The sequence below is a fragment of the Paractinoplanes rhizophilus genome (genome assembly GCF_042664765.1).
GTDB classification, from domain to species: domain Bacteria; phylum Actinomycetota; class Actinomycetes; order Mycobacteriales; family Micromonosporaceae; genus Actinoplanes; species Actinoplanes rhizophilus.
This window is the reverse complement of sequence record NZ_JBHTBJ010000045.1, coordinates 1-56,924: the sequence shown is the minus strand read 5'-3', so window position 1 is coordinate 56,924 and position 56,924 is coordinate 1. Positions and strand designations below refer to the sequence as shown.

Annotated in this window: 47 protein-coding genes; 13 read left to right on the top strand and 34 right to left on the bottom strand. The window is 71.8% G+C overall.

The annotated features are described in order from the left end of the window. Together ACFQS1_RS35045 and ACFQS1_RS35040 are read right to left on the bottom strand one after the other, a co-directional pair. Positions 1 to 865, bottom strand: an 865-nt coding sequence (locus ACFQS1_RS35045) for a cellulose binding domain-containing protein (RefSeq protein ID WP_378976316.1), incomplete at its 3' end; no start/stop codon positions are given. 4 nt (positions 866 to 869) lie between these two features. Further along, on the bottom strand, positions 870 to 2,243 hold the full coding sequence (locus ACFQS1_RS35040) for a glycoside hydrolase family 10 protein (RefSeq protein ID WP_378976315.1): 1,374 nt from the start codon (positions 2,241 to 2,243) through the stop codon (positions 870 to 872). A 531-nt stretch (positions 2,244 to 2,774) separates the two neighbouring features. Here ACFQS1_RS35040 and ACFQS1_RS35035 point away from each other — a divergent pair. Further along, positions 2,775 to 4,202, top strand: coding sequence for an endo-1,4-beta-xylanase (locus ACFQS1_RS35035; RefSeq protein WP_378976314.1), 1,428 nt, complete (start codon positions 2,775 to 2,777; stop codon positions 4,200 to 4,202). An 84-nt stretch (positions 4,203 to 4,286) separates the two neighbouring features. Here the strand turns inward: ACFQS1_RS35035 and ACFQS1_RS35030 are convergent, their stop codons facing one another. The 9 genes from ACFQS1_RS35030 to ACFQS1_RS34990 form a co-directional block, all read right to left on the bottom strand. Continuing rightward, positions 4,287 to 5,360, bottom strand: coding sequence for a HAMP domain-containing sensor histidine kinase (locus tag ACFQS1_RS35030; protein ID WP_378976313.1), 1,074 nt, complete (start codon positions 5,358 to 5,360; stop codon positions 4,287 to 4,289). After that, positions 5,357 to 6,028, bottom strand: a complete 672-nt coding sequence (locus ACFQS1_RS35025) for a response regulator transcription factor (protein WP_378976312.1) — start codon at positions 6,026 to 6,028, stop codon at positions 5,357 to 5,359. The genes ACFQS1_RS35030 and ACFQS1_RS35025 overlap by 4 nt, the downstream gene beginning before the upstream one ends. 9 nt (positions 6,029 to 6,037) lie before the next feature. Continuing rightward, positions 6,038 to 7,717 carry a serine hydrolase domain-containing protein gene (locus ACFQS1_RS35020; RefSeq protein ID WP_378976311.1) on the bottom strand — a complete coding sequence of 560 codons (1,680 nt, stop codon included), beginning with the start codon at positions 7,715 to 7,717 and terminating at the stop codon, positions 6,038 to 6,040. Positions 7,718 to 7,885: 168 nt separating this feature from the next. Further along, positions 7,886 to 10,282 (bottom strand): ricin-type beta-trefoil lectin domain protein, encoded by a 2,397-nt coding sequence (locus tag ACFQS1_RS35015; protein WP_378976310.1) that lies wholly within the window; start codon positions 10,280 to 10,282, stop codon positions 7,886 to 7,888. Between the two features lie 32 nt (positions 10,283 to 10,314). After that, entirely contained in the window at positions 10,315 to 12,285 is a 1,971-nt protein-coding gene (locus tag ACFQS1_RS35010; protein ID WP_378976309.1) for an alpha-L-fucosidase, read from the bottom strand. A gap of 12 nt (positions 12,286 to 12,297) precedes the next feature. Further along, entirely contained in the window at positions 12,298 to 13,749 is a 1,452-nt protein-coding gene (locus tag ACFQS1_RS35005; RefSeq protein WP_378976308.1) for an arabinofuranosidase catalytic domain-containing protein, read from the bottom strand. A 28-nt stretch (positions 13,750 to 13,777) separates the two neighbouring features. After that, positions 13,778 to 15,589, bottom strand: coding sequence for a family 43 glycosylhydrolase (locus tag ACFQS1_RS35000; protein WP_378976307.1), 1,812 nt, complete (start codon positions 15,587 to 15,589; stop codon positions 13,778 to 13,780). A gap of 15 nt (positions 15,590 to 15,604) precedes the next feature. Then, a complete protein-coding gene (locus tag ACFQS1_RS34995; RefSeq protein WP_378976306.1) occupies positions 15,605 to 17,230 on the bottom strand; it encodes a glycoside hydrolase family 27 protein in 1,626 nt (541 codons plus the stop codon). A 3-nt stretch (positions 17,231 to 17,233) separates the two neighbouring features. After that, positions 17,234 to 18,361: a ricin-type beta-trefoil lectin domain protein gene (locus tag ACFQS1_RS34990; RefSeq protein WP_378976305.1), complete on the bottom strand. Its 1,128-nt coding sequence runs from the start codon at positions 18,359 to 18,361 to the stop codon at positions 17,234 to 17,236. Positions 18,362 to 18,829: 468 nt separating this feature from the next. On the opposite strand from ACFQS1_RS34990, the gene ACFQS1_RS34985 reads away from it, so the two are divergent. Beyond that, a complete protein-coding gene (locus ACFQS1_RS34985; RefSeq protein WP_378976317.1) occupies positions 18,830 to 20,242 on the top strand; it encodes a non-reducing end alpha-L-arabinofuranosidase family hydrolase in 1,413 nt (470 codons plus the stop codon). A gap of 63 nt (positions 20,243 to 20,305) precedes the next feature. Here the strand turns inward: ACFQS1_RS34985 and ACFQS1_RS34980 are convergent, their stop codons facing one another. The 4 genes from ACFQS1_RS34980 to ACFQS1_RS34965 all read right to left on the bottom strand — a co-directional run bounded on the left by ACFQS1_RS34980 (position 20,306) and on the right by ACFQS1_RS34965 (position 23,635). Further along, on the bottom strand, positions 20,306 to 20,833 hold the full coding sequence (locus ACFQS1_RS34980; RefSeq protein ID WP_378976304.1) for a hypothetical protein: 528 nt from the start codon (positions 20,831 to 20,833) through the stop codon (positions 20,306 to 20,308). Between the two features lie 90 nt (positions 20,834 to 20,923). Further along, positions 20,924 to 21,580, bottom strand: a complete 657-nt coding sequence (locus ACFQS1_RS34975) for a response regulator transcription factor (protein WP_378976303.1) — start codon at positions 21,578 to 21,580, stop codon at positions 20,924 to 20,926. Next, a complete protein-coding gene (locus ACFQS1_RS34970) occupies positions 21,577 to 22,689 on the bottom strand; it encodes a sensor histidine kinase (protein WP_378976302.1) in 1,113 nt (370 codons plus the stop codon). The genes ACFQS1_RS34975 and ACFQS1_RS34970 overlap by 4 nt, the downstream gene beginning before the upstream one ends. A 61-nt stretch (positions 22,690 to 22,750) precedes the next feature. Beyond that, complete coding sequence (locus ACFQS1_RS34965) at positions 22,751 to 23,635, bottom strand: alpha/beta fold hydrolase (protein ID WP_378976301.1); 885 nt, start codon at positions 23,633 to 23,635, stop codon at positions 22,751 to 22,753. Positions 23,636 to 23,692: 57 nt separating this feature from the next. Between ACFQS1_RS34965 and ACFQS1_RS34960 the strand changes: the two genes are divergently transcribed. Then, positions 23,693 to 26,710: an AfsR/SARP family transcriptional regulator gene (locus tag ACFQS1_RS34960; RefSeq protein ID WP_378976300.1), complete on the top strand. Its 3,018-nt coding sequence runs from the start codon at positions 23,693 to 23,695 to the stop codon at positions 26,708 to 26,710. Here the strand turns inward: ACFQS1_RS34960 and ACFQS1_RS34955 are convergent. The 4 genes from ACFQS1_RS34955 to ACFQS1_RS34940 all read right to left on the bottom strand — a co-directional run bounded on the left by ACFQS1_RS34955 (position 26,686) and on the right by ACFQS1_RS34940 (position 30,880). Further along, positions 26,686 to 27,240: a dihydrofolate reductase family protein gene (locus tag ACFQS1_RS34955; protein WP_378976299.1), complete on the bottom strand. Its 555-nt coding sequence runs from the start codon at positions 27,238 to 27,240 to the stop codon at positions 26,686 to 26,688. The two genes, ACFQS1_RS34960 and ACFQS1_RS34955, sit on opposite strands and share 25 nt — an antisense overlap. Before the next feature lie 213 nt (positions 27,241 to 27,453). After that, positions 27,454 to 28,104 carry a PilZ domain-containing protein gene (locus ACFQS1_RS34950; RefSeq protein ID WP_378976298.1) on the bottom strand — a complete coding sequence of 217 codons (651 nt, stop codon included), beginning with the start codon at positions 28,102 to 28,104 and terminating at the stop codon, positions 27,454 to 27,456. A gap of 128 nt (positions 28,105 to 28,232) precedes the next feature. Next, positions 28,233 to 29,267, bottom strand: coding sequence for a BMP family lipoprotein (locus ACFQS1_RS34945; protein WP_378976297.1), 1,035 nt, complete (start codon positions 29,265 to 29,267; stop codon positions 28,233 to 28,235). 8 nt (positions 29,268 to 29,275) lie between these two features. Next, complete coding sequence (locus ACFQS1_RS34940; RefSeq protein WP_378976296.1) at positions 29,276 to 30,880, bottom strand: methyl-accepting chemotaxis protein; 1,605 nt, start codon at positions 30,878 to 30,880, stop codon at positions 29,276 to 29,278. 398 nt (positions 30,881 to 31,278) lie between these two features. On the opposite strand from ACFQS1_RS34940, the gene ACFQS1_RS34935 reads away from it, so the two are divergent. Continuing rightward, complete coding sequence (locus ACFQS1_RS34935) at positions 31,279 to 32,703, top strand: non-reducing end alpha-L-arabinofuranosidase family hydrolase (protein ID WP_378976295.1); 1,425 nt, start codon at positions 31,279 to 31,281, stop codon at positions 32,701 to 32,703. A 107-nt stretch (positions 32,704 to 32,810) separates the two neighbouring features. Here ACFQS1_RS34935 and ACFQS1_RS34930 read toward each other — a convergent pair whose 3' ends face one another. The 5 genes from ACFQS1_RS34930 to ACFQS1_RS34910 all read right to left on the bottom strand — a co-directional run bounded on the left by ACFQS1_RS34930 (position 32,811) and on the right by ACFQS1_RS34910 (position 36,377). Next, a complete protein-coding gene (locus ACFQS1_RS34930; protein ID WP_378976294.1) occupies positions 32,811 to 33,560 on the bottom strand; it encodes an IclR family transcriptional regulator in 750 nt (249 codons plus the stop codon). After that, positions 33,557 to 34,504 carry a PDR/VanB family oxidoreductase gene (locus ACFQS1_RS34925; protein WP_378976293.1) on the bottom strand — a complete coding sequence of 316 codons (948 nt, stop codon included), beginning with the start codon at positions 34,502 to 34,504 and terminating at the stop codon, positions 33,557 to 33,559. The genes ACFQS1_RS34930 and ACFQS1_RS34925 overlap by 4 nt, the downstream gene beginning before the upstream one ends. After that, positions 34,483 to 34,689, bottom strand: coding sequence for a hypothetical protein (locus tag ACFQS1_RS34920; RefSeq protein ID WP_378976292.1), 207 nt, complete (start codon positions 34,687 to 34,689; stop codon positions 34,483 to 34,485). Before ACFQS1_RS34920 ends, ACFQS1_RS34925 begins: the two co-directional genes overlap by 22 nt. A gap of 13 nt (positions 34,690 to 34,702) precedes the next feature. Next, entirely contained in the window at positions 34,703 to 35,728 is a 1,026-nt protein-coding gene (locus tag ACFQS1_RS34915; protein ID WP_378976291.1) for a Rieske 2Fe-2S domain-containing protein, read from the bottom strand. Between the two features lie 79 nt (positions 35,729 to 35,807). After that, complete coding sequence (locus ACFQS1_RS34910; protein WP_378976290.1) at positions 35,808 to 36,377, bottom strand: YciI family protein; 570 nt, start codon at positions 36,375 to 36,377, stop codon at positions 35,808 to 35,810. A gap of 191 nt (positions 36,378 to 36,568) precedes the next feature. On the opposite strand from ACFQS1_RS34910, the gene ACFQS1_RS34905 reads away from it, so the two are divergent. Both ACFQS1_RS34905 and ACFQS1_RS34900 read left to right on the top strand, forming a co-directional pair. After that, entirely contained in the window at positions 36,569 to 36,769 is a 201-nt protein-coding gene (locus tag ACFQS1_RS34905) for a hypothetical protein (protein WP_378976289.1), read from the top strand. Between the two features lie 91 nt (positions 36,770 to 36,860). Next, positions 36,861 to 37,526 (top strand): class I SAM-dependent methyltransferase, encoded by a 666-nt coding sequence (locus tag ACFQS1_RS34900; RefSeq protein ID WP_378976288.1) that lies wholly within the window; start codon positions 36,861 to 36,863, stop codon positions 37,524 to 37,526. Between the two features lie 12 nt (positions 37,527 to 37,538). Here ACFQS1_RS34900 and ACFQS1_RS34895 read toward each other — a convergent pair whose 3' ends face one another. Further along, the gene (locus tag ACFQS1_RS34895; RefSeq protein WP_378976287.1) at positions 37,539 to 38,489 is read right to left on the bottom strand and encodes an RNA polymerase sigma factor; all 951 of its coding nucleotides are present in this window, start codon (positions 38,487 to 38,489) and stop codon (positions 37,539 to 37,541) included. A 50-nt stretch (positions 38,490 to 38,539) separates the two neighbouring features. Further along, entirely contained in the window at positions 38,540 to 38,743 is a 204-nt protein-coding gene (locus ACFQS1_RS34890; protein ID WP_378976286.1) for a cold-shock protein, read from the bottom strand. A 249-nt stretch (positions 38,744 to 38,992) separates the two neighbouring features. On the opposite strand from ACFQS1_RS34890, the gene ACFQS1_RS34885 reads away from it, so the two are divergent. Further along, positions 38,993 to 39,424, top strand: coding sequence for a VOC family protein (locus tag ACFQS1_RS34885; protein WP_378976285.1), 432 nt, complete (start codon positions 38,993 to 38,995; stop codon positions 39,422 to 39,424). A 40-nt stretch (positions 39,425 to 39,464) separates the two neighbouring features. Here the strand turns inward: ACFQS1_RS34885 and ACFQS1_RS34880 are convergent, their stop codons facing one another. Together ACFQS1_RS34880 and ACFQS1_RS34875 are read right to left on the bottom strand one after the other, a co-directional pair. Further along, positions 39,465 to 40,442, bottom strand: coding sequence for an aldo/keto reductase (locus ACFQS1_RS34880; protein WP_378976284.1), 978 nt, complete (start codon positions 40,440 to 40,442; stop codon positions 39,465 to 39,467). Positions 40,443 to 40,446: 4 nt separating this feature from the next. After that, positions 40,447 to 41,352 (bottom strand): N-acetylglucosamine kinase, encoded by a 906-nt coding sequence (locus tag ACFQS1_RS34875; protein WP_378976283.1) that lies wholly within the window; start codon positions 41,350 to 41,352, stop codon positions 40,447 to 40,449. A 140-nt stretch (positions 41,353 to 41,492) separates the two neighbouring features. Between ACFQS1_RS34875 and ACFQS1_RS34870 the strand changes: the two genes are divergently transcribed. From ACFQS1_RS34870 to ACFQS1_RS34855, 4 genes are read left to right on the top strand one after another with little or no spacing between them, the layout of a single operon-like run. Further along, positions 41,493 to 42,821, top strand: coding sequence for an extracellular solute-binding protein (locus ACFQS1_RS34870; protein WP_378976282.1), 1,329 nt, complete (start codon positions 41,493 to 41,495; stop codon positions 42,819 to 42,821). Continuing rightward, a complete protein-coding gene (locus tag ACFQS1_RS34865; RefSeq protein WP_378976281.1) occupies positions 42,818 to 43,798 on the top strand; it encodes a carbohydrate ABC transporter permease in 981 nt (326 codons plus the stop codon). The genes ACFQS1_RS34870 and ACFQS1_RS34865 overlap by 4 nt, the downstream gene beginning before the upstream one ends. Then, positions 43,795 to 44,622, top strand: coding sequence for a carbohydrate ABC transporter permease (locus ACFQS1_RS34860; RefSeq protein ID WP_378976280.1), 828 nt, complete (start codon positions 43,795 to 43,797; stop codon positions 44,620 to 44,622). The genes ACFQS1_RS34865 and ACFQS1_RS34860 overlap by 4 nt, the downstream gene beginning before the upstream one ends. An 8-nt stretch (positions 44,623 to 44,630) precedes the next feature. Then, positions 44,631 to 46,244 carry a beta-N-acetylhexosaminidase gene (locus ACFQS1_RS34855; RefSeq protein ID WP_378976279.1) on the top strand — a complete coding sequence of 538 codons (1,614 nt, stop codon included), beginning with the start codon at positions 44,631 to 44,633 and terminating at the stop codon, positions 46,242 to 46,244. 29 nt (positions 46,245 to 46,273) lie between these two features. On the opposite strand, the gene ACFQS1_RS34850 is transcribed toward ACFQS1_RS34855, so the two are convergent. Together ACFQS1_RS34850 and ACFQS1_RS34845 are read right to left on the bottom strand one after the other, a co-directional pair. Continuing rightward, positions 46,274 to 46,624 (bottom strand): TraR/DksA family transcriptional regulator, encoded by a 351-nt coding sequence (locus tag ACFQS1_RS34850; protein WP_378976278.1) that lies wholly within the window; start codon positions 46,622 to 46,624, stop codon positions 46,274 to 46,276. Positions 46,625 to 46,659: 35 nt separating this feature from the next. Next, positions 46,660 to 47,412 (bottom strand): cell shape-determining protein MreB, encoded by a 753-nt coding sequence (locus ACFQS1_RS34845; RefSeq protein ID WP_378976277.1) that lies wholly within the window; start codon positions 47,410 to 47,412, stop codon positions 46,660 to 46,662. Between the two features lie 260 nt (positions 47,413 to 47,672). Between ACFQS1_RS34845 and ACFQS1_RS34840 the strand changes: the two genes are divergently transcribed. Together ACFQS1_RS34840 and ACFQS1_RS34835 are read left to right on the top strand one after the other, a co-directional pair. After that, positions 47,673 to 49,013, top strand: coding sequence for a PucR family transcriptional regulator (locus ACFQS1_RS34840; protein WP_378976276.1), 1,341 nt, complete (start codon positions 47,673 to 47,675; stop codon positions 49,011 to 49,013). Between the two features lie 233 nt (positions 49,014 to 49,246). Then, entirely contained in the window at positions 49,247 to 51,373 is a 2,127-nt protein-coding gene (locus ACFQS1_RS34835) for a DUF4153 domain-containing protein (protein ID WP_378976275.1), read from the top strand. Positions 51,374 to 51,415: 42 nt separating this feature from the next. On the opposite strand, the gene ACFQS1_RS34830 is transcribed toward ACFQS1_RS34835, so the two are convergent. From ACFQS1_RS34830 to ACFQS1_RS34815, 4 genes are all read right to left on the bottom strand, one after another. Next, complete coding sequence (locus tag ACFQS1_RS34830) at positions 51,416 to 53,398, bottom strand: sensor histidine kinase (RefSeq protein WP_378976274.1); 1,983 nt, start codon at positions 53,396 to 53,398, stop codon at positions 51,416 to 51,418. A 190-nt stretch (positions 53,399 to 53,588) separates the two neighbouring features. Next, positions 53,589 to 54,410, bottom strand: coding sequence for a rod shape-determining protein (locus ACFQS1_RS34825; protein ID WP_378976273.1), 822 nt, complete (start codon positions 54,408 to 54,410; stop codon positions 53,589 to 53,591). An 86-nt stretch (positions 54,411 to 54,496) separates the two neighbouring features. Beyond that, on the bottom strand, positions 54,497 to 55,360 hold the full coding sequence (locus ACFQS1_RS34820) for a DsbA family protein (protein ID WP_378976272.1): 864 nt from the start codon (positions 55,358 to 55,360) through the stop codon (positions 54,497 to 54,499). 161 nt (positions 55,361 to 55,521) lie between these two features. Then, positions 55,522 to 56,924: transketolase-like TK C-terminal-containing protein (locus ACFQS1_RS34815; protein ID WP_417629342.1), on the bottom strand; the 1,403-nt coding region annotated here is incomplete at its 5' end.

Here is a 56,924-nt window from a genome sequence, read left to right as displayed (position 1 = left end):
GGGCCTTCTTCGCCCAGCCGCCGCTGACCGACGCCGACGTGTACACGTAGGTGCGGTTGAACTCGGTGCAGCCCAGCCAGTAATAGGTGCTGTTGCTCGGCCGGTAGTTGAACGCCGACGCCCAGATGCCCTTGACGTACGCGCGGCCACCGCTGAGGTCGTAGGCGGCGGAGTCGAAGTCCAGCCGGGGCACCGAATGCCCGGCGTACTCCCAGTTCACCAGATCGTAGGAACGCAGAATCGGCGCTCCCGGCGAGTAGTGCATGGTCGAGGCGGAGTAGTAGTAGACGTCGCCGACCCGGATGATGTCCCCGTCGGCGAAGTCCTGCCACACCACCGGATTGCTGAAGGTCGTCGGCGCCGGCGGAGTGGTCGGATCACTGGGCGTCGGGCTCACGGTCGGCGTCACACTCGCAGTCGGCGTCGGGCTCGCGGTCTGCGTCGGACCCGTGGTCGGCACCGTACCCGTGCAGGCCACCCCGTTGAGGCTGAACGCGGTCGGCGCCGGGTTGCTGGACGTCCAGCTTCCGTTGAAGCCGAAGTTCACCGTGCCGCCGGTGGCGATGGCGCCGTTGTAGTCGGCGTTGGCGACGCTCACCTGGGCGCCCGACTGGGTCACCGTCCCGCTCCACAGCTGCGTCACGGTCTGGCCGGCGGCGAAGGTCCAGGACAGTCGCCAGCCGTTGAGCGGGTCGCCGAGGTTGGTGATGGTCACCCCGGCGCCGAAGCCGCCCTGCCACTGGTTGGTCACCGTGTAGGTGACCTGGCATCCCGCGGCAGCCGAGGCGCTGGTGGCGACCGCGGTCACGCCGGTGGCGACGGCGATCGTGAGGGCGGATGCCAGCCAGGTCTGTCTGCTGCGCATCGGATCACCCGGCCGAGCAGGTCGGGGTGGCGGTCGGCCCGGCGCCGGTGCCCTGGAATCCGAACTCGGCGTTGCCGCCGGCCGGGATCTGGCCGTTGTAGCTCACGTTGCGGAAGCTGACCGTGCCCGTCGTGGCGCTGTTGGTGGCGCTCCAGGTGTTGGTGACCGCGCTGCCGGACGGCAGGGCCACCGTGACCGTCCAGCCGTTGACCGCGGCCGAGCCGGCGGTCACCCGGATGTTGGCGACATAGCCGCCGTTCCAGGAGTTGAGCGTGATGCTCGCGGCGCAGGCCCCGGACGGCGGGTTGCTCGTCGGGCTGGTGGTGGGCGGAGTGGTCGGGACGGTGGTGGGCGGGGTGGTCGGGTTGGTGGGGCCGCCGGCGTTGAGGGCGTTCAGCACCGACGTGTACGCGGCCTTCTTGTTGCCCGAGGAGTCGAACAGCAGCGGGTTCTCGCCGGTGCGCCAGGAGTCGCTGTCGCGGATGCCCCAGACCGTGATGCCGCCGCACCGGGACACCGCCATGCACGCCCGGGTCACCGCGGCGTAGACGTTCGCCTGGTTGCCGCCCTGGGCGACGTCGAGCTCGGTGATCTGCACCTCGACCCCGAGGTCGGCGAAGCGCTGCAGGTTGGCCTGGTAGTCACCGGGGATGCTGGTGCCCAGATGCGACTGGAAACCGACACAGTCGATCGGCACGCCCCGCGACTTGAAGTCGCGGACCATGTTGTACACGCCGGTGCTCTTCGCGTTCACGCCGTCGGTGTTGTAGTCGTTGTAGCAGAGCTTCGCGGCCGGGTCGGCGGCCCGGGCGGCGCGGAACGCGGCCTCGATCCAGTCGTTGCCGGTGCGCTGCAGGTTGGAGTCGCGGCGCCCGCCGCTGCCGCCGTCGGCGAAGGCTTCGTTCACCACGTCCCAGGCGTAGATCTTGCCCTTGTAGTGGGTGGCGACCTGGGTGACGTGGTTGATGGCGGCGTTGCGCAGCGCGCTGCCCGAGAGACCTTGCGCCCAGGACGGCTGCTGCTGGTGCCACAGCAGGGCGTGCCCGCGGATCTTGGCGCCCATCGAGATGCCCTGGTTGAGGATCCGATCGCCGTTGGTGAAGGTGAACCGGCCCTGGGACGGCTCGGTGGCGTCCCACTTCATCTCGTTCTCCGGAGTCACGGAGTTGAACTCGCGGTTGAGGATGCCGGTGTAGGTGCCGTCGCCGAGCTTGCCGGCCGCGATCGCCGCGCCGAAGTAGCGGCCGGTCTGCGCTGCCGAGGCGCCGAGCGTGGAGGCCGCGTCGGCGGGGCCGATCACGGCCACGCTCGCCGCGACGACGACCGCGGCCGCGGCCGAGGCGAGCAGGACGACACGACCTGGCTTGGGGATGGACATGAGGAGGCAACCCTTCGGGGACAGGCAGGGGATTCTCAGGACAGGGGGATAGTGAACGTTAACAGCGTGATGTCCCGCACGTTACGGGAGCGCTCCCATAGATTCAAGTGAATGCCATGCCGTCAACGGCCGGCCGGGTTCATAACAACAATTCAGTAGGAATCCAAAGATCTTCAGATCCCGTAACTTTCGGTCACCGGCCGCCCGGTCACGCCGCGCAACGGACCGGTAGCGGCGATCAAAGCACGTGTTACTCGGTCAGGGCACCGCTGGAAGTTTCCGGAAGTTCTCCGGAAACTATTGTTTCGGGAGTGTTGCCGTGCCAGCATGACGTGCAATTGAAGTACATCGCTATCCCGTCCGGGCGGCGCAATACCCCTCATTCCCCCTCGCACGCATGGCGGCCGCGGTCCACCGGCGTGCGGCGCTCGGCCGCGGGTGCGCGAATCGAGAAAGGACGCCATTGTGGCAACCAGTTCCCCTGCCCATTCCCCCGGCTCCCCGGGGAGTCGATCGCTGCGCTTGCGATCGATGATCTTCGGTAGCGTCGCCGCCGTCGCGGTAGCGGGTGTCGTGATGGTGATGCCGGACGCGAACGCCGCGGCGAGCACGTTGGGTGCGGCGGCGGCGCAGTCGGGCCGGTATTTCGGTACGGCGATCGCGGCGGGCCGGCTCGGCGATTCGACGTATTCGACGATCGCGGGTCGTGAGTTCAACATGATCACGGCTGAGAACGAGATGAAGCCGGACGCGACCGAGCCGCAGCGGGGTCAGTTCAACTTCAGTTCCGGGGATCAGATCTACAACTGGGCGACGCAGCGGGGGTTGAAGGTCCGCGGGCACACCCTGGCCTGGCATGCGCAGCAGCCGAGTTGGTGGGGCAGTCTGTCCGGGTCCAGCTTGCGGCAGGCGATGATCGACCACATCAACGGGGTGATGGCCCATTACAAGGGCAAGCTGGCGTATTGGGATGTGGTGAACGAGGCGTTCAACGAGGACGGCTCGCGCCGTAACTCGAACCTGCAGAACACCGGTAACGACTGGATCGAGGTGGCGTTCCGTACCGCCCGGGCCGCGGATCCGTCGGTGAAGCTGTGTTACAACGACTACAACATTGAGAACTGGTCGTACGGTAAGACGCAGGGTGTGTACCGGATGATCCAGGACTTCAAGTCCCGGGGGGTGCCGATCGACTGTGTCGGCCTGCAGACGCATTTCACCGGGGGTAGCTCGCTGCCGGGTAACTTCCAGCAGACCCTGTCCAGCTTCGCCGCGCTCGGTGTGGACGTCGCGCTGACCGAGGTGGACGTGACGAACGCGTCGACCAGCCAGTACCAGGGGTTGACCCAGGCGTGTATGAACGTGCCGCGGTGTGTGGGTATCACCGTGTGGGGCGTGCGTGACAGCGACTCCTGGCGCTCGAACGAGAGCCCGCTGCTGTTCGACGGTGGCGGTAACAAGAAGGCCGCGTACAACTCGGTCCTCAACGCCCTCAACGCCGCCGGGCCCACCAGCCCGACGACCCCGCCGACCACGGGGCCGACGACCCAGCCCACGACCCCGCCCACGACGCCGCCGGCCACCACGTCCGGACGGATCGTCGGCGCCCAGTCCGGCCGGTGCATCGACGTGCCGAACTCCTCGCACAACAACGGCACCCGGGTCCAGCTCTACGACTGCCACAACCAGAGCAACCAGCAGTGGGCGTACACCTCGAGCAAGCAACTGACCGTGTACGGCAACATGTGCCTGGACGCGGCCGGCTCGGGCAACGCCTCGGCGGTGCAGATCTACAGCTGCAACGGGCAGAGCAACCAGCAGTGGAACCTCAACTCCAACGGCACCATCACCGGCGTGCAGTCCGGCCGCTGCCTCGACGTCTGGGGCACCGGCAACGGCCAGCAGGTCCAGATCTACGACTGCAACGGCCAGGCCAACCAGCGGTTCAGCCTGACCTGACGCGGACGCGTCGACGGCGGTGTGGCGGCAACGGCCGCCACACCGCTCGTCATTTCCGGACCTCCCCGAGCCGGACCTACGGACCTACCCGAGCCGGGCCTCCCCGAGCCGCAAGGTCAGGCGGAACACCGCGCCGTCGCCGCTCGGGCCGGGCGAGGTCACCGTGAGACTTCCGCCGTGCGCCTCGGCGATCTGGCGCGCGATCGGCAGGCCGAGGCCGTGGCCGGGACGCGCGTCCCCCCGCCAGAATCGCTCGAAGACCCGCTGATGCTGATCCGCCGGGATGCCGGGACCGTGATCGGTGACGGTTATCGCGGCCATCGGCCCGCTCGGCCCGACGTGCACCTCGATCGCGGATCCCACCGGCGCGTGCTGCACCGCGTTGTCCAGAACGTTGGCGACGGCCCGCCGCACCGTGGACTCCTCCACCGGGCAGACGACCGGGTCCGGCGCCTCGACCACCACCCGCACGCCCTTCGCCGCGGCCAGCAGCCGGGCGTCCCCCACAAGATCACCGACGACGCGTACGAGGTCGGCCGGCGACCGGGTGATGCTCCGGGCCCGGCCGCGGGCGTCGACGAGCAGCTCCGCGAGCGTCCGCTGAAGCCGCTCGGCGGCGGCGCGCGACCGTTGCATGCCCTGCCGATACACCTCCTCCGTCGGCGCGGGATGCGCCAGCACGACCTCGGCGTTGGTCATCAGCACGGCCAGGGGCAGGCGCAGTTCGTGGTTGGTCTCCTCGATCAGCCGGCGCTGCGTCTCGGCGGCGGCTTCCAGCCGGTCGAGCATGGCGTCGAAGCTGGCCGCCAGCGCGGTGACCTCGGTCGGCCCGTGGCGCAGCCCGATGCGGCGGCCGAGATCGGTGGCCTCGATGTCCTCCGCGACCGCCCGCACCTGGTGCAGGGGACGGACGGCGCGCCCGGCCCACCACCACGCCAGCGCGGCGGCCGCCGGCCCCAGAACGATCACCGTGCCCAGCGGCCAGCCGGCGCGGCTGACATGCGAGGCGACCTCCGGCGCCCCGCCGTCGCGGACCGTGCTGGTCACCTCGGTGTCGGTGGCCAGCACCACGCCGAACAGCAGAAGCGCCGGCGTGTAGATGGCGAGGAACCCGAGCGTGGCCAGGCGGACCCGCAGGGACCGCCAGCGGCACCTCACGGCCGCGCCCGCAGCTGATAGCCGACGTTCGGGATGGTGACGATCGGCGCCGGCTCCCCCAGCTTGCGGCGCAGCCGGCTGAGGATGACCCGCACCGAGGCGGTGAACGGGTTCGCGTTCGCGTCCCACACGTGCTCCAGCAGATCCTCGGTGGACAGCACCGTGCCCGGGTGGAGCATGAAGTAGCGCAGCAGCGAGAACTCGCGCGGGGTGAGGGCGAGCGGAACGCCCGCGCGCCACGCCTCGTGCGTGCTCGGATCCAGGGTCAGCTCCCCCACGCGCAACTCGATGCCCTCCTCGACCCCCCGGCGGGCCAGCGCCCGGACCCGGGCGGTCAGCTCGCTGAAGTGGAACGGCTTGACCAGATAGTCGTCGGCGCCGGCGTCGAGTCCCGCGACCCGGTCGGCGACCGCGTCGCGAGCGGTCAGCACGATCAACCGGCGGGGCCGGCGCAGCTCCGCGTCCGCGCCCAGCCGGCGCACGAGCTCGAGCCCGTCCGCGTCGGGCAGGCCGAGGTCGAGACACACCAGGTCGTACGTCGTGATCCGGAGGTGCTCCTCGGCCTCGGCGCCGGTGGCCGCGAGGTCGGTGGCGTAGGACTCGTTGCGCAGGCCCATGGCGATCAGCTCGGCCAGCTCGGCGTCGTCCTCCACGACCAGGATGCGCACGTCGCCGCCTCAACCGGCCCGGCGCGCCGACGTGGTGGCGCCGTCCGGGCGGTACACCGTCAGGAGGCCGTCGGCGATGCGGACGCTCACCGCCGGGCCCACGCCGGCCGGGTCGTCCGGCCGGTACCGGTTGTCGCCGGAGGGCAGCAGGCGCAACGTCGGCGGCTCGTCGGCCGGCACCTCGGCGGCCTCCACCCCACCCTCCTCGTTCAGCGCGTACCAGCCGAGGACGGGTTTCCCGCGCGACACGACCGAAACGTACGTCCGGATCTCGCCCTCGTGTGCGGTCGTCCCGGCCAACGTTACCCGGTCGATCGGCCCGATCCCCTTCTCGAACGCCGCGCGTTCCCGGCGTCCTTCCCGGGTCTCCCCGGCCAGCAGCCGGCGCACCAGCTCCTCGTGCGCGCGCAGCCGACTCGCCGGGACGCCGGGCGGCGGCGGGAACAGCGCGGTCACCGCGTCGGCTCCGACTGCGGCGACGGCCAACCGCCCGTCCCGCACGCCGACCTCAAATGACCCTCCGGTGCTCAGTCGATAGGCGCCCACCGCCGCGGCCGGATCCGCGGCGCCGGCCGGCGCCGGGGGCGCGGGCAGCGGCCGGCCGGTCGCGATCGCCGGCCCCACCGCCCGCAGCAGGTCCTCCGCGGAGATCTTGAGCTGGTTGGACATGATCGCGACAACCCGCTGCCGCCGCGGCAACCAGACGACCACGGCGTTGTGCCCGACGTCGCCGCCACCGCCGGCGGCGGTCAGGAACGGCTCTCCGTACCGGGTCGCGTCGAAGGCGACCCAGCCCGGCGTCTCGCCGCGGTGGGCGTCGATGGGCCGGCCCGCGGTGGCGATGGCGGCCGTGGCGGCGGCCGACACGATCCGGCCGGTGAACAGCGCGCGCGTCCACGCGGCCAGGTCGCCGGCGGTCATGGCGAGGCCGCCGTTGCCCTCGGTCGCCCAGAACGGTCCGGCGAACCGGCCGCCGTCGGCGCGGCTGCCGTCCGCCCGGTAACCGGCCGCCCGCGGCCCGGGCGCGGCCGGTTGCCCGTTCCAGAAGCCGCCGGCCGTCCGCCCGCGGGGCAGGCGCAAAACACGCGACGCGAGGTAATCGCGGTAACCCGATCCGGAGACCGCCTCCACGATCAGGGCCAGCAGCGTGTAGCCGGCGTTGGAGTACAGGTACTTCACGCCCGGCGGTGCGGCCGTCTCCAGCCGGCCGATCGCCGTCAGCGCCTGCCGCGCGGTCATCGGCTGGGTGTCGCCGGCGTGCGTGCCCTTCAGCCCGCTGGTGTGCAGCAGCAGCTGGCGAACGGTGGCCGCCCGGACCGGGCCGGTCAGTTCCGGCAGCAGGTCGCCGGCCCGGTCGTCCAGCTTCAGCCGGCCCTCGTCGGCGAGGGCGAGGACGGCCGCGGCGGTGACGGCCTTGCTGATCGAGCCGATGTCGAAGACCGTGTCGATGCGGTTCGGCGTGTTCTCGTCGGCCGACCCGTAGGCGGCCAGGCAGTCGATCGTGTCACCGGTCGAGACGGCGATCGAGCCGCTGAAGCCGGCCACCGCCCACGCGCTGAGCGACGAGTCCAGGTCGCGGGGGCAGGACGGCGGCGTGGCCGAGGGCGCGGACGGATCCGGCCCGGGGACGTCCTGGGTGCACGCGGTCAGCAGGAGAAGGGCCGCCAGGGTGGCGAGTTGCTTTCTCATGGGACCGGACGGTATTGAGCCGCGGGTAAACGGGCTGCGAACGAGAGTGTGGCCGGGGCCAGGAATCCCCCTGCATGGATTCCCGGCCCCGGGGCTGTACCACTACCGGCGCCTGGTCCTCCGGACGGCGCGGAGAACCCGGGCTGTGTCGCCGCCATCAGCGGCCGGTCAGGTTCTGATCCATTGCTGGTTGCTGCCGCCGTTGCAGGTCCACAGCTCCACGGCCGCGCCGTTGGTGGTGGCCGCGCCGGTCACGTCCAGGCACAGGCCGGACTGGACGCCGGTGATGGTGCCGTCGGCGTTGATCCGCCACTGCTGGTTGGTGCCGCCGTTGCAGGACCAGATCTGGATCCGGGTGCCGCTGGCGGCGCTCGGCGCGTCGAGGCACTTGTTGCCGTAGACGGTGAGCTGGTTGCTGGAGGTCGGGGTCCACTTCTGGTTGGCGCCGCCGTTGCAGTCCCAGATCTGCACGACCGCCCCGTCGGACTGACTCTGCCCGTTGACGTCCAGGCACCGGTTCGAGCCCGCCCCGCGGATCTCGCCGGTGGGGGCGGGCCCGGCGAGCGGGGTGATCGACAGGTTGTCGAACTGGGCGGTCACGCCCTGGCCGGTGGCGTAGCCGATCTGCCCGGCGACCCAGGCCGAGTCGGACACGCTGCCGACGGTGGTGCCGTCGATCGCGGCGGTCAGGGTGCTGCCGTTGAGCGTGAGCGCCAGCTTGTGCCAGCGGCCGGTGCCCAGGGCCGAGATGGTGCCGCTCGCCAGGGTCCGCTGGTTGCCGCTGGTGTTGTTGCTGCGCAGCGACCACGCCCCATTGTCGGCCACCCGCAGGTAGTACGCGTTGAGGTTCTGCGGGCCCTCGTGGTTGTAGTTGGTGGCCCGGCCGACGAGCTGGACGTAGCCGGATTTCTCCAGCATGACGTCCGTGGAGACGGTGTAGTTGCGCCAGCCGAGATCGCCCAGCAGGGCGAACGGCTCGGCGTGGCCCGACGTCCAGAAGATCGGCGCCTGCTCCGACATCTGGCGTACGCATCGGCCGGACCGGCCGCCGCCGCACGTGACCACCTCGAACGAGCCCTGGTGGTCCATCAGGTATTTGGCTTCCCGGCCGGGCTGGTAGCCGTCGAAGTCGTCGCCGTAGGGCAGGGCGAGGCTGCCCTGCGCCGATCCGGCCGCGGTGCCCTTGCCCTGGCCGGTGGTGGTGGTGATGCTGTAGACGTAGCCGGGCTGGACCGTCAGCGAGAACGTCCCGTTCGAGGGGGTGATGTCGCTGCGCTTGACGAAGTGGTCGGCCGGGTTGCTGGACCGGACGTTGGTCGACCACACGTGGACGGTCCCGGTCGACAACCCGCCGGTGACGGTGAACGTGAGGTCCTGCGCCGAGCCGGCGTCCATCGTCTCGATCACGGTGCTGTAGTCGCTGTTGTTGGGCGACTTCAGCGAGACGTAGCTGCCGTTGCCGCGGTTGCCGCCGAGGTAGCCGCTGGCGCTGTCCAGATACCGCCAGCCCGGCGCGGTGAACTGGGTGGTCTGGGCCATCACCCAGGCGTTCTTGCCGATCGAGTAGTAGCCCGACCAGGGCTGCGGCGCCACCGCGAGACCCGTGGTGCTCCACGGGACGTTCGGCGTGATCGCGGCGAGGACCGGCCAGTTGATGTACGCGGTCATCTTGCCGTCGATGTAGTCGCGGTTGATGCCGCGGGCCAGCGCGTTCGCGCCGGCGTTGTAGTCGTCGGAGCCGTTCTCGCTGGCCCACAGCGCCTTGCCGGAGTTCACGGCGTTCGTCGAGCTGGGACAGTTGGTCTGCGCGCTGCGATACCCGCAGACGTAGTGGCTGCCGAACACCGCCACCGCGTTGGCGAACCCGGAATCGCGCTGCGCGTCGTCCGCCGAGCCCCAGCCGAACTCGTCCGACGCCACGATCTTCACGTTGGCGTACCCGCGCGAGTTCAGCGCCGAGCGCAGGTTCTTGTACCAGGTCACATCCCGGCCACGCTCGTTCCAGCCGCCGAGATAGTCGATCGTCAGGCCGTGCGAGGCGGCGCAGCCGAGCCAGGCGACCAGATAGTCGATCGAGTCGCTGGACCAGAAGTTGCCGTTGCCGATCCAGCCCGGCGCGCCCCAGGCCAGCCCGACCAGCTTGATGCCGGGGTTGCGGGCCTTCGCCTCGCCCATCAGCCACCATTCGTACCCGCGATCGCAGTTCACCGCGCCGCGGGTGTGCTCGTGGCTCGGCTCGGCGCCGGAGGTCGAGTTGGTGTCACCGCCGATCTCCACCTTCATGATCTGCATCGCCGCGCCGTAGCCCGGCTTGAACAGGTAATCGAGGATCTGGCCGCGCTGCGGCTCCGGGTAGTCGATCAGCAGGCGGCTGTTGCCGCCGCCCCCGCTGATCGCCCCGACGCCGTCGAACACCCGGCCGCCGGAGGTGCCGTTGATGGTGATCGCGGTCGCGGCCTGCGCCGGCGCCGGGAAGGCGACCAGCGCGCTCGACAACGCGAGCACCAGCGCGGCCACCGCGGACCAGCCACGGTACCGCCGTGCCGGGCCTGGGGATGGGATCATGAGCCGGTTTCCCTTCTACCGGACGCGGCTGGTCAGACCGCGGTGATCGTCCACTGGAGGTTGGTGCTGGAGTCGGGCGCCCAGAGCTTCACCGGCGCGCCGACCGTGTTGACGCCGCCGCTGTCGAGGGCAGTGCCGGTGGTGCGGTTGATGATCTGCCAGCGCCCGCCGCCCATGTCGTTGAGCCGCCACTGCTGGTTGTTCCCGCCGTTCCAGGTCCACTCGATCGCCAGGGCGCCGTTGGCGGAGTTGCCGCCGCTGTCGGCCACCAGTCCGTTGGTCCGGTTGACCAGGCGGTACCAGCCGCTGCCCAGCGCCACCAGCTGCCAGTGCAGGTTGGTGCTGCCGTCGTAGTTCCACTGCTTGAGCCGGGAGCCGGACGCGACGTTGCCGCCGCCGTCCAGGACCAGGCCCGTGGTGACGTTGGTGATCCTGGTCCAGCCGGTGGGCAGGCCGCCGCCGCCGGATCCCAGCGCCGGGATGGCCCCGGAGAAGGTCAGCTTCAGCACGTACGCCGGGGCGCTGTACGGGGCGCTGGACGGCAGCGTGACGTGCAGGCCGCCGCCGTCCTGGGTGCGGGCCGGCAGGTCGACATAGCTGCCGGCGGTGCTGCCCAGCAACTGCACCGAGGTCAGCGTGCCGAGGTTGATCCGGTTGGCGTTCAGGGTGGTGAGGTGCGCGGTGCCGCCGGGCCAGCCGAGCATCGTGGCGTACAGGACGCGGTTGTCCTTGCTGCGGGTGAAGCGGATGTCCTGTGCCGTCCCGGTGCGCGGCGACTGGAAGGTGCCGCCGCCCATCTGGGTGGGCCCCTCGCCGAAGGCGGTCCAGGCCCGGGTGGCGTAGATCGACTCGCCGAAGCGCTTCAGGTAGTCGCCGATGCCGCGCAGGATCGTCTGCTGCCCGGACGGGATGGTGCCGTCGGCCATCGGCGCGATGTTCAGCACCATGTTGCCGTTCTTGCTCACCCGGTCGATGAGCGCGTGCAGCAGCGCGTTGGTGGAGTAGTAGCCGATGCCGACCGTGTAACACCAGCTCGAACTGCTGATGCTGTCGTCGGTGAGCCAGTACGGGGTCTGGATGCCGGCCGGCCCGCCGCGCTCGAAGTCGAAGACCTCGCCGCGGTTGTTGAAGCCGTCCTTGTAGGTCGCGACCACCTCCTTGTCCCACGCGACCGCGCGGTTGAAGTAGTACGCCAGGAAGTCCAGCCGCCGCGACTCGGGCAGCTGGGTGAGGTTGAAGTCCTGCCAGATGATGTCCGGCTGGTAGCCGTCGACGATCTCGCGCAGCTTGTCGTACCAGAGCTGCTGCTCGGCGGCGGCGCCCAGCTGGCCGTACAACTTGCGCAGGCCGGCGTCCGACTGGCTGGGCACCCATTGGTAGTAGCCGGTGAAGTTGTACGCGTGGTGCATCGCGACCATGAGCTTGAGGCCCTTGCCGCGGATCGCGTCGGCGTGCAGGCGCAGCAGGTCCAGCCGCGGACCCCGGGCCACCGAGTTCCACTCGTTGACGCTGCTGTTCCACATCGAGAAGCCGTCGTGGTGCTCGGCCACCGGCCCGGCGAACCGCGCTCCGGCGTCGGCGAACAACTGGGCCCACGCGCCGGGATCGAAGGCGCCGCCGGCCGAGACGAGCTTGGGCGCGAACTGCACCCAGTTGCCGGCCTTGTCGCGCGCGCCGTTGATGAAGTTGTGGTACGGCCACGCGGACGGATCGCCGTACACGGCCTTGTGGTGGTTGTTCTCGTTGGAGCCGTTGTTGTACATGTTGCGCGGGTACCACTCGTTGCCGTAGGCGGGCACGCTGAACGCGCCCCAGTGGTAGTAGATCCCGAACTTCGCGTCCTGGAACCACTCCGGCGCCGGCGGATGCTGGTCGACCGACGACCAGCTGGCCGAGTAACCGGACGGGCCGGGGATGGCGGCGAGGGCCGGCGTCGCGCGCAGCAGTCCGGTCGCCGCCGCGGCGGTGATGAGGGACCGCCTTGTGATGTGGTGGGGGGCCATGCTTTCCTCCGTTCAGCGGTAGCCGGCGGCGACGATGTTGGCGTGGACGGCGTTCTCGGTGGCGTCGGACGGGTAGCCGGCGACCATGGCGCCCTCGTAGAAGGTCCCGGCGCTCAGGTTCGCGCCGCCGTCCGGCTTGCAGCAGTCGCCACCGCTGCCGAGGACGATCGCGCCCTGCTTCTTCATCGGGCTGTATCCCGGCGGGAGCGAGCCGTCCCAGAGCGTGACGAGGCTGCCGGACTGCGCGTCGCTGCCCTTGATCGCGAACCGCGACGTTCCGTTGTTCTTCAGCGTCGCCGTCACGAACTTGCTCGTGAAGGCGCGCTGGTTGGGGTTCCACGAGGTGCTGCCGCCCGGGTAGAGGCCCCACTCGAGGTCGGCCTGCACCCACGGGCCACTGCCCGAACAGCCGCCGAACCAGCACTGCTTGCCGAAGTTGATGGCGTCCATCGCGCCGGCGGCGTCGGCCTTGCGGGTGGTCTCGCTGTTGCCGTAGTCGAAGCAGCAGCCGCTGTTGACGTGGGTGCCGCTGGTGACCATGTACATCCCCTCGGGCGCGCTGCCGGTGGGGATTCCGGTCGAGTGCCCGTCCCGCCAGTAGCTGTTGCCGGGGTTGATGTACAGCGAGTACGCCTTGGCGCCGCCGATGCTCAGCGACTCGGTGGTCGCGACCGCGGGCTTGCTCTGCGGCGACCCGGGCACCACGGAGGAGCCCTGGTACCACAGGTCGTTGCCGCGGCCGGACTGGTCGTACACGACCGTGATCACGCAGGTGGTGCCGCCGCAGAAGGAGTCCTGGGCCGCCGCGTCGGCCGCCCCGGCGCTGAGCGTGCCGATGTTCCGGGTGGCGTTGTCGGACGAGCGCCGCACCTGGTAGAGGTTGCCGCGGTACGAGCTGTAGAGCGCTCGCACGGTGCTGTGCGCGGCCACGCACGGGGTGCCGCCGGCGGCGTACAGGTCGCACGGCCCGCCGGTCGCGGTCGAGGTGCCCTGGCTCCACCGCTGGTTGCTCTGGCCGTTGCAGGACCAGAGGATGATCTTGGTGCCGTTGGCGGTGGCCGCCCCGTTGGCGTCGACGCAGAGGCCGGACTGCACGCCGGTGATGGTGCCGTCGGCGTTGACGTTCCACTGCTGGTTGGTCTGGCCGTTGCAGTCCCAGATGATGACGGCGGTGCCGTTGGTGGTGCCGCGGCCGGACGCGTCGAGGCACTTGTTGCCGTACACGGTCAGTTGTTTGGTGGTGGTGTAGGTCCACGACTGGTTGGCCGCGCCGGAGCAGTCGTAGAGCTGGGTCTGGACGCCGTTGGCGGTGCTGGAGTTCGGGACGTCGACGCAGCGTCCCGAGGCCGCGCCGACGATGCGGGCAGGCGTGCCGACCACGGCGGCCGACGCGGCTTGCTGGGTGATGGCGACGGTCGTGGCCGCGAGGATGAGGCTCAGCGCGGTACCGACGATATGGCGCACGTTTCCTCCGAAGGTGGGTGGGACGGCGCTAGCGCAGCGACACGTCGTCGAGGTAGTAGCCGTCGGTGCCGGAGTCGGTCTCGACGTAGAACGTGGCGCCCGACAGGGTGCCGCTCCACGACGGGGTCGCGGTGCCGGACAGCTGGGTCCAGCCGCCCGTGCCGACCGTCGTCGACGGGGTCAGCGCGAGGTAGCTGGTGGAGCCGCCGGCCGTGATCGCCAGCGTGGCGCGCATCGACGGCGTGCCGCTCTGCGCCCGGACCCACGCGGTGGCGGTGTACGTCTTGCCGTTCGTCAGTCGCGACGTCACGTCCTGGGCGATGCCGTTCCACGAAGCCGTGCGGCCGCTGATCGCCAGGGACCGGCTGCCGCCGTGCGCCTGGCTCGTGTTCGACGTGAGCGTTCCGGAGCCGAACACCTTCCAGCCGGTGGCGCCGTTCTCGGTGTCGCCGTTGGTGATCGCGTCGGTGGTGACCGCCGAACCGCTGAACTGCCACCAGTTCACGTTGAACAGCGAGCCGCTGCCGCCGGTGAACCGCAGGTACAGGTCCTGCGTGCCGGAGGCCCCGTTGACCGGGCAGGTGACGGTCGTCCAGGTCTGCCAGCCGCCGGTGCCGGGCACCGAGCAGGTCCCGACCAGGTTGCCGGTGGGGCTGCCGAGCCGGAGCTCGATGGTGCCGCCGGAGGTGGCCGAGGCGACCCGCGCCGAGAACGACGTGGCCCCGCCGCCGAACGCGACGCCCTTCACCTTGATGTAGTCGCCGTTGTCGATGTAGCCGACGTCCATGCCGCCCTCGCTCGCGGCCTCCGTCTCGACCCCGCTCTCCCAGGCGATGGTCTCGGCCTCCTGGCGCACGTACGGGTTGAGCGTGCCGACCTGCGGCGCTCCCCCGGTCGTCATGGTGATCGTCGGGATGGTGCCGTCGGCGTTGTAGTTGAACTTCTCCACCGCCACCGACCGGGTGAAGCCGCCGCCGCCGGGGAGCGCGCCGTTGTGGTAGAAGAAGTACGACCCGCCGTTGAAGTCGATCACGCCCGGGTGGTTGGTGAAGCTGCTGCCCTGGGTGGGCATGATCGTGCCGCGGTAGGTCCACGGTCCGGTCGGGCCGGGCGCGGTCGAGTAGCCGATGAACTCCGAGCAGCACTTCGCCGCGAAGACGATGTAGTACAGCCCGTTGCGCTTGTAGACCCACGGCCCTTCTTCGAACAGGGTCGGCCGGCTGGCGTCGCCGCTGCGGCTGCCGAAGCCGGCGGTGGTCAGCTGGATCTTGGTGGGGCTGCCCGAGTACGAGGTCATGTCGGAGTTGAGCCGGACGTACCACAGATCGGGGTTTCCCCAGTAGAGGTAGGCCTGGCCGTCGTCGTCGATGAACACGGTCGGGTCGATCTGGCCGTTGCTGACCAGCGGGCGCCCGATCGCGTCGGTGAACGGGCCGGTCGGGCTGTTCGAGACGGCCACGCCGATGCCCATCTGCCCGGTGGCGCGCACGGTCATCGGCACGTACCAGTAGAACTTGCCGTTGCGGTAGACGGTCTGCCCGGCCCAGGCGTTGTCGCTGGCCCAGCTGAAGCTGGCCAGGTTGAGCGGCGAGCCGTGGTCGGTCCAGTTGACCATGTCGGCCGACGACCAGACCCGCCACTCCTTCATCGTGAACCAGGTCGAGTTGTCCTCGTCGTGTCCGGTGTAGAGGTAGACGCGGCCGTTGTAGACCAGCGGCGCGGGATCGGCGGTGTAGATGGTCTGCACGATCGGGTTGTCGGCGCGCGCCGCCGGCGCGAGCAGGGCGGCCAGGCCCAGCATCGCGACCGTCAGGAGGCTGCCGATGAGTTTCGAGCGCATGGGAACTCCTCGAGTTCAGACGCGGGACCAGCGCTGGTTGACAGCGGCGGTGCAGGTCCAGAGCAGGACGACGGTGCCGTTCGCGGTGAGGTTGTGATCGACGTCGAGGCACAGCCCGGACTGCGCGCCGCGGATGGTGCCGTCGGCGTTGAGCGTCCACTGCTGATTCGTGCCGCCGTTGCAGTCCCACAGCTGGGCCTTGGCGCCGGCGGTCGCGTTGAGCGGCGCGTCCAGGCACTTGCCGAGCGCTTGCAGGGTCGAGCCGGAATTGGTCCAGCGCTGGTTGGCGCCGCCGTTGCAGTCCCAGATCACCGGCTGGGTGCCGTTGGCCGTGTTGCTGTTCGGCACGTCGAGGCAGCGGCCGGAGGCGGCGCTGACCAGAGTGGTGGCGCCGGACGGGGTGCCGGTACCCCCGCCGCTGACCCGGTACACCACGGTGCCGTGGCCCGGCACGGAGGCGCTGATCGTTCCGGTGCTGGTGCTCGTCGCGTTGGTCCAGGCGTCGCGCAGCGTGAACGACGACCCGGTCTTGCCGATCGCCGCGGCCGTGGTCGAGACCGTCGTGGTGCCGCCGCCCTGGTTGAACAGGGCCACCGCGACGTCGCCGTTGGCCAGCCGCTTGGCCAGCACCCGGCGGGTGCCGTCGTTCGAGACCTGGGTGGCCTGCAGGGCCAGCGAATCCTGGTTGATCGCGATCAGGTTCTGGTTCTTCAGGATCGTCTGGGTGGCGCTGTTCATGTTGCGGATGTCGTTGCCGGCGATCAGCGGACTCGCCATGATGCTCCAGAGCGCGAAGTGGCTGCGCATCTCGGTGTCGTTCATGCCGCCGCGGCCGATCTCCATCATGTCCGGGTCGTTGAAGGCGCCCGGCCGGGCGTACCCGGCCAGCGGCACGGTGACGTTGACGATGTTCTGGATGCCCATCGGGTAGCCGTTGGTCTGTCCGGTGTCCCAGGCGTTGGTGATGTCCTCGGTGGTGCGCCACATGTTGGCCACGTCGCCCCAGTTGCGCTGGGGTCCGGTCTTGGCGTGGATGCTGTTGGGATTGATGCTGTAGACGATCGGCCGGCCGGTGGCGGCGAGCGCGTCGCGCATCTTGGCGAACGTGGCGACCTGCTGGTCGATGGTGCCGGTGGGCGAGCACCAGTCGTACTTGAGGTAGTCGACGCCCCAGGCCGCGAACTGCCGCGCGTCCTGCGCCTCGTGGCCCTGGCTGCCGGTCGCGCCCGGGTAGGAGTTGAAGTACTGGGCGCAGGTCTTGTCCAGCGGGACCTCGTACAGGCCGAACTTCAGGCCCTTGCCGTGCAGGTAGTCACCGAGGGCGCGCATGCCGCTGGGGAAGCGGGACGGGTCGCCCTGCAGGTTGCCCGACGAGTCGCGGTTCGGGTTGAACCAGCAGTCGTCGACCACCACGTACTGGTAGCCGAGGTCGCGCATGCCGCTGTTGACGATGGCGTCGGCCATCTGCCGGATCAGCGTCTCGTTGATGTTGCAGCCGAACGTGTTCCAGCTGTTCCAGCCCATCGGCGGGGTGCGGGCCACGCCGTTCTCCAGCGCCTGCGCGGCGGGGGCGGAGACTACGGTCAGCGCGCCGGCCACCAGCAGCAGCGCGGCAGCGAGGGTGGTCTTCAGACGTCTCATGATTTACCGCCTCGTCCAGAGTTGATTCGTGGCCGCGGTGCAGGTCCAGAGGATCACCTGGGTGCCGTTGCCGGTGGCGTTGCCGCTGACGTCCAGGCAGAGACCGGACTGGGCGTTGCTGATCGTGCCGTTGGCGTTGAGATTCCAGCGCTGGTTGGTGCCGCCGTGGCAGTCCCACAGCTGCGCCTTGGCGCCCGCGGTGGCGCCGGTCGGTGAGTCGAGGCATTTGCCGAGCGACTGCAGGGTCTGCCCGCTGACGGTCCAGCGCTGGTTGGCGCCGCCGCTGCAGTCCCAGATGATCGGCTGGGTGCCGTTGGCGGTGTTGCTGCCGGGCACGTCGAGGCAGCGGCCGGAGGCGGCGCTGACCAGCGCCCCGCTGGTACCGGGCGTGCCGGTGGTGGGCGTGCCGGGCGTGCCGGGGCTGCCGATCGAGCCGGACACCGAGCGCAGGGCCGCGTACCAGACGGCGGCCATCTTGTCGTATCCGGTGGCGGTGGGGTGGATGCCGTCGATGAGGTCGGACGGGGACAGCGCGGCATGCATGTCGACAAGGTGGACCCGCTTGCCGGCGTTCACCTTGGCCTGCACGATCCCGGGCACCGCGGCGTTGAAGGTGCGCGCGGCCGACTCCTGACTCGCGGAGCTCAGCGGGATGATCGTCGCCACGAAGACGTCCGCCGAGGGGGCCGCCGCGGTGATGTGGTCGATGAGGGTGGACAGCCGGTTCGGCGCGCCGCCCAGGTTGTAGTTCTGCAGGACGTCGTTGGTCCCGATGTGCAGCAGCACGGTGCGCGGGCTGGTGCCGGCCAGCCACCCGTTGATGTTGGCGTCGATCTGATCGATCCGCCAGCCGGGGTGGCCCTCGTGGTCGTGATCGCCCAGCGCGGCCGGACCGTTGAACTGCGATCCGACCAGGTCGACCCGGTAGCCGTCGGCGGCCAGCCGCTGCCACAGGCCGATGCGGTACCCGCCGGGGACCTGGGTGCCCTCGGTGATGGAGTCACCCAGCGGCATGACCCGCACGCCGCCGTTCGACTCGGCGGCCGCGCTGCCGGCCGTAACGGCGATGCCGAGCGCCATGGCCAGGGCGCCGAGCGCCGCGGCGGCGAACCATCGCGTTCTTCTTCGCACGGGGATGTCTCCTTCCATGGCCGACCGGGCGGCACGTGTTAGCGATAACAGCGACACCTGCGCCCGATTGCCGGCCTTATGGAGAACGGGGGATGGGGATGGGAACGTTAACAGCTTGATTCGTGAGATTGCCAGATCATTTCCCAACCTTCAAGTGGCGGTCGTCGATGGGTCCCGCCGCGGCGTCCGCCATGGGCAAGATTTCGCTGTTCATTGCAGCTTTGGCCGACGAATTCCGGCCCGGGAATGCCACGGACCGTCCCGCCTTCACACGCATAACAGGTTTTCAGTGCCGATCTCGAAGAATCCCTTCTTGACTAAAAGGTTGTGAAGGTTAACATCGACGAAACGTAATGGCCCCGCGTGATCATCTTCAGGAGGAGCGACGTGGAACCATCCCCAAGCCGACGCCACCGATGGCTGGCGGTGGCGGCCGCGGCACTGACCACGCTGGCCGGCGGCGTGTTCATGATCGTCAACGCCCCCGCGGCCTCGGCCGCGACGATCGACACCAGCGCCTGGTACGTGCTGGTCAACCGCAACAGCGGCAAGGCTATCGACGTCTACAACCTGGCCATGAACGACGGCGCCCGGATCGCGCAGTGGAGCCGTAACGACCAGAACCAGCAGCAGTGGCAGTTCGTCGCCTCCGGCGGCGGCTACTACCGGCTCAAGTCGCGGCTGTCCGGCAAGGTCCTCGACGTCTACAACTGGTCGACCGCCGACAGCGGCGCCATCGTCCAGTGGACCGACAACAACTCCGCCAACCAGCAGTTCAGCATCCAGGACATCGACGGCTACATCCAGCTGATCAACCGCAACAGCGGCAAGGCCGTCGAGGTGCAGGGCGCCTCCACCGCCGACGGCGGCAACGTCGTCCAGTACTCCGACTGGAACGGCGCCAACCAGCAATGGCAGCTCGTGCGGGTCGGTGGCTCCACCCCGACGACGACCCCGCCGACCGGCGGTGGCTCGTGCACGCTGCCGTCCTCCTACCGGTGGACCTCGACCGGCCCGCTGGCCACCCCCCGGTCCGGCTGGGCCTCGCTCAAGGACTTCACCTCGGTGCCGTACAACGGCGGACACCTTGTCTACGCGACGACCCACGACAACGGCTCGAGCTGGGGCTCGATGAACTTCGGCGTCTTCACCAACTGGTCCGACATGGGCTCGGCCAGCCAGAACGCGATGTCCTCGGGCACCGTGGCGCCGACCCTGTTCTACTTCGCGCCGAAGAACATCTGGGTGCTGGCCTACCAGTGGGGCGCCTGGCCGTTCATCTACCGCACCTCGAGCGACCCGACCAACCCCAACGGCTGGTCGTCCCCGCAGCCGCTGTTCACCGGCAGCATCTCCGGCTCCGGCACCGGCCCGATCGACCAGACCCTGATCGGTGACAGCCAGAACATGTACCTGTTCTTCGCCGGCGACAACGGCAAGATCTACCGGGCCAGCATGCCGATCGGGAACTTCCCCGGCAGCTTCGGCTCCTCGTACACCACGGTCATGAGTGACTCGACGAACAACCTGTTCGAGGCGGTCGAGGTGTACAAGGTGGCCGGCCAGAACCAGTACCTGATGATCGTCGAGGCGATCGGCAGCCAGGGCCGCTACTTCCGGTCCTTCACCTCCAGCAGCCTCAACGGGTCGTGGACCCCGAACGCCGCCACCGAGAGCAACCCGTTCGCGGGCAAGGCCAACAGCGGCGCCACCTGGACCAACGACATCAGCCACGGCGACCTGGTCCGCTCCACCGCCGACCAGACCAAGACCGTGGACCCCTGCAACCTGCAACTGCTCTACCAGGGCCGCTCGCCCAGCTCGGGCGGCGACTACGGCCTGCTCCCCTACCGCCCCGGCCTGCTCACCCGGCAGCGCTGACGGCCATCGGGAGAAGGTGACGGCCGCCCCGTCCCCCACCGGGCGGGGCGGCCCACAACCCGGTCAGGCCGCGACCCGATCGACGGCGCGGCGCTCGGACCGGCGCCGGGTGATCCGGCCCCAGGGCTTCACCACGGCGAGCACGGTGGCGATCGTCAGGGTGGTCAGCGACACCGCCGGCGGGAAGAACAGCGACGAGACCGTGTCCGGGTCGGTCGTGCCCCGCGGGAGCTCGCGGCCGTACGCGACCACCTCGTCCATGCCCGGCTGCAGGAGCACCAGGATCAGCGTGCACAGCAGCAGGTTCAGGGCCAGCTTCACGGCGACCCACCAGTAGCGCAGCAGGCCGTACTTCGTGCCCAGGCCCAGCACCACGCCGGAGATCAGGCAGATCAGGCCCGACGTCAGCATCGGCCAGACGACGAAGGTGCCCAGCGCCTGGTACGCCAGGCCGCGGACGCCGGGGTCCGGCCCGAACCAGCCGACGCCGACCAGAACGGCGACCATGACGTCGATGCCGATCCAGGCGCCGGCGGAGACGATGTGCGTGATCAGCGTGACGCGTCGCCACGGGCGGCTGAGGAATCTCATGTCCCCGACCCTGCCGGTCGGGCGCGCCCGGGACATCCGCCGCCGGGCGACACCCGCGCTACGTCCCCGGACGTACCCCCGGGCCGCGCGCTACAGGTCGACCAGGCCGGACTGATAGGCGAAGACGACCAGCTGCGCCCGGTCGCGCGCGCCGAGCTTCCCCATCGCGCGGCTGACGTGGGTGCGCGCGGTTGCCGGGCTGACCACCAGCCGCCCGGCGATGTCCTCGTTGCTCAGGCCCTCGCCGACCAGGCCGACGACCTCCTTCTCGCGGTCGGTGAGCGAGTCGAGCCGGGGGTGCGGCTTGCGGGCCCGGGACGGGCGGGTGGCGAACTCCCGCACCACCCGGCGGGTCACCGACGGCGACAGCAGCGCCTCCCCCGCGGCCACCAGCCGGATGGCCCGCAGCACCTCGGCCGGCTTGGTGTCCTTGGTGAGGAAGCCGCTGGCGCCGTGGCGCAGCGCGTCGAAGACGTACTCGTCGAGCTCGAACGTGGTCAGCACGATCACCCGCGTACCGGTCATGGTCTCGTCGGCGGCGAGCCGGCGGGTCGCCTCGATGCCGTCGATGCCGGGCATCCGCACGTCCATGAGCACGACGTCGGGGTGGGTCTCGCGGGCCAGCGCCACCGCGGCCAGCCCGTCGGCCGCCTCGCCGACCACCCGCATGTCGTCCTCGGACCCGATCAGGGCGGTCAGCCCGAGGCGGACGAGGTCCTGGTCGTCGGCGAGCAGAACGTCGATCATGACCGGGCCACCGGCAGTGCCGCGTGCACCCGGAACCCGCCGCCGGGCCGGGGCCCGGCGGTCAGCTCGCCGCCGAGCGCGGCCGCCCGCTCGCGCATGCCCGCGATGCCGCTGCCCGGGCCGGACGGCACGCCGCCGAGGCCGCGGTCGGTCACCTCCAGCTCGAGCGCGCCGGGCGCGTACGTGATGGCCACCTCGGCGCTCGTCGCCCCGGCGTGCCGGAGCACATTGGTCAATGCCTCCTGCACGATGCGGTAGGCGGCCAGGTCGACGGCGCCCGGCAGCGGCCCGTCCGGCTCGCCCTCGATGGTCAGCGACACCGGCAGGCCCGCGTGCGCGAGCCGGTCCCGCAGCGCGGGCAGCTCGCCGAGGCCCGGCATGGGCGCGCGGCCGGCGTCGCCGCGAACGGCCGTCAGCGTCGCCCGCAGCTCGTCGAGCCCCTGCTTGCTCGTGCGGCTGATCGCGGTCAGCGCGGCCTCGGCCTGCTCGGGCTTGCGGTGCAGCAGATGCAGCGCGATCTCGGCCTGCATGTTGATCGCGGCCAGGCCGTGACCCACCACGTCGTGCACCTCCTGGGCGACCCGCAGCCGCTCGTCGTCGGCGATCCGCCGGGCGGCGTCGGTGCGGGCCCGCGCGGCCGCCTCCCGGCTGAGCCGCACCGCGACGCCCACCGCGAAGGGTACGACAACCCAGGCCGCGGCCGGGATCAGCCCGGCGATGCCGGGGCCGCCCGCGGGCGGCACGAACGCGTGCACGCTGATCGCCACCAGCGCGGCGCCGGCGGCCACCGCGGCGGGCCGCAGCGGCAGCGCGACCGTCACCGTGTACACCGCCAGCAGGAGGCAGATCATGATCCCGCCGTACGCGTAGCCGCCGATCAGGTACCCGGACACGGCCGCGGTGACGATGGCGAGGGTGACCACGGGCCAACGCCGCCGGACCGCCAGCGCGACGGCCGCCACCGCGATCAGGACCCGGCTCATCGCGTCGAGATGCATCGTGCCGGGCTGGTTCTCGGCCGCGTACCGGGTGGTGACCATGGTGAAGACGAGCAGCGCCGCGGCGAGCAGCCCGTCGCCCAGCCACCGGCGGGCCGTGCTGACCTCCATGAAGTCAGACGATGTCACGGCGTGTTCGTCCCGCTGCCGAGGGCCGCGCCGTACCGTTTGGTCAAACCTCTCGTGACGATGGGGTCCATGCCACCGACCCTGCCCGCCCGGGCGGGCCGCGGCGTCCGTCGAGGGGCGGCTGTGCGCGTACGCCGCCGGACGTACCGGCCCCGGCGAGGTCCTCGTCGAGGAACTCCTCCACCATCGGGGCCAGCAGCGCGGCCCGCTGCGGGAACGAGGCGTGCGTCGTGCCGGGCAGGATCGCGAGGCGGCAGCGCGGCAGCGCCCGGAGGTCGCCGGGCACGCCGCCGCCGAGCAGCCGGAACATCCGCAGGGCGTGTTCCGGCCGGACGATGTCGGCGTCGCCCACGACGACCAGCGCGGGCGCCCGCAACGCCCGGATCTGCGCGGCCGTCCATTCGGGCGGATGCGCGTCCAGCACCGCCATCTTGGTGACCAGGCGGTCCCAGCCGGCCGGATCGGGCGCGGTCCGCACGTACTCGTCGTGCAGCTCCGAGCCGTACAGGTGCTCGGGCCGCAGGTCCTGGGCGCCGTCGAGCAGCCCGGGGTGCAGCCCGCCGCGGTCGAACGCCGGCGAGGCGAGCACGAGCCGCCCGGCCCGCGCCGGGTGGTGGGTGCCGATGCGCAGCGCGACGGCGGCCCCCAGACCCCAGCCGAGCACGTCGGCCCGCGGCAGGCCGAGCCGGTCCAGCAGGTGCGTCACTTCCGCCGCGAAGCCCTCGACGGTGTAAGGCCCCGCGCACTCGGGACTGCGGCCGTGCCCCGGCAACTCGATCGCCACCACGCGCCGGCTTCGCGCCAGCAAGGGCAACAGCACGCCGTACGACGTGCGGATGCCGGACAGCGCGGCCGGCACGAGGATCAGCGGCCGTCCCGGGCCGGCGCCCCCGCCCGCGCAGCCGTGCTCCTCGAAGTACAGCTCCATGCGCCCAGCGTGCGCGGTCGCCCTTACGGTTGGCTTACCGCCGTACGATGATCCGCTGTGCGCTTCGCGATCCTCGGCCCGCTCGCCGTCACCACCGACGACGGCGAGCCGGTGGTGGTGCCGGGCGCCAAGGTGCGGATGCTGCTCGCCGATCTGCTGGCACACCGCAACCGGGTGGTCTCGGCCGACCGGCTGATCGAGGACCTGTGGGGCGACGACGCCCCCGCCGACCCGGCCGCCGCGCTGCAGGTGCGGGTGTCGCAGCTGCGCAAGGCGCTCAACGACGCCGAGCCGGGCGCGCGGGACCTGATCGAGTCCCGGCCGCCGGGCTACCGGTTGCGGGCCGGCGACGTGGACGCCGACCGGTTCGCCGCGCTCGCCGAGGCCGCCGACGTGGAGCGGCTGGGCGCGGCGCTCGCGCTGTGGCGCGGCCAGGCGTACGCCGACGTGGCCGACCGGGAGTTCGCCCGCGCCGAGGCGACCCGGCTGGCCGAGCAGCGCCTGGTCGTGCACGAGCGGCTGGCCCAGGCGCGGCTCGCCCGCGGCGAGCACGACCTGGTCGCCGCCGAGCTGGCCGAGCTGGTCGAGCGGCATCCGCTGCGGGAGGGCCTGCGCTCGCTGCACATCCGCGCCCTGTACGCCGCGGGCCGGCAGGCCGAGGCGCTGGAAAGTTACGCGGGGCTGCGCGAGCGGCTCGCCGACGAGCTGGGCCTGGACCCGGCTCCCGAGCTGGCCGCCCTCTACCGGCAGATCCTCGACCAGGACCCGGGCCTGGCCGCCCCGCCCAAGGCCGCGATCGTCCGCAACAGCCTGCCCGCCCCGCTGGACGAGCTGATCGGCCGGGCCGAGGCGCTCGCCGAGCTGCGCACGCTGATCCCGGCCGGCCGGCTGCTCACCCTGGTCGGGCCGGGCGGCGTGGGCAAGACCCGGCTCGCCGCGGCCGCCGCGGGCGAGCAGACCCGGCCGGACGGCGTGCATCTGGTGGAGCTCGCGCCGCTGCCGCCCGGCGACACCCGGGTGGCCGAGCAGGTGCTCGGGGTGCTCGGCCTGCACGAGGCGCCGGGCCCGGCCGGATCGGCGGCCGATCGGCTGGTGGCGGCGCTGCGGCACCGGGAGATGCTGCTCGTGCTGGACAACTGCGAGCATGTGATCGGCGCGGCCGCCGCCCTGGCCGGCCGGCTGCTGCGCGACGCGCCGGGCGTGTCGGTGCTGGCGACCAGCCGCGAGCCGCTGCTGCTTTCGGGCGAGCGGATCTGGGAGGTGGGTCCGCTCGCGCTGGCGGCCGATCCGGCCGACGTCGATTCCGTACGGCGGTCGGCGGCGGCCCGGCTGTTCGCGGCGCGAGCGACCGCACAGACCCGCGGGTTCCGGCTCGACGAGCGGACCGCGCCCGCGGTGGCGCAGCTCTGCCGCCGGCTGGACGGCCTGCCGCTGGCCCTGGAGCTGGCCGCGACCCGGGTCCGCGCGCTCGGCGTACAGGGCGTGGTCGATCGCCTGGACGACCGGTTCCGGCTGCTCACCACGCGGCAGCGGGACGTGCCGGAGCGGCAGCGCACGCTGACCGCGGTGATCGGATGGAGCTGGGATCTGCTGGATCCGCCGGACCGCGCGGTGCTGGCGCGGCTCTCGGTGTTCCGCGACGGCTGCACGCCCGAGGCCGCCGAGCGGGTGTGCGACGCCGACCTGGACGCGGTGGACCGGCTGGTGGAGCGCTCGCTCGTGGTGGCCGAGCCGGGGCCGCGGTACCGGCTGCTGGAGTCGGTCGCGGAGTTCGGCGCCGGCCGGCTGCCGGACGCCACCGCGATCCGGGCCCGGCACGCCGACTATTACCTGGAGCTGGCCACCCGGGCCGACGCGGGGCTGCGCGGGCCGGGGCAGCGGGAGTGGCTCGCGATCCTGGACGCCGAGCGGGCCAACCTCCAGGCGGCGCTGACCAACGGCGGCGGCTTGCCGCTGGCGCTCGCGCTCACCTGGTACTGGGTCCTGCGGGGCCGGCTCAGCGAGGCACGCGCCGCCCTGGCCCTACCGGGCACGGCCGGACAGGAACGCCGGGCCGCGCCCTGGCGACTTGGTCTCGCCCTGCTGCAGGGCGAGCCGGTGCCTCCGGACGTACGGGATGTGCTCGCTCTTGATCCGAAGGGCCGCGCGGCCTGGTTCGTGGCGAACGCCGTGCTCGACCGCGGCGACCTGGAACTCGCCGCCGCGCTGTTGCCGACCGAGTTCGACGACTCGTGGACCGAGGCCGCGGTGCTGGCGTCCCGGGCGATGCTCGCGCACGCGGCCGGTGACCTGGCCGCCCTGGAAGCGGCCGCCACCCGCAGCGACGTGCTCTTCGCCGGGCTCGGCGACCGGTGGGGGCGGCTGCGGGCCGGCGAATGGCTCGGCGGGCTGGCCGAGTTCCAGGGCCGGCACGAGCGGGCCGCCGCCGTGCACCGCGAAGGGCTGCGCTGGGCCACCGAGCTGTCGCTGCGGCCCGAGATCGGCAGCAAGCTGTCCTGGCTCGCCTGGCTGGCCGTGCAGGCCCGGGACTACGAGGCCGGGCGGGAGCTGGCGGAGCGCGCCTACCGGCTGGCCGTCGAGCAGGGCGCGCCCACCGCGGTGATCTTCGCCGAGCTGAGCCTCGGCATCGCGGCCCGCCGCTCGGGCCGCCTGGACCAGGCGGTCACCCACCTGACCCGGATCGCCGACCGGGGCCGGGCCGAGCCGCAGCCGCCGCCGTATCTGCCGATGGTCCTGGTCGAGCTGGGCCACGCCCGCGACCGGCAGGGCGATCCGGCCGCGGCGCGGGCGCTGCACGTGGAGGCGTACGAGGCCTCGATCGGCTCCACCCGCGACGGCATCGGCGCGGTCGAGGGCATGGCCACGCTGGCCGAGCCGGCCGCGGCGGCCCGGATGCTGGGCGCCGCCGCCACCGCCCGCGACCAGAACGGCGCCCCGGCCGCCCCGGCCGAGCAGGATGAGCTCGACCGGGCGGCGCGACGGGCGGTGGCCGCTCTCGGCCAGGAGCGCTTCGACGATCTGGTGGCCGAGGGCGCCAAGCTCACCCTCGATCAGGCGGCGGCCTTCGGGCGGTAGGTGGCGACGATGACGCCGTTGGTGAAGACCCGGGTGCCGATCAGCTCGAAGGTGGCCGCGACGTCGCTCAGCACGCTGGTGAAGCTGGGGCTGCCCACGATGACCGGGTGGATCCAGAACTTCACCTCGTCGACCAGGCCGGCCTCGATCAGCTGCGCGGTGACCTTGCCGTACCCGTACTGAACGATGTTCTTGCCATCCGCGGCCTTGAGCTTCGCGACCGCCTCGACCAGGTCGCCCGCCAGCACCTCGGTGTTGTTCCACGACGGATCCGTCAGGGTGGTCGAGGCCACGTACTTCCGCACGTTGTTGAAGAAGGCCGCGCCGGTGGTCGGGTCACTCTCGTCCATGGCCGGCCAGGCCTGCGAGAAGCCGTCGTAGGTCACCCGGCCCATCAGCAGCGCGTCGGCGCCGGAAGTCAGCTCGGTGGCGACCTCGATCGCCTCCTCGGCGAAGTACGGCGACGTCCAGACCGGGTTCTCGATGACGCCGTCGAGGGTGACGTAGGTCGAGTTGATGAGCTTGCGCATCGGAGGATCTCCCTGGTGGGTTGCGTGTCGTTGCGGACGGGGAGAACCTTGCCGGGAGGCGCTTACGATTTCCTTCAGGTCCCCTTTCCGGTGGTCACGCCGAGGAGGTGCGTCACAGCTGTCGTCCATGGCGTGTCAGAACCCGGGTCTACGCGCACTGCCGGTCCGGCCGGCTTGGCGGAGCTGTCGCGCCGGAGGGCGGCCGCCGCCCGCTCAGGAGACCGGCTGGTGCAGCCGCCGCTCGTCGATCTCCCAGGTCATCACGTAGAGGCGGATCATCTGGGCCAGGCTTTCCGGCGTGTTGAAGGTGAGCACGACCTGCCGGCCCGGGTCGCCGTGCGGGGCGTCGCGCACCGTCAGGATCGTGCCGCTCAACTCGGCCTGGCCGGACGCGCCGAGCCAGACCGTGGCCCGCATGTGATCGCCGGGGCAGAGCGGCGACGGCTCGTCGATCCAGCACCGCAGGCCGCCCTCGCTGATGTCCAGCAGGGCGCCCTCGACCTCGTGGTCGTCGGTGGCGAGGCGGACCGCGGCGCCGCCACCGCCGCGGACGTACTCCCGGCGGTTGCTCTGCCGCGGGGCCTCGGTCGCGCTGAGGGTCCAGCGGAACGGGGCTTGATCGGAGACGGCGAGCAGGCGGGCGGGCACCACGATCCGGGTGCGCGGCGGCGCCCAGAAGACATCGAACTCGTGCCCCGGCCGGAGGGCGGCGGGGACGGCGGTCTCGAGCGGGGCGGCGACGGTGAAGGTGCCGCGGTCGATCGACTCGAGGCGGGACCGGAAGTTCACCGTCTCACCGAGGACGAGGAACATCGGCGTTCCGACTGGGGGGAGCTCGATGGCGGCGTCGGCCGAGACGGTCATGGTAGAGGGCACCTCGCGGGACGGGGATCCGGTCGGATGTTTTGTTCGGCCGGTGGTGCCGATAGGTGAGCGATTCGGGAATGAGTCATCTCACCCCGGCCCGGCCTGGCCCGTCGCCCGGCGCGCAGCTATGCGGCCGGGACCCGCACGTTGCCGCTGAGGATCCGGAACCGCTCCTTCTCGATGGCCGCGACGTACGGCTTGACCTTCGGGTTCGAGGTGGCGTACCCGACCCCGTCCACCTTGAGGTCGTAGCGCTTGGTGCCGCCCACCCGGTCGCCCTTGACGTACGCCTGGATCTCCTGGAAGACCCCGTTGTCGACCCGTTTCAGCATGGAGGTCAGGATGATCGGCCGGACCGCGGCGGGCGCGCTGAGGTACTGGTCGGAGTCGACGCCGATGGCCCAGGCGCCGCCGGCGGCCGCGACCGCCTCGAAGACGCCGCCGCCGGACCCGCCCGCGGCCGCGTAGATCACGTCGGCGCCGTCCGCCAGCATCGTGGCGGCGGCGGCCTTTCCCTTCTCCGGCGCGCTGAAGCCGCCGAAGTCCGGCGGTTGGGTCAGGTAGCGGACGTCCACCCGGATGTCCGGGTCGACGCTGTGCACGCCGGCGACGTACCCGGCCCGGAACTTGTGGATCAGTGCCACGTCCACGCCGCCGACGAAGCCCACCCGCCGGGTCCTGGTGGCCCGGGCCGCCGCCACGCCGATCAGGTAGGACCCCTGTTCCTCGGCGAAGAGCATGTTGACCACGTTGCCGGCCTTGACCGAGTCGTCGTCGATGATCACGAACAGCGTGTCCGGGTGCTCCTTCGCGACCACGCCGACGGCGGCGGCGTACAGGAAGCCGACCGCGATCACCGGGTTGGCGCCGGTCGCGACCAGCTCACGCAGGCTGGCCGCGCGGCCGGTGTCGCTCTCCGCCTTGGCGGTCACCTCGGTGGCCTGGATCAGCAATTCCTTCTTGGCCCGGTCCAGGCCCGCTCCGGCGGCGTCGTTGAAGCTCTTGTCGCCGCGTCCCGCCGTGTCGTACGCGATGCCGACGTGGATGGTCTCCTGGCCGAGCGAGGGCACTTCCGCGTCGGTCAGGGTCAGTGGCGCGGCCGTGCACGCCGAGACCAGGGCGAGGATTGCGGCCAGCGCCGCGATGATCTTGAATCGCATCGGCGTCCTCAATACCGGAACTGCCCGACGGCCTCGCGCAGGGCATCGGACATGCGGGTCAGGTCGGCCGCGGCCGCGCGCACCCGGACGACGTCCGCCGAGGTGGCCGACGCCGAGGTGGCGACCGCGCGGATGTTGTCGGCGATGCTGGCCGTGCCGGTGGAGGCGGCGACCGCGCCACGGTTCATCTCGCCGGTGGTCGCGGTCTGCTCCTCCACCGCGCCCGCGATGCCGGTCTGGTACGCGCTGATCCGGCCGATGATGTCGCCGATGTGCCCGATCGCGACGACCGCGGCGTCCGAGTCGCTCTGGATCGCCCGCACCAGCTCGTCGATGCGCTCCGCCGCCCCGGCGCTCTCCTGCGCGAGATCCTTGACCTCCCCGGCCACCACCGCGAAGCCCTTGCCCATCTCCCCGGCCCGGGCGGCCTCGATCGTGGCGTTGAGCGCGAGCAGATTCGTCTGGCTCGCGATCGTGGTGATCAGCCGCACGGCGTCGCCGATCGCCGTCGAGGACGCGCCGAGGCTCGTCACGGTTCGGTTGGTCTGCTCGACCGCGGCCACCGCCTGCTCGGCGACGGTCGCGGCGTCGCTCGCGTTGCGGGCGATCTCCGAGATCGAGGCGCCCATCTCGTGCGAGCCCGCCGCCATGGTGTTGACGCTCTCGTTGACCTCGTCGGCGGCGCTGGAGACCAGCCCGGCCTGAGCCGACGTGTCGGCGACCGCCCGGGCGAACGCGCCGGACACCGCGTCCAGCTCGGCCGACGTGCGGCTCAGCGTCCCGGCCTGCGCGGCCACGTCGGAGACGATCGTCCGGATGCCGCTCACCGCGTGGCCGAGCGCCGCCGACATCTCGGCCACCTCGTCGCGCCCGTCGACCACCGGGGTCACCGTGAGATCGCCGCCGGCGACCTCACGCAGCGCGTCCCGGGCGGCGCCGACCGGCCGTACGATGCTGCGGGTCACCAGGAACGCCGACGCCGCGCCCAGCAGGAGCGCGAGCGCGGTGGCGACGCCGATCGTCCACCGCGCGCGGGTCGCGTCGGACGCCGACGCGCGGACCGCCTCGACGCTGCGATGGTCGACGGACTGGCCCAGCCGCTGGGCCCACAACATGATCCGGTAGTAGCTGTTCCAGCCGTCGTACAGGGCGATCTGGTCGGCGTTCCACAGGGCCTGCACGGTTCCCGGCTTGTACGCGGCCACCAGCCGGTCGTTGACCTCGGCGTAGTTCGCCAGCTCGGTGGTGACCCGATCGAACAGCGCCCGCTCGTCCGCGGTGAGCGCGCCGGCGTCGATCTGCCGGAGGAACTGCTGGAACCGGTCGTGCTCCTGCTGCCAGGCCTTGAATGCCACGGACTCCCCGCCCAGCGCCCGTGCCGCGCCCAGCCGGTAGATGTCGTTGATGTAGCCGGACTGCCAGCCGGAGAGCGTCGTGGCGTGCGTCTTGATCTCCTGGGCCTGCCGGGTCAGGACCTCGAGCCGGCGCACCTCGCCGGCCGAGTTGCTCAGCTGCACGAGGGTGGCGAAGCCCATGCCCGCGATGATGAGCAGGAGCGCCAGGACCGCGGCGAAGGCGCAGGCCAGCCGGGCCCCGATCGCAAAGCGCCGCACCGGCCGTCCCCTCTCGTGTCGATTGGTCCCCAGATTCCGATCGGCACCCGCGGGCGTGGTCTTAGCTGGTCGCAGCAGCAAGAATCTGCCGGACCACCGGTTTCGCCGGCTGGGGACGATCATGTCGCCCGACCTGATGGAGTTCTGGGCGCGTTCAATCCGACCGTGGGCCGGACGCCAAACGGGCGGTGGGCCGGGTAATGCCTTTCCGAGGCGCCGCCAGGTGGGGATCCGGGTCAATGCGGAAAGGATTCTCCGCGTTGAACAATGGCATAACAACTTTTCAGCAATGGGTTTTCGATTGAGCCCGTGGGAGCGCTCCCGTAATATCCCTGACGCGGCCGTTAACGCTCCCCCAACGCGGACGCCGCCATCCCCCCGTCAGGAGAAGAACCGCAATGAACAGATCGAGAGCAACCAATGCCATGCTGGCCTCCGCCGGCGTCGGGCTGTTGGCGGCGGCAGCGGTCGCCGTGGCATTACCGGCCGACGCGGCGGCGGCGGGCTGCTCGGTGGACTATGCCGTGTCGTCGCAGTGGCAGGGCGGGTTCGGCGCCAACGTGTCGATCACCAACCTGGGTGATTCGCTGACCAGCTGGACGCTGACCTGGTCGTTCGGCGCCGGGCAGACGGTGACGCAGGCGTGGAACACGGCGCTGACCCAGAGCGGCGCGGCGGTGACCGCGAAGAACATGAGCTACAACGGCTCGGTGCCGACCAACGGCACGGTCTCGTTCGGCTTCAACGGGTCGTGGACCAGCAGCAACCCGGAGCCGGCGAGCTTCGCGCTGAACGGTGTGACCTGCACCGGCGGCACCACCACCCCGACCACCGCCCCGACGACGCCGCCCACCACCCCGCCCACGACCCCGCCGACCACTCCGCCCACGACCCCGCCGACGTCGTCGCCGCCCAGCGGCTGCCCGCTGCCGTCGAGCTATCGCTGGAGCTCCACGGGGGTGCTGGCCAACCCGAAGTCGGGCTGGACGTCGCTGAAGGACTTCACCAACGTCGTCTACAACGGCAAGCACCTGGTGTACGCGTCGAACGTGGTCAACGGCTCGTACGGCTCGATGAACTTCACCCCGTTCACCAACTGGTCGGACATGGCCTCGGCCAGCCAGAACGGGATGTCCTCGGGCACCGTGGCGCCGACCCTGCTGTACTTCGCGCCGAAGAACATCTGGGTGCTGGCCTACCAGTGGGGCGCCTGGCCGTTCATCTACCGCACCTCGAGCGACCCGACCAACCCCAACGGCTGGTCGTCCCCGCAGCCGCTGTTCACCGGCAGCATCTCCGGCTCCGGCACCGGCCCGATCGACCAGACCCTGATCGGTGACGGCCAGAACATGTACCTGTTCTTCGCCGGCGACAACGGCAAGATCTACCGGGCCAGCATGCCGATCGGAAACTTCCCGGGCAGCTTCGGCTCCTCGTACACGACGATCATGAGTGACTCGACGAACAACCTGTTCGAGGCGGTCGAGGTGTACAAGGTGGCCGGGCAGAACCAGTACCTGATGATCGTCGAGGCGATCGGCAGCCAGGGCCGTTACTTCCGGTCGTTCACCTCCAGCAGCCTCAGCGGGTCGTGGACCCCGAACGCGGCGAGCGAGAGCAACCCGTTCGCGGGCAAGGCCAACAGCGGCGCCTCGTGGACGAACGACATCAGCCACGGCGACCTGGTCCGGAACAACCCGGACCAGACCAAGACCGTGGACGCCTGCAACCTGCAGTTGCTCTACCAGGGCAAGAACCCCAGCGCCGGCGGCGACTACAACAACCTGCCGTGGCGTCCGGGCCTGCTCACCCTGCAGCGCTAGGAAGGCCGTCAGGCATTCGAAGTGGTAGTACCGGCGCCGGCCGGGGCCGTGCTCGCGGCTCCGGCCGGCGCTGTCGTCGCCCGGCGGCTTCGGCCGGTCCCGGGCGCTCACGTCCGCAGCGCGCGGGTGATGCCCTGCGCGGTGGCCCGCACCGCCGGGGCCAGCGCCGCCGGCAGCGCCGTTCCGGCCGTCACCACGATCGACACGGCGGCCACCACCTCGCCGTCGGCGGCCCGGATCGGTGCGGCCACCGAGAGCGAGTCCATGGTCACCTGGCGGTCGTTCACGGCGAAGCCGTGCGCCCGGACGTCGGCGAGGATCTTGCGCAGCGCGTCCGGGTCGGTGACGGTGAGCGGGGTGAACCTGGCGAGGGGACCGGCGAGCACGGACTCCTGGACGTCGGCCGGGGCGTGCGCCAGCAGCACCCGGCCGACGCCGGTGGGATGCAGCGGGAAGCGGCCGCCGACCCTGGTCAGCACCGGGACGGCGTGCCGGCCGGCGAGCCGCTCCACGTACACCGACTCGCCCCCCTCGCGAACGGCCAGCTGCACGTTCTCCCGGGTGACGGCGAACAGGTCCTCCATGTACGGCAGGGCCCGCTCGCGCAGGCCGAGGCCGCGCGGGGCCAGGGAGGCGATCTCCCAGAGCCGTAGGCCGACCCGGTACTCGCCGGCCGGGTCGCGCTCCAGCAGCCCACAGTGCACCAGCTCGCCCACCAGGCGATGCGTGGTGGTCAGCGGCAGCCCGGCGCGGCGGGCCAGCTGGGTCAGCGTGAGGGCCGGCCGTTCCGGGGTGAACGCGGTCAGCAGCTGGGTGGCCCGCCGCAGCACCGGCCCGGTCTCGCCCCTGGCAGTCATAGGTCCAGGATCAGGCGTGGACCGGCCGCGCGGGAGACGCAGATGAACATCGTGTCGTTCGCCGCCCGCTCGGCCGGCGTCAGCAGGCTGTCCCGATGGTCGACCGCGCCGTCGAGCACCGTGGTCTCGCACGTGCCGCAGGTTCCCTCGGTGCACGACCAGAGCACCTCGACGCCGGCTTCCTGGACGGCCCGCAGGATCGACCGGCCGGGCGGCACGGTCAGCACGCGGCCGGTGCGGGCCAGCTCCACCTCGAACGAGCCGGCCCGGACCGGCTCGCCCGGCTCACTCGGCGCGAAGCGCTCCAGGTGCAGCGGGCGGTCCGGGCAGCGCCGCTCGATCGCCTGCAGCAGCGGCTCCGGGCCGCAGCAGTAGATCGGCGTGTCCGGTGGCTCGTCCGCCAGGATCGCGTCGAGGTCGAGCAGGCCGGTCTCGTCCTGCGGATGAACCGACACCCGGGCGCCGTACGCGGAGCAGAGCGCGGACCGGAAGGCCATCGACCCCCGGCTGCGGCCGCCGTAATGCAGGCGCCAGTCGGCCCCGGCCGATGCGACGGCGGCGATCATGGGCAGCAGCGGGGTGATGCCGATGCCGCCCGCGACGAACAGGTAGCGCGGCGCCGGCACGAGCGGGAAGTGGTTGCGGGGACCGCGCGTCTCGACCAGGTCGTCCTCGTGGAGACGGTCGTGCACCGCCCGCGAGCCGCCCCGGCCGTCCGGCTCGCGGAGCACGGCGATCCGCCAGACCGTACGGTCGGCCGGGTCGCCGCAGAGCGAGTACTGCCGGACGACGTCCGCAGCCGGTACCAGGTCGATGTGCGCGCCCGGGGTCCAGGGCGGCAGGTCGGACCCGGACGGGTCGCGCAGGTCGAGGACCACCACACCGTCGGCGACCGTCTCGCGCCGGCTTACGGTCAGCCGCATCACGGTCCGTCCCGGCGACATCCGGCGGAGGATGACAGCGGATCCGCGCTGGACGGATGGTCCGGGTGGGCGAGCAGCCACCGCCACATGGCGACCGGGTCGTCCGCGACGGATTCGGCGCCGCAATGGCAGCGCCCGCGCAACTGGTCGGAGCCCGGCAGCCAGTCGACCCGCAGCATTTTCGGCCCGATTTTCGGCCCGGTCATCGGAGCTCGCCGGTCATCGGAGCTTGGCGATCATCCGCCGGGCGGCGAGGCCGCCGGTGTCGATGTTGATGGACAGTTCCTGATATCCGTCCGGCTCGGTCGCGATCACCTGCTCGAGGACGTTCAGCGCGGCCACGTCCTGCAAAACGACGGTCCGGTTGTTCTCCGCCAGGAAGTCGGAGACGCCCTGGTCCTCGAGGGCGAAATCGCGGGCCACCGCCCAGAAGTCGTGCGTCGAGCGCTCGGTCTCCGGGGTGAGCGCATAGACCACCTCGACGTGGAACGCGCCGGGATCGGTGCCGTCCGCGTTCGGCAGCACCCCGACCGGCGCGATCCGGCTGTGCAGCAGGTAGAGGCAGGGCGGCGTGAACTCGATGTCCTGCCAGCGGGTGATCCGCCCGGTGATGCCGGTGCTCTTGGCGTAGAACGGCGGGCAGGCGGCGTCGGCCATCCGCCGCGAGACGTACACGATCCCGGCGTCCTCGTCGACCCGGGTGACGATCGGCGTCTCGGCGACCTCCGGCGTGCCGATGTAGCCACCGTGCAGGTACGTCTCGTGCGACAGGTCCAGCAGGTTGTCCACCAGCAGGCTGTACCGGGCCGCCAGCGGCTCCATCCCGGACACCGCGGTCCAGCCCGGCATGTCCAGCCACGGCGCCCGGGGAACGCGGGTGGTGGCGGCGTGGGCCGGATCGCCGATGAAGACCCAGACGAAACCGTCCAGCTCGGTCACCGGATAGGAGGTGAGCCGGGCCGTACGCGGGATCCGGGCCTGCCCCGGCACGGCCACGCAGGCGCCGCCCCGGTCGTAGGTGAAGCCGTGATAGCCGCACACCACGGTGTCGCCGACCAGGTGGCTCGGCTCCTGCGAGAGCGGGAATCGCCGGTGCACGCAGCGGTCGCTCATCGCGGCGACCTCGCCGGCCTCGGTGCGCCAGAACAGGATGGACTCGCCGCAGACGGTCCGGCTGAACAGCTGCCGGCCGATCTCCCGGCCGTACGCCGCCACGTACCACTGGTTCCGCACGAATTCGCTCATCGGCTCAGCGTGACGGCAGTCACCCCGACGCCGGTCCGGCTCTTCCGGTTTTCGGAAGCGGCGCGTGGATCGCCGTCGGTCAGCGGCGGCCGCCGAAGGTCCAGGGATGCACCTCGATGCGGTCGTAGGCGCCGGTCGCGGCGAAGAGGGCTCGGATCGCCTCCGGGTCGGGGAAATCGCCGATCACGGCCGTGCCCTCCCAGTCCTCGCCGTCCTCGGACAGCAGGCGGCCGAAGGCTATCAGCCGGTCGCGGTCGAGCGGCGGCTCGGCGCGGCCGGCGCCCGGCCAGTCCGTCAGGGGCTTGGCGTGGGCGAGGATCAGATGGCGTCCGGGCTTCTCGTCCGGGCCGCCGGGGAAGTCCCACATCGTGCGGCCGAGCAGGTCGGTGTACCGGCGGACCAGGACCTCGCGGTACACGCCGGCCCGGTAGTTGGGCTCCTCGAAGGCGAAGACGCGCGCGGCCTCGGGACCGGGCAGTTCGACGATGTGCACGCTGCCGGTGCCGGTCTCAAGGTCGGCGGCGAGCGTCGGGCCGCGCGCGATCATGCCCGCGGCGAACCGGTCCATGAACGACCAGTGCTCCTCGACGAGCCGCCGGCGCAGGTCGCCGACGCCGTCCCGGTCACGGCAGTAGAAGAAGTAATCCACCCGAAGAGGGTCCCGTACGGCCCCGGCAAGGTGGAAGTGACCCCGCGGAACGCGCGCCGGGAAGCCCGGGCGGCCGGGTTGACGTAAGGTCTGAGGGGTACACCCGCTGATGGGTTCGCGTCAGCCTTCGCGTCTCGTTGGATCTCGTTCCTGAGGTTCTCTTCGCATCGATGCCACAGGGAAGGCTTGCCGTGCGGTATCTGAGTGACGTCAATCTGCGGGCAGTCCTGGCTGTGCTCATCGCCCGGGCCGGCGGGCGGGTGGAGATGACCAACGCCGAGCTGTACGACGCGATGCTCACCGCGGAGGGGCGGGACGACGGTTTCCTCGTCGAGGAGACCGGCACGGGAGTGTCTCTGTCGATCGCGCCGCGCGACAGAACGCAGACGTGACCGACACCGCCACCGACACCGACACCCACACCGAGACCGGCACCGAGATCCGGACCGCCTCCCGCACCACCGACACCGAGGGAACAGCTTCGTGCCCACACTGACCGGAATGTCGCTCACCCCGTTCCTCGCCTCCCGCGCCGGCGAGATGGACGGGCTACGGCTCGTGCGTCCGGCCCTGGTGCCGGAGATCGGACTGCACCTGGCCGACGACTCGGTCCTGCTCCACGCGCGGATGCAGGCGCAGGCCGGGCCGATCGCGGCGCCGTTCTGGGCGAGTGCGTGGGCCGGCGGGCAGGCGCTCGCGCGGTACATCCTGGATCACCCGCAGGTGGTGGCCGGCCGGCGGGTGCTCGACGTGGCCACCGGCTGCGGGGTGGTGGCCATCGCCGCGGCCCGGGCCGGCGCGGCCGCGGTGGTCGCCAACGACATCGACCCGTACGCGCTGGTCGCCGCGGCCATGAATGCCGAGGCCAACGGCGTCTCGCTCGACCTCACCGGCGCGGAGCTGCTCGACGGCGACGGCGACGGGGCCGAGGTGATCCTGGTCGGCGACGCGTTCTACACCCCCGGACTGGCCGTGCGCATGCAACGGTTCCTGCGCCGGGTCGCGAGCGACACCCACGTCGTGGTCGGCGATCCCGACCGCGGGCACCTGCCGGCCCGGTGGCTCCGGGTGCTGGCCAGTTACCGGGTGAGCGACCTGGGTGCGGCCGAGGACGCGCAGGTCACCGAGGTGTCGGTGCTCGGCCGATGAGCCGGCCGGCGCTCACAGGAAGTCGCGCAGCAGCCGGGAGCGCGCCGGGTGCTGCAACTTCGACAGGGTCCTCGCCTCGATCTGCCGGATGCGCTCGCGGGTAACGCCGTAGACGACGCCGATCTCCTCCAGCGTCCGCGGCACGCCGCAGTCCAGCCCGAACCGCAGGCGCACCACGCCGGCCTCGCGGTCGGTGAGCGTGGCCAGCACCGCCTCGACCTCGTCGCGCAGGAGGGTGTGGCTGACCGCGTCGAGCGCCACGACCGCGTGCTCGTCCTCGAGGAGATCCGCCAGCAGGGCGGTGTCGTCCTCCTTGCCGATCGGCTGATCGAGCGACATCACCTCCCGGGCGTGCTGCCGGATCTCCAGCACCTTTTCCGGCGGCACGTCCATTTCCCCGGCCAGCTCGGCGAGGGTCGGCTCGCGGTCGTGCGCGCGGATCAGTTCGCGCTGGACCCGCCGCAGCTTGTTGATCAGCTCGACCATGTGCACCGGGATCCGAACGACCCGGGACTGGTCGGCCGCCGCGCGGGAAATGGCCTGGCGAATCCACCAGGTGGCGTACGTCGAGAATTTGAAGCCCTTGAGATAATCGAATTTCTCGACCGCCCGGATCAGGCCGATGTTGCCCTCCTGGATGAGGTCCAGAAAGGGCAGGTTCCGGCCGGCGTAACGCTTGGCGATGCTCACCACCAGGCGCAGGTTGGCCTCCAGGAGATGAGTTTTCGCCCGCTCGCCCTCGCGCGAGACGATCCGCAGATCGCGCACCAGTTCCGTGCCGAGCGGCTTTTCCGCCTTGTCGTGCGCGCGCAGCAGCTCGGTCGCGTACAGGCCGGCCTCGATGCGCCGGCCGATCTCGGCCTCCTGCCCGGCGTCGAGCAGCGGCACCCGGCCGATCTTCCCCAGGTACGCCCGGACCGGATCGACCGAGTCGGCGCGGGTGTCGTGCGCGGTCGCTGTCATCGGCTGATCGCTCCCAGGAGTCGTGCGGCGAGCCGTCGCGGTGAGCCCGATCAGAGCGGGCGGATGTTGGCCGCCTGCAACCCCTTCGGCCCCTGGGTGACGTCGAATTCGACGCGCTGGTTTTCTTCCAGGCTGCGGAACCCGTCGGCCGCGATGGCGGTGTGGTGGGCGAACACGTCGGCCCCGCCGTCGTCCTGGGTGATGAAGCCGAATCCCTTTTGGCCGTTGAACCATTTCACGGTACCGGAAGCCATTTGCTTCTCCTCCGAAAATGAGAACCCGCACCGCGCGGCCTCTCGTGCCACCTGGTCGATCCGCGCACGAGCCGAAAAGAAAAAGCGCCCAACAGGCTCAGAGACCTGTCGAGCGCCCACGGCGTCCACGGAAACCAAACTGCAGCGCTTCGCACCGTAGCACGATATCGAGATCAATTTGCCGTACCGGGAAAAGCCGCCGGGCCGGAGCGGGCAGACACCGCCCGGGATGTCCGGCATGCTGAGGGCATGACCGAGAAAACGAAAGATCGTTCCGCCGCGACGCCGCCGGTGCTCTCGGTGATGTTGATCGTCTCGGATGCGGACGCCGCGGTCGCCTGGTACGCGACCGCCCTCGGCGCGACCGAGCTGTGGAACCTCGGCGGCGTGGCCGGCCTCGAGATCGGCGGCGCCCCGTTCTTCCTGCACGAGGTCAATCCCGAGAACCCGGCCGAGACCAGTCCCGGCCAGGCGGGGGCCACGAGCACCCGGATCGAGGTGTTCGTCGACGACCCCGACGCTTTCGTCGAGCGCGCGGTCGCGGCCGGCGCGGTCGCCCGGACGCCGATCCAGGATCACCGCGTGCCCTGGGGGACGCACCGGCAGGGGGGCTTCACCGACCCGTTCGGTCACAACTGGTCGGTGGGCGACCGGTCACCGCTGGGCTCGTTCGCCGGCTGATCGGGCCCGGCCCGCCCACCGCCTCCGCACCGGGATCAGGTCACCGGCCGTCGTAACCGGAGGGCAGGCGCGGCGTGTAGTGCTCCTCGAGGGCGGCGACCTCCGCGCCGGTCAGCTCGATCTCCAGGGCGGCCACCGCGTCGCTCAGATGGCGGGCGTTGGTCGGGCCGACGATCGGCGCGTCGACGACCGGGTTCCGCAGGACCCAGGCCAGCGCGATCTGCGCCATCGGCACGCCGCGGGCCTCGGCGACGCGGCGCACGGCGTCGACGATGGGGCGGTTCTCCTCGTGGGCATAGCGGGCCTGCAGCGGGTCGGACCCGGCGCGCCGGGTGCTCATGTCCTCCCACGGGCGGGCGAGGCGGCCCTTGGCCAGCGGGCTCCACGGGAGCGAACCGACGCCCTGGTCGGCGAGCAGGCCGAACATCTCCCGCTCCTCCTCGCGCTGCAGCAGGCTGTACTGGTTTTGCATGGACACGAACCTGGTCCAGCCGCCCAGGTCAGCGGCGTGCTGCAGCTTGGCGAACTGCCAGGCCCACATCGACGAGGCGCCGAGGTATCGCGCCTTGCCGGCGCGCACCACGTCGTGCAGGGCCTCCATCGTCTCCTCGACCGGGGTCTCGGGGTCGAAGCGGTGGATCTGGTACAGGTCGACGTAGTCGGTGCCGAGGCGCCGCAGCGATGCGTCGATGTTCTCCATGATCGCCTTTCGGGACAGGCCGGAGCCGCCCGGTCCGTCGTGGACCGGGAAGAAGACCTTGGTGGCCAGCACGATCCGGTCGCGGTCGGTGTGCTTGCGCAGCGCCCGGCCGACGATCTCCTCGGAGGACCCGCCGTTGTAGACGTTGGCCGTGTCCCAGAAGGTGATCCCGAGGTCGAGGGCCTGCCGGAAGATCGGCTCGGCGGCGTCGTCGTCCAGCGCCCAGCCGGAGCCGCGGCCGGGCTCCCCGAAGCTCATGCACCCCAGCGTGATCCGACTGATCTTGAGACCCGAACTGCCCAGACGTGTGTACTCCATGATCTCAATCTACGACGCTGCCGAGGAGGGCGTCGTGCAACGCCGCCGGGGACAGCGGGCTCCGCGGCCGTGCCGCCAGCCAGGCCGCGCCGGCCGCCGGGTCGCGGCCGGTGCGCGGGCGCAGCCCCCGCTCGCGCAGGATGCCGAGGACGCCGTCGCGGACCGGCGTGCCGGTGGTCAGCAGGCCGCCGGCCAGCACGACCGGGCCGTCCGGACGTAGCTCGTCGAGGGTGTGCACCAGGTGGGCGACGGCCGCGCCGACGATGGCGGTCGCGTGCGGGTCGGCCGCGCGGGCGGCCGCGCAGACCAGCGGGGCCAGCTCGGTGATCTCGCCGAGCGGCAGCGCCTGGGCCCAGTAGACCATCTCGTCGGCGGTGCGCACGCCGGCCTGGGCGGCCACCCGCGCGGCGAAGGGCGACGACCAGTTCCGTACGGCGGTCCGCACGGCTTGCAGCCCCAGCCAGCGGCCCGATCCCTCGTCGCCGAGCAGCCAGCCGAGGCCGTCCTCGGTGCGCACGACGGCGTCCGCGCGCACCGCCGCGGCGATCGCCCCGGTGCCGGCGACGAGCACCGCCCCGGACTCGGCGGGACTCCCGGCCGCGAACGCGGTCACCACGTCGCCGACCACGCCGACCGGCCCGGTCACGCCCAGGGCGGCCAGCGCGGGAGCGAACGGCGCGGCGGAGGCCGGCCCGGCGATGCCCAGGGTCGCGGCGCCCACCAGCGCCGGCGAGTGCTCGCCCAGCGCCTCGCGGACCGCGGCGGCGACCGCGGTCGCGGCGTTTCCGGCGCCGGCGGTCAACGGGTTGCCGGGGCCGGAGCGCCCGCGGCCGACGATTCTCCCGCCGGTCGTCGCGACCACGGCAGTCGAGGCGGTGCCGCCCGCGTCGACGCCCACCACCAGTTCCATGACCGAGATCGAAACATAGAAAGAGTTCTTGGGAAAGAGTTATTGACTGGAGCACGTTGCGGTCGTAATTTTCATCGCCAACAGCACATGATGAAAAGGACGACCATCGCGCCCGCGACAGAACCCCTTGAGGAGTCCCCATGAACAAGCGCCGCTACGCCGCCACGGCCGTCCTCTGTGCCGCGACCCTGCTGGTGAGCGCGTGCGGTGGCGGCTCGAAGCCGGCCGCCGGAGACGACGGCTCGCCCCGGACCGTGCCGAACACCCGGGGCGAGGGCAAGACGCTGACCGTCTGGGTCATGGACGGCGACTACACCGACGCCACCATCAAGGCCATCAACGACCAGTTCACCCAGGCCACCGGCGCCCAGGTGGACGTGCAGATCCAGCAGTGGGAGAGCATCACCACCAAGATCAGTACGGCGTTGTCGACCAGCGGCACCCCGGACGTGCTCGACCTCGGCAACACGCAGGTGCCCGGCTTCGCCGCGAACGGCGGGCTGCTCGATCTGACGGCGTACAAGGCGGATCTGCAGCAGGGCCGCACCTGGCTGGCCGGTCTGGAGGAGCCCGCCACCGTCGACGGCCGGCTGTACGCGGTGCCCGGCTTCGCCGGCGCCCGCGCGGTCATCTACAACAAGAAGACCTGGGCGGCGGCCGGGGTCACCGCGACACCGAAGACGTACGCCGAGCTCACCGCCGCGCTCGACAAGGTCCGGGCGCACCACCCGGCCGCCGACTTCGCGCCGTTCTACCTGCCCGGGCAGTACTGGTACGCCGGCATGCAGTTCGTCTGGGACGCCGGCGGCGACATCGCCAGCAGCACCGGCGGCGCCTGGAAGGGCGGCTTCTCCACGCCGGAGGGCCAGAAGGGGCTTTCCGACTTCAAGACCTTCCAGAACTCGTACTCCACCAAGGCGTCGCAGGCCCTGGACACCATCACCCCGGACCAGAACCAGGTCTTCGCCGACGGCAAGACCTCGGCCATCCTGTCGACCACCGGCTCGCTCGGCCTGATCCAGAAGGCCAACCCGAAGATCAAGACCGCGGATCTGGGCACGTTCCCGCTGCCCGGCGTCTCGGGCAAGGCTCAGCCGGTGATGCTCGGCGGCTCCGACTGGGGCATTGCCACCAAGAGCGACACCCCCGAGCTGGCCCTGCAGTGGACCAAGATCGCGGCCGGCCCGGCGGTGCAGGACAAGGACGTCTTCGGCCACGACGGCTGGATCCCGAACAGCACCGAGGGCATCGAGGCCGCCCAGGCGAGCCTCGACGAGCAGCTGACGGGCTTCTTCACCGCCGCGCTGAACTCCAAGGCCACCCCGGCCGCGGCGCAGTGGCCCACCCTGGAGGGCGACAAGAGCATCAACCAGGTGTTCTCGGCGGTCGCCTCGGGCGCCAAGTCGCCCGCGGACGCCGGCCGGGAATTCGACGCCCACCTCGAGTCCACCCTCGCCGGCGGCAAGTGACCGTCGTGCCGGCCACCACCGCCCTCCGGGACGCGGCCGGCGCCACGCCGGCCGCGCCTCCCGCGCTCGCACCGCGGCCCCGCCGGCGACGGCGGGACCGGGCGCCGCTGTGGCTGCTCAGCCCCGCGGGCCTGGTGCTGGTCGTCGTGACACTGGCGCCGATCGGCTTCCTGATCTTCACGTCGTTCACCGACTACAACCAGCGGACCCTGTTCACCGGCTCGTACTCGTTCGTCGGCGCCGACCAGTACGCCGAGCTGCTGGCCGACCCCGCGTTCTGGCAGTCGCTGCTGCGGACGGTCCTGTTCACCGCGGCGATGGTGGCCGGCAGCGTGCTGATCGGCATGGGCGTCTCGCACCTGCTCGTCCGGCTCGGCCGCGGCTGGCGCTACACGGTCACCGTGGTGCTCATCGTCGCCTGGGCGATGCCGAACGTGGCCTCCTCGCTGGTGTGGAACTGGCTGTTCCAGCCGGGGTACGGCGTCGTCAACTGGGCGCTCGACCGGGTCGGGGTCTTCGGCCGCACCGCGGATCTGAACTGGGCGCAGGACCCGGCGCGGGCGTACGTCTCGATCTGGCTCTTGATCGTCTGGCAGGCCGTGCCGTTCATCGCGCTGACCCTCAACGCCGCCGAGACCCAGGTCCCGCGGGAGTACCAGGAGGCGGCCCGGCTGGACGGCGCGAGCGAGCTCGCGGTCTACCGGATCGTCACGCTCAACCACATCCGGCCGACCCTGCTGCTGGTCACCATCCTGTCGGTGATCTGGGACTACAACGTCTTCAACCAGATCTGGCTGATCTCCCGCGGCGGCCCCGGCGACAGCACCGCCACGCTGGGTGTGTTCACGTACAAGACCGCGTTCGTCGGCTTCCACATCGGGCAGGGCGCGGCGATCTCGGTCGTCACCACGCTGCTGCTGCTCGGGCTGACCGCGTTCTACATCCGCAACCTGCTGCGATCCGGGGAGGACCTGTGAGCCGTCGCGGCCGCTGGGTGGCGAACACCCTCGCGGCGATCTTCTGCCTGCTGTGGGCGTTCCCGGTCTACTGGATGGTCAACACGGCGTTCAAGCCGCGGCCCGAGGTGATGACCGCGACGCCGCATTTCCTGCCGGACCACCCGACCCTGAGCAACTTCGGCAACGCGGTGCGCCAGCCGCAGTTCCTGACCGATCTGCGCAACAGCGTCATCGTCGTCGCGCTGACCGTGGTGGCCTCGATCGTGCTGGGCCTGTTCGCCGCCGCCGCGCTGTCGCGGTTCCGGTTCCGCGGCCGGCGCACCATCATGGTCGTCATCCTGGCGGTGCAGATGCTGCCGGGCACCGCGCTGCTGATCCCGATGTTCGTGATGTTCAACGGCCTGGGCCTGCTCGGCACGTACGCGGCGCTGGTCCTGGCCTACGTCGCCACCGTGCTGCCGTTCTCGATCTGGGTGATGCGCGGCTTCTTCGTCGCCATCCCGGCCGAGATCGAGGAGGCCGCCCACATCGACGGCGCGAGCACCTGGGGCGTGCTGACCCGGGTGTTGTTCCCGCTGGTCGCCCCGGGCGTGATCTCGACCGGCATCTTCGCGTTCATCGCGGCGTGGAACGACTACCTGTTCGCGTACACGTTCATGCCGGACCAGAGCCGGTACACCCTGCCGGTCTGGCTGGCGTCGTTCACCAATCCGCACACCGGCACCGATTTCGGCGGGCAGATGGCCGCGTCCGTACTGTTCTCCGTACCCGTCGTCGTGTTCTTCCTGATCATTCAGCGCAACCTTGTCGCCGGAATGTCCGCCGGCGCTGTGAAGGGCTAGGTTCCACCTTGCTGATCCCTCGCCCGCTCTCCTTCGCCGCCGGCGCCGGGGAGCTCGTCCTGAACCACGGCACCACCCTGTCCGCGCCCGCGAGCCTCGGCGGTGTCCTCGCCTGGCTGCGGCAGGCGTTGCGTCCCGCCACCGGCCTGCCCCTGAACGAGGCGGCGGAGCCGGGCGGCATCGCGCTGGAGCTGGCCGGCGACCTCGGCCCCGAGGCGTACCGGATGCGGGTCACCCCCGAGCGGGCCACCATCGCGGGCGGCAGCCCGGCCGGCGTGTTCTACGGCTGCCAGGCGCTGCTGCAACTGCTGCCGCCCGCGGTGTACCGGCGCGCGCTCGTCGCCGGGCAGCGCTGGGCCGTGCCGGCCGTGGACGTGCGCGACGAGCCGCGGTTCGCCTGGCGCGGGGCGATGCTCGACGTCGCCCGGCATTTCATGCCGAAGCACGACGTGCTGCGCTTCCTCGACCTGATGGCGTTGCACCGGCTCAACACCCTGCACTGGCACCTGACCGACGACCAGGGCTGGCGCCTGGAGATCAAGCGGTATCCGCTGCTCACCGAGGTCGGCGCGGGGCGGCGGGAGAGCCAGGTCGGCGCCACCCGGGACGCGCCGGGCGACGGGCGCCCGCACGGCGGTTTCTACACCCAGGACGACGTACGCGAGATCGTCGCCTATGCCGCCGAGCGCTTCATCACCGTCGTCCCCGAGATCGAGTCGCCCGGGCACGTGCAGGCGGCGCTGGCGGCCTATCCGCGGCTCGGGGTCACCGGCCGGCCGCTGGAGGTCTGGACGCGCTGGGGGATCAACCCCAACGTCCTCAACGCCGAGGAGTCCACCGTCGGCTTCTTCCGCGACGTCCTGGACGAGGTCATCGAGCTGTTCCCGGCCCGCTGGATCGGCGTCGGCGGCGACGAGTGCCCCCGCGACCAGTGGCGCAACGACCCGCGCACCACCGAGCGCATGGCCGAGCTCGGCCTGACCAGCGCGGAGCAGCTGCAGTCCTGGTTCATCGGCCGCCTCGACGAGCATCTGACCGCGGCCGGCCGCCGCCTGTTCGGCTGGGACGAGATCCTCGAGGGCGAGCTGGCACCCGGCACCACGATCCTGTCGTGGCGCGGCCTGACCGGGGCGATCGCGGCCGCCCGCCGCGGGTACGACGTGGTGTCCTGCCCGGACGACCACGTCTACCTCGACTACCGGCAGTCCGAGTCGCCGGACGAGCCGATCCCGGTCGCCATCGCGCTGACCGTGGCCGACGCGTACGCCTTCGACCCGGTGCCGGCCGAGCTGAGCCCGGCCGAGGCCCGGCACATCCTCGGCGGCCAGGCCAACATCTGGACCGAACACGCCGACTCGCCGCGCGCCGTCGACTATCTGGCCTTTCCCCGGCTGTGCGCGGTGGCCGAGGCCCTCTGGAGCCCGGCCGGCGGCGACTACCGCGACTTCGCCCGCCGGCTCACCGGCCATCTGGACCGGCTCGACGTGCTCGGCGTGGAGTACCGGCCCGCCGACGGCCCGCTGCCCTGGCAGCGCCGTCCCGGGGTGCCGGGCCGGCCCGACACCCGTCAGCAGCGCGCCGCGCACATCGCGCGGCTGGTGGCCAACATCAGCACGTCCTGACCGTCAAAGATCGTCCGGCCGGCGACCGTTCATCGCGGCCGGCCGTCGCGCCCCGGGTCGCATCGGGTGCAATGGCGGGCGTGCGGCAGGGCGCGGAGGCGGCCGAGCGGAATCGGCCGGCCGCAGTCCTCGCACACGCCGTACGTGCCCTCGCTCATCCGCCGCAGCGCGCCCGCCGCGTCCGCGATGGCCTGCCGGGACGCGGCGGCGAGGACGTCCAGGGTGTGCCGGTCGTAACCGCCGTGGCCGGGCAGCCGGCCGTACACGGTCAGCTCGGTGAGCCGCTGGGTGTGCAGCGCGAACTGCTCCTCCAGCATGGTGCGGAGCAGTTCCAGTGGTTCGGCCGCCGGGGCTTGCGGCGTTTGCGGTGCGATGGTCATCGGGGCCTCCATACCTCGGGCGCGTGGCGGGCTCGTCAGGTGCCGACCGGGTGACGCAGCAGCGACATGGCGGCCAGGCCGGCGCCGTTGAGCGCCGCGGTGCGCGGGGCCGCGGCGCGATGCACGCGCATGCGCAGCGCGGCGGCCAGGGCCACCGGCAGTTCGGGGTGCACGGCGCCGTCGCCGACCAGCAGCATGCCGCGGGCCGACGCGGACGCCATCTCGACGGAAGCGGCGGAATCGCGCAGCTCGTCGACGTGGCGCGCGACGATGTCGGCGATCAGGTCGGCGGTCGCGCCCCGGGCGAGATCGCGGGTGCCGATCTCGGCGCGCCGGGCGGCCAGCACGTTTCCGTGCTGGAGCAGCGCCACCTCGGTCAGTTGCGCGCCGAGGTCGGCCACCAGCAGCGTGCCGGCGGCCGCTCCGGAGCCGATGGCGGCGGCGCGGACCGTGTCGATGAACGCCACCCGGGCCGGCTCGAAGACCGCCTCGACCACGCGGCGCATCGCCGCCTGGTCGTCCTGGCTGGTCAGGACCGGCCGGCAGGCCGCCACCACGCCGCCCGCCGGAATCGGGTCGGCGTAGCGGGCGACCAGCTGCCGCAGCACCGCGACGCAGCCGTCGACATCGACGACCCGGCCCCGCCGCACCAGGCTGCCGGCCGGCGCGAACGCGTCGCCGCTGGGGCCGCTGACGGTGCCGCGGCGGGCCGCCCACACGCCCGCGACGCTGCTGCCGAAGTCGACCGCGAGGGCCGTCCGCGTCGCTGGTGACTCGCTCGGTCTCATCGGCGCATCCTCCGTGCTGGTGTGTCCCGGCCATCCATCCTGCCCGCCGGCCGGTCGGCCGACACTGGCAACAACCGGCGAAGATGCACCCGCTTGGTTGCCGGTAACCGGTAATCACGCACCGATGGCGGCGCCTCGGTACCTGCTTGCCGACGCCCGGCAAGGAACGGCCGCGAACGTCGCCGCCGGCGCCCGTGGTCGTCGCGTCCCGCGCGGAACAGCCTCGAGGTGGCGGCCGTGGCGACGGCGCGCCATCGGGCATGAAGGACACCGACGCGCCGGCACCGTCGTCCGAGCCGCTGCGTCCCCGGCCGCGATGCACGATGCTGGACACCTGGACGCCCAGTGTGGGAGAGGCCACCGTGATGACGAACGCCGCACGCCGTACCCGACGACCGGCGATCACCGACGCCGGTGAGCAATGGCTCGCCGGCGTCGCCGCCGCGGCCGCCCGCGACGCCGGCGGCATTCCGGTGGCGCTGCTCGGCGACTACCTGCCGATGGTGGCCGACGCCGCCATCTCCGGCCGCAAACCGAAGCGCAGCGAGCTCGAGGCCGTCGAGGCGCTCGGCCGGCAGGCCGCCGAGCAGGGCATCTCGGCCGGCCGGGTGGTGCAGCTCTACCTGTCGGCCGCCCGCCGGCTCTGGCAGGACCTGCCGGAAGTCGTCCGCAGCCGGGACCGCGAGGCCGTGCGCGCCGCCGCCGCGGCCGTGCTCCAGGTCGTCGACGACGCGGTCGCCACCCTGGCCGAGGGGTACGCGGTCGCCCGCCGCGATCTGGTCCGGCACGAGGAGACCCTGCGCCGCGAGCTGATCGACGACCTGCTGCGCGGCGACTCGGACCTCGGCGCCCTGGTCGACCGGGCCGAGCCGTTCGGCCTGGACCTCGCCCGCGTCCACCAGGTCGCCCTGGCCGCGCCCAGCCGGCGGCTGCCGGACGCCGAGACCGCCATCACCGCCCTCGAGGCGGTCATCTTCGACCGGCTCGGCGACCGGGACGTCCTGGTCGCCACCAAGGACGGCCTGCTGGTCGTGCTGGCGCCCGCCGAGGCCATCAGCGCGACCGCCGCGCCGCCGGAGCGGGACCCCACCGAGGAGCTCGGGCACCTGATGTACGGCGAACTGCGCCGCCTGCCTCGCGGCGGCCCCTGGCAGATCGCCGTCGGGCGGCCCCATCCGGGCCTGTACGGCATCGCCCGCTCCTACGAGGAGGCCCGCGAGGCGCTCACGATGGCCCGCCGGCTGCGCGTGCCGTCCCCCGTCGTCAGCGCGCGCGACCTGCTCATCTACCGCGTCCTGCTGCGCGATCAGCAGGCCATCGTGGAGCTCGTCCAGGCCGTGCTCAGCCCGCTCACCCAGGCCCGGGGCGGGGCCGAGCCGCTGCTCGCCACGCTGCAGGCCTACTTCGACACCGGCGCGGTGGCCACCGAGACGGCCAAACGCATCCACGTGTCGGTGCGCACCGTCACCTACCGCCTGGCCCGGGTGCGCGCCCTCACCGGCTACGACCCGGCCGACCCCGCGCATCGGTTCACCCTGCAGGCCGCCGTGCTCGGCGCCCGGGCGCTCGACTGGCCGGCCCAGCCACTGCCCACCTCATAGCGGGACCGGATGGACGGCTGATCGGGTGGACCGCCCACGCCCCGGCGCTGGCCTCCGTCGGCGCCGCGGACCGGTCCCCCGCACCTCCTGGCGCAGCCGCTGAGGCCGCGTGGGCGACCTCCCCGATCCGTGCCAATCCGGTCGGTCGTCGCGGCGATACGGACCCGTCGCGGCGTAGATATTGCGGTGCGTACGGCTTACGGTGTGCGCACCGATCAATCTAGGAGGGTGCAGTGGCGGACCTGCCACCAGAGCAGCCCGATCCCGCCGAGACGGCGAAGTCCGTTCCCGCGGACCCGGGCAAAGACGTTCCCGCCGCCCCGGTGCCGGCGCCCCAGCTGCTGGTCATGCCGCCCACCGACGCGATCCCGTCGATGGTCTGGCCGGGGTCCGACGGGGAGACGGCGTGGGCGATCCCGGTCCAGATCCCATCCGGCACGCGCGGGTATGCCCTGTTCGTACCGATGATCCCGGCCCAGACGCCGGCCCCGGCGCTCGCCGCCGCATCGGCGCCGGCCCCCGCGTCGGCGCCGGCCCCCGCGTCGGCGCCGGCCCCCGCGTCGGCGCCGGCCCGGACGGCGGAGGCTCCGGCCGTCACCCGGCCGGCCGATCAACCCGAGAAGCCCGCGGCCGCGCCGGCCGCAACCACATCGGCCGGCGAAGCCCCAGCCACCGCCGCCGCACCAACCCCGGCCGCCGCACCAACCCCGGCCCCGGCCTCGCCGGCCCCGAGCACTCCCCCGGAACCCCAGGTGCCCCCGCCGGTGAAACCGCAAGTGCTGGTCGCCCAGTCGCCGCAACCGTACGCGCCGCCCTACCCGATGCGTCCGTTCGGCTCGTACGAGCGCCCGCCGACCGCCTGGCAGAAGTTCCGCACCAAGCACTGGCCCGCGCCGAAGGAGGCCAAAGGCTGGGCCGTCCCGGCCGGTGTGCTCGCCGGCGCCCTCGGCTTCCTGGTCTTCCTGCCGCTCGACCGGGTGGGCATCGGCTGGTTCCTCGGCTGGCTGGCGCTGACGCTGGGCGTGGCGTTCGCCGTCCGGACGTCCACCGGCCTGCCGCGCCGGGAGCGCCTGATCCGTTCCGGCTGGGTCGCCGCGGCGCTCGCCCTCCTGCTCATCCTGGCGTTCCGCAACGCGTGGTGGCTGGTGACGTTCAGCGTGCTGGGCGCGATCGGCTGCACCGCGCTGGCGATCGTCGGCGGCCGGCAGGTCCGGTCGATCCTGTTCAGCCTGGTCGCCGCCCCGTACGCGGCGATCGCCGGCATCGGTTGGGTCCGCCGGCACCTGAACGCGGGCCGCAACCCGGGAATCGCCCGGCGGGCCTTCTTCTCGGTCGCGCTCACCGTCGTGGTGCTGCTGGTCTTCGGCGCGCTGTTGTCGTCGGCCGACATCGCGTTCTCCGAGCTGCTGGACGACGCCATCCCCGATTTCGCGATCGGCTCGGTCTTCCTGTGGATCTTCCTGGCGGTGGCCGGCGGCCTGCTCGCCGTCTCCGGCATCTACACGCTGTCCGCCCCGCCGGTCACCTCCAGCCTGGACAGCCCGGGCAAGGGCCGGCTCGGCCTGATCGAATGGGCGCCGGCCTGCGCCGCCCTGGTGCTGCTCTTCGGCGGTTTCGTGGCGGTGCAGTTCACCGTGCTGTTCGGCGGGCGGCGGCACGTGCTGGAGACGGCCGGGCTCAGCTACTCGCAGTACGCCCGGAGCGGCTTCTGGCAGCTGGTCGCGGTCACGCTGCTGTCGCTGGCGCTGATCGCGGCCCTGGCCCGCTGGGCGAAACGGGATCAGCCGGCGGAGCGCGTGCTGCTACGCGTACTCCTGGGTCTGCTCTGTGCCTTGAGTGTGGTCATCGTGGCGTCCGCGCTGTCCCGGATGTGGGAGTACCAGCGGGTCTACAGCTTCACCGGGGAACGGATCTTCGTGATGGCGTCCGAGATGCTGCTCGGCGTGATCTTCGTGCTGATCGCGGCCGCCGGCATCAAGTGGCAGGGCCGGTGGATCCCGGGCACCACCGTCGCTCTCGCCGTGCTGATGCTGCTCGGGCTCGCGGCGCTCGATCCCGAGGGCTACGTGGCCAGCCGTAACGCCGCCCGCTACGCGGGCTCCGGCAAGATCGACGCGTGGTATCTGCGGGCCCTCTCCGCCGACGCGACTCCCGCTCTGACCAAACTGCCCGATCCGGTACGCCGATGCACGCTGAGCTGGATCGCGGAGGACCTCAAAGAGCCCGACCCCTGGTACGCGTGGAACCTCGGCCGGCAACGAGCGCGCGCGGCCCTGAACGAACTGGGCCCGGCCGCGATCGGCAACCAGAAGGACTGCCGCTCGGCCGACCAGTTCGACCTGCCTAAAAAACGCCGATGAGGTGACGGTGCTCCGGTCCCGTACCGGAGCACCGTCCCGCCGCTATTGCACTGACTCGGTCTGCGGCGCCGCGTGCCGCGGCCGGCGCCCGGCCCGCCCCGCCATCCCCACCAGCCGGGACGCGTCCGACCGCCGGGTCGAGGCGACCTCCGGCGCCGCCTTCTCGGTCGGCACGGCCAGCGCCGCCGGCAGGCTCACCACCGCGCGGATGCCGCCCGCGCCGGTGGGGCCGAGGCGGACCCCGATCCCGTGCTGAGCGGCCAGCGTCGCCACCACGAACAGGCCGAGCCGGGCGCTGTCGGCCGGGTCGAACTCCCCCGGCTGCGCCAGTCGGCGGTTGGTCTCCTCGATCGCGGCGGGCGACATCCCGATCCCGTGGTCCTCGATCTCCACCACGATCCCGTCCGGCACCCGCCGGGCCGACAGCCCCACCGGCGTTTCCGGGGCGGCGAACGTGATGGCGTTCTCGAGCAGCTCACCGATCAGGTGGCCGAGGTCGCCGGCGGCGTGCTCGGGCACCTCGGCGTCGGCGATCGGGCCCATCGCGATCCGGTCGGCGTGTTCCATCTCGCCGGCCACCCGGGCGAGGATCTCGCCGAGGGCCCCGGCGCCGAGCCCGCGCCGGCTCCGCGCCGAGCCGGTCAGGATCACCAGATGCTCCGCGTGCCGGCGCATCCGCACGGCGAGCTGGTACGCGCGGGCGTCGGCGCCGCCCAGCGGACGGAGCGCCTCGATCTGGCGGTCCAGCAGCGCCTGGTTGCGGCGGGCGATGTTGACCAGGGCCTTGTTCATGTCGTACCGCATGGCGGCCTCCGCGGCCGCCGACTCGACCGCGCTGAGGTGCACGTCGGACAGCGCCGCGCCGACCTCGGCGATCTCGTCGCCACCGAGGCGCAGGCGCAACGCCTCGCCGTCCACGTCGATGCGCTCACCGGCCCGCAATCGCCGGACCAGCTCCGGCAGCCGCCGCCGGGCGAGCTCGGTGGCCGCGGTCCGGAGCAGCGACAGCCGCCGTACCACCGAGCCGCCGATCCGCACGGCGAACAGCAGCGACACCACGATGGCGAGCAGGCCGAGCAGGCCGGAGACGCCGAACCGGGTCAGGATCCGGTCCCGGGCCTGCCGCGCGAACGTGACGGCGTGGTCGTAGCCGTCCGCGAGGAAGGCGAAGAACTGGCTCACCGCGGGGTTCGACGTCGCCTTCCAGACCTCCCGGCTGATCCCGACCGGCCCGTCCGACGGCCCGCTCCCGATGACCTGGTCCTCGGCCGTCCGCAGCGCCGCGAACGCGGGACCGCTGAGCATGCTCTTGAACAGCGCCTGATCCGGCGCCGGCAGGGTCGACCCGGCGGTCGGGATCTGGAACCGCAATGCCCCGACGATCTGGACCAGCTGCAGATACTCGCCGTTGCCGAAACGCCCTGCCGCGGTGACGCCGGTCAGCATCGCGTCCTCCTGGTAGAGCAGCTCCCCGGCCCGGCGCATCGCGACCATGGTGCGCATGACCCGCTCCACCAGCGGATCGCTGGAGGCCGCGGCCGCGTTCGAGACGCTGAACGCGGTCCGGATGATGCCGGTGTAACCGCTGAGGACCGAGGTCAGGGTGGCGTCCCGGGCGTCGATCCGGGTCCGGATCAGGGTCAGCGAGTCGAGGCTGGTGGCCATGTCCGCGATCCGCGCCCGGGTGATGTCGGCCGAGACCCCGCTCCCCCGGTACCGGCGGGACAACTCCCGGAACTGCGCGATCGCCGCGTCGGTCTCCGCCCGCCGGGCGCGCAGGGCGCCGGCGTCGCCGCCGGCCGTGGCCAGGAACTCCGCCGACCGGGTGCGCTCGCCCTGCAGGGCGGCCACCATCCGGTCGCACGGCAGGGTCACGTTGTCCCGCGTGTTGTACGTGTCGCGCAACGCCGTCGCGTCGGCGAACGAAGCCTTGACGTCGATCACCCACAGCCCGGTCAGCGCGAGGACCGGCACCAGCAGAGCGAGAACGATCTTCGACCGGATGGACCTCGGTTTTCTTCGCATGTGACCTCAATCGGGCAGACGGCGGGCAAGTCCTCTGGGTGAGAGGTGGACCTGTCGACATCCAAAATGGAGTACGCGCCCGGCTCCGTCCCCGGTTCAGCCACGCCGATCTTTCCCACTGTTCGAGATTTCGACCCGGCGTTCGGCCCGCCGCACCGTCGGCGGCGTCGCCGGTGTCCGCTCCGGCCGGTCAGCGGGTTGCCGGGTGGCGTGCTGCGGACACGGCGGTGAGGCCCGCGCCGTTGAGCGCCGCGGTCCACGGCGCGGCCGTCGACCGTACCGGGATGCGCAGTTTCGCGGCGATCTGCAGCATCAGGCTGGGGGTCATGGCCCCATCGCCGACGACCATGAGGCCACGCGCCGAGGCCGCGGCGGCCACGGCGTCGGTGGCCTCCTCGCGCAGTTCGTCGACCATGCGGGTGGTGACGCGGGCGAGCAACTCGGTGGGGGCGCCCCGCTTGAGGTCGCGGGTGCCGATCTCCATGCGCCGCGCCGCCGTCAGCCTGCCGTGCCGGAGCGCCGCCACCTCGATGATCTCGGCGCCGATGTCGGCGATGAGCAGGCTGCCCGCGGCGGCGCCGGCGCCGATGGCCGCCGCGCGTACGGTGTCGATGAACAGCACCCGCGACGGCGCGAACACGGCGGTGGCGACCTGACGCAGGAGGTATTGCTCCGCCATGGTCGCGAGCACCGGCCGGCAGACGACCACGACCGAGCCGGCCGGGATCGGATCGCGGTACTGCCGGATCAGGCGCGTCAGCAGATCGACACAGCCGCGACTGTCGGCGACGCGTCCCCGGCGCACCAGCGCACGGGAGGCGCCGGCCGTGTCGCCGGTCGGGCAGCTGAGGCCGCGCCGGCCCGCCACCCACACCTGGGTCCGAGCGCTGCCGAGGATGACGGCTATCGCGGTGGGCGAGGTCTCGGCGCTCGCGTGGCTATCGACGGGCGGCTCGGGCGCCGGGCCGCTGATGGGGTGCCGAGCGGGGGCCACCGTGCTGGATGCAGGCATGCCGATCTCATTTCTCCGTATTCCGATGGGGCTTGATGCGCCATTTCCACGCCGCGGCGGCGGTGGCCCGGGCGAGCCGGGAGTGATCAGCGACCGGCGTTGACGGTCCCGGCCGGCTCGGTCGTCCGGTTCGCCGGCGCTGTCGCTCGCTCCGAAGCCGTCGCTCTCTCCAAAGCCGTCGCCGAAGCCGTCGCCGAAGCCCTCGCTCTTTCCGAAGCCGTCGCCGTCGCCGTCTGGGACGCCGGCGGCCGGCGGCCGGCGCGCGGCCCGTCCGGCTCCCGGTCGGCCAGCAGCCCGGCGAGCCAGGTCAGCGCATCGACGCCGAAGTGGACGACGCCGGTCGAGTTCACCGCCGCGGGCACCACGGGCACGCCGAGCGTCAGCCATTGGCGGCGCCACCCGACGACGCGCCGCCAGCCGGTGGTCGTCAGCGGGGCCCCGGTGGGGGTGATGGTGCCGCCGAGCATGCGGGTCGGCTGCGCCGGGTCGGGGTTGCCCAGTCCCGGCTGCGGAAGTTCCAACCCGAGCAAGGACCGCACCGGTACGTGGGGGAAGGTCAGCGCGGCGATCAGCGGGCGTACGTCGTAGGCGTTGCTCAGATGGGCGCCGCGCACCCAGATGGCGTCGAACAGGTCCCGGCGCAGCCGATCGGCGACCCCGTCGGTGAGCGACTCGGCGTAGGCCGACGTTGCGGCGTACGTGTTGCTGATCAGCGCCGGAACGTTGATGGGCGCGTGTTCGCCGGGCAGCGCCAGAGCGCCCACCTCGGCCAGCTCGCGCCGCCACCGGTCGGCATCGGCCACGCTGGGCGTGCCGGTCATCGACAGCCGCGGATCGTGCTCCACGGCGCACCAGTCCACCCGGTGCCCCCGCCGCCGCAGCGCGTCGGCCCGCTGGCTGGCCAGGTACGAGTAGGGGCAGTTGAAGTCCCCATAAACGATGAGTTGCATGGAAACCCCCTAGGGTCGTGCTCTCGCCGCGTGCCTCGTTCCCACTGTCCCGTCGAGCGGACCGGGTCGGACAGGTGCCGCGACGGCCAATGTCGGGATCGTTGCTTGCCGACCGCGTGCGATCGGGCCGCTTCCGGCTGTCTCGGCCGCGCGGTGATGCCTCATGGCGTGCTGTCGGAAGGCGTACCGTCGTATGCCGCCTGTGCCTTGTGGAGCGTCGCCGCGTCCAGCGCGCCGCTCGCGGCCAGCTCCTGCACCACGCGCAGGGCGATCGCCGCCTCGTCGATGCGGAAGTGCCGGCGCAGCGCCGCGCGGGTGTCGCTCCGGCCGAACCCGTCCGTGCCCAGGGACGCCCACCGGTCGGGCACGAACCGGGCGATCTGATCCGGCACCGCCCGCATCCAGTCCGACACCGCCACCACCGGGGCGGCGTGTTCCCGCAAGCGGCGGGTGACGTACGGGACGCGGGCCGGCTCGTCCGGATGCCGCAGATTCCAGCGGTCGGCGTCGAGGGCGTCGCGGCGCAGCTCGGTCCAGGAGGTGACCGACCAGACGTCGGTGTGGATGCCCCAGTCGTCGCGGAGCGTGCGTTGCGCGGCCAGCGCGGCCGGCACGGTGATGCCGGACGCCAGGATGTGCGCCGCCGCGCCGTCGGGGTTGCCGGCGCCGCGGAGGCGATGCATGCCGGCCACGATGCCGTCGATGTCGACGTCGTCCGGCTCGGCCGGCTGGAGGATCGGCTCGTTGTAGAGGGTGAGGTAGTAGAAGACGTTCTCCGGCTGCTCGCCGTACATCCGGCGGAGGCCGTCGCGCACGATGTGGCCCAACTCGTACGCGTAGGCCGCGTCGTAGGCCACGCATGCGGGATTGGCCGAGGCGATCAGCAGCGAGTGGCCGTCCTGATGCTGCAGGCCCTCGCCGTTGAGCGTGGTGCGGCCGGCGGTGGCGCCGAGCAGGAAGCCCCGGGTCATCTGGTCGGCGGCGGCCCAGAGACCGTCGCCGGTGCGCTGGAAGCCGAACATCGAGTAGAAGATGTACAGCGGGATCATCGGTTCCCCGTGGGTGGCGTACGAGGTGCCGACGGCGGTCCAGGAGGCGGTCGCCCCGGCCTCGGTGATTCCCTCGTGCAGAATCTGGCCGTCGGTTGCCTCCTTGTACGACAGCAGCAGATCGCGGTCGACCGAGGTGTAGGTCTGCCCGTGCGGCGAGTAGATCTTCTTGGTCGGGAACAACGCGTCCAGGCCGAAGGTGCGGGCCTCGTCCGGGATGATCGGCACCAGCCGATGCCCGATGTGCGGATCCTTGATCAGGTCCTTGACCAGCCGCACCAGCGCCATGGTGGTGGCGACCGGCTGGCTGCCCGACCCGCGCTTCACGCTCGCGTACGCGGCGTCGCCGGGCAGGGTGAGCGGCCGGCTCCGCACCACTCGGGACGGGACGTAGCCGCCGAGTTCGCGGCGTCGTTCGAGCATGTATTGCATCTCGTCGGATTTTTCGCCGGGGTGGTAGTACGGCGGCAGGTACGGGTTCTGTTCGAGGGCCTTGTCGGGGATGTCGAGGTAGA

What these genes read in the sequence shown, in the direction of transcription:
- ACFQS1_RS35040 (WP_378976315.1), bottom strand. Translation starts at nt 2,243, where the DNA reads ATGTCCATCCCCAAGCCAGGTCGTGTCGTCCTGCTCGCCTCGGCCGCG.
- ACFQS1_RS35035 (WP_378976314.1), top strand. Translation starts at nt 2,775, where the DNA reads ATGATCTTCGGTAGCGTCGCCGCCGTCGCGGTAGCGGGTGTCGTGATG.
- ACFQS1_RS35020 (WP_378976311.1), bottom strand. Translation starts at nt 7,717, where the DNA reads ATGAGAAAGCAACTCGCCACCCTGGCGGCCCTTCTCCTGCTGACCGCG.
- ACFQS1_RS35015 (WP_378976310.1), bottom strand. Translation starts at nt 10,282, where the DNA reads ATGATCCCATCCCCAGGCCCGGCACGGCGGTACCGTGGCTGGTCCGCG.
- ACFQS1_RS35010 (WP_378976309.1), bottom strand. Translation starts at nt 12,285, where the DNA reads ATGGCCCCCCACCACATCACAAGGCGGTCCCTCATCACCGCCGCGGCG.
- ACFQS1_RS35000 (WP_378976307.1), bottom strand. Translation starts at nt 15,589, where the DNA reads ATGCGCTCGAAACTCATCGGCAGCCTCCTGACGGTCGCGATGCTGGGC.
- ACFQS1_RS34995 (WP_378976306.1), bottom strand. Translation starts at nt 17,230, where the DNA reads ATGAGACGTCTGAAGACCACCCTCGCTGCCGCGCTGCTGCTGGTGGCC.
- ACFQS1_RS34985 (WP_378976317.1), top strand. Translation starts at nt 18,830, where the DNA reads ATGATCGTCAACGCCCCCGCGGCCTCGGCCGCGACGATCGACACCAGC.
- ACFQS1_RS34980 (WP_378976304.1), bottom strand. Translation starts at nt 20,833, where the DNA reads ATGAGATTCCTCAGCCGCCCGTGGCGACGCGTCACGCTGATCACGCAC.
- ACFQS1_RS34975 (WP_378976303.1), bottom strand. Translation starts at nt 21,580, where the DNA reads ATGATCGACGTTCTGCTCGCCGACGACCAGGACCTCGTCCGCCTCGGG.
- ACFQS1_RS34970 (WP_378976302.1), bottom strand. Translation starts at nt 22,689, where the DNA reads ATGGAGGTCAGCACGGCCCGCCGGTGGCTGGGCGACGGGCTGCTCGCC.
- ACFQS1_RS34965 (WP_378976301.1), bottom strand. Translation starts at nt 23,635, where the DNA reads ATGGAGCTGTACTTCGAGGAGCACGGCTGCGCGGGCGGGGGCGCCGGC.
- ACFQS1_RS34955 (WP_378976299.1), bottom strand. Translation starts at nt 27,240, where the DNA reads ATGCGCAAGCTCATCAACTCGACCTACGTCACCCTCGACGGCGTCATC.
- ACFQS1_RS34950 (WP_378976298.1), bottom strand. Translation starts at nt 28,104, where the DNA reads ATGACCGTCTCGGCCGACGCCGCCATCGAGCTCCCCCCAGTCGGAACG.
- ACFQS1_RS34945 (WP_378976297.1), bottom strand. Translation starts at nt 29,267, where the DNA reads ATGCGATTCAAGATCATCGCGGCGCTGGCCGCAATCCTCGCCCTGGTC.
- ACFQS1_RS34935 (WP_378976295.1), top strand. Translation starts at nt 31,279, where the DNA reads ATGAACAGATCGAGAGCAACCAATGCCATGCTGGCCTCCGCCGGCGTC.
- ACFQS1_RS34930 (WP_378976294.1), bottom strand. Translation starts at nt 33,560, where the DNA reads ATGACTGCCAGGGGCGAGACCGGGCCGGTGCTGCGGCGGGCCACCCAG.
- ACFQS1_RS34925 (WP_378976293.1), bottom strand. Translation starts at nt 34,504, where the DNA reads ATGTCGCCGGGACGGACCGTGATGCGGCTGACCGTAAGCCGGCGCGAG.
- ACFQS1_RS34920 (WP_378976292.1), bottom strand. Translation starts at nt 34,689, where the DNA reads ATGACCGGGCCGAAAATCGGGCCGAAAATGCTGCGGGTCGACTGGCTG.
- ACFQS1_RS34915 (WP_378976291.1), bottom strand. Translation starts at nt 35,728, where the DNA reads ATGAGCGAATTCGTGCGGAACCAGTGGTACGTGGCGGCGTACGGCCGG.
- ACFQS1_RS34895 (WP_378976287.1), bottom strand. Translation starts at nt 38,489, where the DNA reads ATGACAGCGACCGCGCACGACACCCGCGCCGACTCGGTCGATCCGGTC.
- ACFQS1_RS34890 (WP_378976286.1), bottom strand. Translation starts at nt 38,743, where the DNA reads ATGGCTTCCGGTACCGTGAAATGGTTCAACGGCCAAAAGGGATTCGGC.
- ACFQS1_RS34885 (WP_378976285.1), top strand. Translation starts at nt 38,993, where the DNA reads ATGACCGAGAAAACGAAAGATCGTTCCGCCGCGACGCCGCCGGTGCTC.
- ACFQS1_RS34880 (WP_378976284.1), bottom strand. Translation starts at nt 40,442, where the DNA reads ATGGAGTACACACGTCTGGGCAGTTCGGGTCTCAAGATCAGTCGGATC.
- ACFQS1_RS34875 (WP_378976283.1), bottom strand. Translation starts at nt 41,352, where the DNA reads ATGGAACTGGTGGTGGGCGTCGACGCGGGCGGCACCGCCTCGACTGCC.
- ACFQS1_RS34870 (WP_378976282.1), top strand. Translation starts at nt 41,493, where the DNA reads ATGAACAAGCGCCGCTACGCCGCCACGGCCGTCCTCTGTGCCGCGACC.
- ACFQS1_RS34850 (WP_378976278.1), bottom strand. Translation starts at nt 46,624, where the DNA reads ATGACCATCGCACCGCAAACGCCGCAAGCCCCGGCGGCCGAACCACTG.
- ACFQS1_RS34845 (WP_378976277.1), bottom strand. Translation starts at nt 47,412, where the DNA reads ATGAGACCGAGCGAGTCACCAGCGACGCGGACGGCCCTCGCGGTCGAC.
- ACFQS1_RS34840 (WP_378976276.1), top strand. Translation starts at nt 47,673, where the DNA reads ATGAAGGACACCGACGCGCCGGCACCGTCGTCCGAGCCGCTGCGTCCC.
- ACFQS1_RS34830 (WP_378976274.1), bottom strand. Translation starts at nt 53,398, where the DNA reads ATGCGAAGAAAACCGAGGTCCATCCGGTCGAAGATCGTTCTCGCTCTG.
- ACFQS1_RS34825 (WP_378976273.1), bottom strand. Translation starts at nt 54,410, where the DNA reads ATGCCTGCATCCAGCACGGTGGCCCCCGCTCGGCACCCCATCAGCGGC.
- ACFQS1_RS34820 (WP_378976272.1), bottom strand. Translation starts at nt 55,360, where the DNA reads ATGCAACTCATCGTTTATGGGGACTTCAACTGCCCCTACTCGTACCTG.